Source organism: Streptomyces sp. SID486 (assembly GCF_009865385.1).
GTDB lineage: Bacteria > Actinomycetota > Actinomycetes > Streptomycetales > Streptomycetaceae > Streptomyces.
The window spans coordinates 1-56,955 of record NZ_WWJT01000788.1 but is presented as its reverse complement, the minus strand read 5'-3'; the positions used below and the strand labels follow the sequence as shown (position 1 = coordinate 56,955).

Below are 56,955 nucleotides of genomic sequence, written 5' to 3'. Positions count from 1 at the left end.
CAGACACCTCGCATGGACCTCCACCCGGGACGGCGCCCCCGAGGTGCACGTCGCCCCGCTCGACGGCGGTCCCGCCCGGCGCCTGACGTACTGGGGCAACCGCCGCACCGAGGTGTGCGGTTGGACCGCCGACGGGCGCGTGCTCGCGCTCGGCGCGCACGGCCGGCCCAGTCTCCGGCACACCTGGGCCCACGCCGTCCCGCTGGACGGCGGACCGGCCGAGACCCTGCCGTACGGCCCGGTCGGCGCGGTGGCCCTCGGACCGGCCACCGTGCTGCTGTCCGTGTCGATGGGCCGCGAGGCCGCCTACTGGAAGCGCTACCGGGGCGGCACGGCCGGCAAGCTGTGGATCGACCGGGCCGCCGACGGTGAGGAGGGCGCGGGGGAGTTCGTGCGGCTGCACGAGGAGATCGACGGCAACATCGAGTGCCCGGTGTGGGCGGGGACGGCAGGCGCCCCCGTCCCCGCGGAGCCGGCGACGTGGGGGAGGATCGCCTTCCTCTCCGACCACGAGGGCGCCGGCGCGCTCTACTCCTCCCTCGCCGACGGCTCCGACCTGCGCCGGCACACCCCGCACGACGGCTTCTACGCCCGGCACGCGGCCGGTGACGGCACCCGCGTCGTCTACAGCCAGGCCGGTGAACTCTGGCTGCTGGACGACCTGGAGGGCGCAGCGCCGCGCCGGCTGGACATCCGCCTGGGCGGACCCCGCGTCGACCTGCGGCCCCAACCGGTCGACGCGGCCCGCTGGTTCGGCGAGGCGTCCCCCGACCACACCGCGCGCGGCAGCGCCGTCTGCGTGCGCGGCGGGATCCACTGGGTCACCCACCGCTCCGGCCCCGCCCGCGCCCTGGCCGCCACCCCCGGTGTCCGCGCCCGGCTGCCGCGCGCCTTCCGCGCCGAGGGCGAGGAGTGGGCGGTGTGGGTGACGGACGCCGAGGGCGACGACTCCCTGGAGTTCGCCCCCGCGACCGGCACCGTGCCCGGGGCGCCGCCGCGCCGCCTGGCCGCCGGGCAGCTCGGCCGCGTGCTGGAGCTGGCCATGGCCCCCGACGGCAGCCGGGCCGCCGTGGCCGCGCACGACGGCAGACTGCTCATGGTCGAGCGGGAGACCGGTGAGGTCCGCGAGGTCGACCGCAGCGACGACGGCGAGGTCTTCGGCCTCACGTTCTCCCCCGACTCCGCCTGGCTCGCCTGGGCCCACCCCGGCCCCCGCCCGCTCTCCCAGCTGCGCATCGCCCACACCACCGACCTCTCGGTCATCGAGGCCACCCCGCTCCGCTTCCAGGACTACGCGCCCGCCTTCACCCTCGACGGCAGACACCTCGCGTTCCTCTCCCACCGCGCCTTCGACCCGGTCTACGACGAACACGTCTTCGACCTCGCCTTCGTGGCCGGCGCCCGCCCGCACCTGATCACCCTGGCCGCCACCACACCCTCGCCGTTCGGCCCGCAACGCCATGGCCGCCCCTTCGAGACGCCCGACAAGGACGAGACCCCCGACAACGAGGGCACACCCGCCACCCGCATCGACCCCGAGGGGCTCGCCGACCGGATCGTGCCGTTCCCGGTGGAGGCCGGCCGCTACTCCACCCTGCGCGCCGCCAAGGACGGTGTCCTGTGGCTGCGCCATCCCGTGCACGGCATCCTCGGCACCTCCCGTGCCCGCCCCGGGGACCCCGGCCCGCACACCGAGCTGGAGCGGTACGACCTCGACCGGCGCCGTCTGGAGCACCTCGCCTCCGACGTCGGCCACTTCGAGGTCAGCGGCGACGGCCGGCGCGTCCTGCTGTGGACCGAGGGCCGGCTCCGGGTCGTGCCCGCCGACCACCGGGCCGGCACCGACGACGACGGCGACACCGGCGTCACCGTCGACCTCGCCCGCGTCCGCCAGACCCTCGACCCGGCCGCCGAGTGGCGGCAGATGTACGACGAGACCGGCCGGCTCATGCGCGACCACTTCTGGCGCCCCGACCTCGGCGGTGTCGACTGGGCCGGCGTCCTCGACCGCTACCGCCCCCTCCTGGGCCGCCTGGCCACCCACAGCGACCTGGTCGACCTGCTCTGGGAGGTGCACGGCGAACTCGGCACCTCGCACGCCTACGTCACCCCGGCCGGCGGCGCCGGCGGCACCGGACACGGCCTGCTCGGCGCCGACATCTCCCGGCATCCGGACGGCAGTTGGCGCATCGACCGGATCCTCCCGGCGGAGACCTCCGACCCGGACGCCCGCTCCCCCCTGGCCGCGCCCGGGGTGGCGGTACGCCCGGGCGACGCGATCGTCGCCGTGGCCGGCCATCCCGTCGACCCGGTGACGGGCCCCGGCCCCCTCCTCGTGGGCACGGCCGGGCACCCCGTCGAGCTGACCGTCTCCCCGGCAGCCGGCGGCGAACCCCGGCACACCGTCGTCGTCCCCGTCGCGGACGAGGAACCCCTGCGCTACCACGCCTGGGTCGCCGGCCGCCGGGCCCACGTCCACGCGGCCTCCGGCGGCCGGCTCGGCTATCTCCACGTCCCCGACATGCACGCCCCCGGCTGGGCCCAGATCCACCGCGACCTGCGGGTGGAGGTGGCCCGGGAGGGTCTCGTGGTCGACGTCCGGGACAACCGCGGCGGGCACACCTCCCAGCTCGTGGTCGAGAAGCTGGCCCGCCGGATCATCGGCTGGGACCTCGCCCGCGGCATGCGCCCCACCAGCTATCCCCTCGACGCGCCCCGCGGTCCGGTCGTAGCCGTGGCCGACGAGTTCTCCGGCTCCGACGGCGACATCGTCAACGCGGCGATCCGGGCCCTCGGCATCGGCCCGGTCGTCGGCACCCGCACCTGGGGCGGTGTCATCGGCATCGACAGCCGCTACCACCTGGTCGACGGCACCCTGGTCACCCAGCCGAAGTACGCGATCTGGCTGGAGGGCCAGGGCTGGGACGTGGAGAACCACGGGGTGGACCCGGACGTGGAGGTCGTCCAGCGGCCACAGGACTGGGCCCGGGACCGGGACGCCCAGCTCGACGCGGCGATCGCGCTCGCGCTGGAGGCGCTGGAGACCAGTCCCGCGAAGACACCGCCGGACATGCCCGCCTGAGGGCGGCGGGACCCTGCCGGTGTGCGGCTTTGCCGCCCGCGGGCCACGGGCCGGCGACCACCCGCACCCGAACGACCCGCACCCGAAGGGCCCGCACCCGAACGACTACCATGCCCCGTAACGATCACTGGCGAAAGCGAGCGCAGCGTATGGCCGGCGAACCGCAGGACGACTGCCTGTTCTGCAAGATCGTCGCGGGTGAGATCCCGGCGACGATCGTCCGCGAGACCGAGACGACCGTGGCCTTCCGGGACATAAACCCGCAGGCACCCACCCACGTTCTGGTGATCCCCAAGGCGCACTACGAGAACGCCGCCGCCCTGGCCGCCGGCGCCCCGGAGCTCGCCGCGGACGTCCTGCGGGAGACCCGGGCCGTGGCCGACGCGGAGAACCTGGACAGCTACCGCCTCGTCTTCAACACCGGCAGCGGCGCCGGCCAGACCGTCTGGCACGCCCACGCGCACGTCCTGGGCGGCCGCGGCCTCCAGTGGCCGCCCGGGTGACTCGGCGTGTCCGTGCGTGAGCTGGTGGTCCTCGGCACCGCCAGCCAGGTCCCGACCCGGCACCGCAACCACAACGGCTACCTGCTGAGGTGGGACGGCGAGGGCATCCTGTTCGACCCCGGCGAGGGCACACAGCGGCAGATGCTGCGCGCCGGGGTCGCCGCCCACGACCTGAACCGGATCTGCGTCACGCACTTCCACGGCGACCACTGCCTCGGCCTCGCGGGCGTCATCCAGCGGATCAACCTGGACCAGGTGCCGCACGAGGTCACCGCGCACTACCCGCGTTCCGGCCGGCGTTTCTTCGAGCGCCTGCGGTACGCGACCGCCTACCGGGAGACGGTCGGTCTCACCGAGGCACCGGTCGCCGCCGACGGGCCCCTCGCGGTGACCCCGTCGTACACCCTGGAGGCCCGCAGGCTCTCCCATCCGGTCGAGTCCTACGGCTACCGCCTGACCGAACCCGACGGCCGCCGCATGCTGCCCGGGCGGCTCGCCGCGCACGGCATCGCGGGTCCGGACGTGGGCCGCCTGAGGCGCGAGGGCCGGCTCGGGGACGTGACGCTGGAGGACGTCAGCGAGGTGCGGCGCGGGCAGCGGTTCGCGTTCGTCATGGACACCCGGCTGTGCGAGGGCGTGCACGCCCTCGCGGAGGGCTGCGACCTGCTCGTCATCGAGTCCACGTTCCTCGACGAGGACATCGGACTCGCCACCGACCACGGGCATCTGACGGCCGGCCAGGCCGCCGCCGTGGCCCGGGACGCGGGCGTGCGGCACCTCGTCCTCACCCACTTCAGCCAGCGCTACTCCGAGCCGGAGGAGTTCGAGCGGCAGGCGCGGGCGGCCGGGTACGAGGGGGAGCTGACGGTGGCGTACGACCTGCTGCGGGTGCCGGTTCCGAAACGGCGGTAAAGCACCCGTACGATGCTTCGATGCCCCTCCCGAAAGCAGAACTGCACCTCCACATCGAAGGCACCCTGGAGCCGGAGCTGGCGTTCGAGCTGGCCGCCCGCAACGGCGTGGCCCTCCCGTACGCGGACACCGGGGAACTCCGCACGGCCTACCGGTTCGAGGACCTGCAGTCGTTCCTGAACCTGTACTACCAGCTGATGGCCGTCCTGCGCACCGAGCAGGACTTCGCCGACCTCGCCGACGCCTACCTCGCACGGGCCGCCGCCCAGGGCGTGCGGCACGCGGAGATCTTCTTCGACCCGCAGGCCCACATCGCGCGGGGCCTGAGCCTGGGCACGGTCGTGGAGGGGCTGTGGCAGGCGCTCGGGAACAGCGAGCGGAACCACGGCGTCTCCACCAGGCTCATCATGTGCTTCCTGCGCGACGAGTCCGCCGACTCGGCGCTGGAGACGCTCCAGGCCGCGACGCCGTACCTGGACCGGATCACCGGCATCGGCCTGGACTCCGCCGAGGTCGGGCATCCGCCGGCGAAGTTCCGGGAGGTGTACCAGGCCGCCGCCGCGCTCGGGCTGCGCCGGGTCGCGCACGCGGGTGAGGAGGGGCCGCCGCAGTACATCACCGAGGCGCTGGACGTGCTCGGCGTGGAGCGCGTCGACCACGGTCTGCGCTGCCTGGAGGATCCCGCGCTGGTGGAGCGGCTGGTCCGGGACCGGGTCCCGCTCACCCTGTGCCCGCTGTCCAACGTCCGGCTGCGGGCCGTGGACACGCTGGCCGACCACCCGCTGCCGGCCATGCTCGACGCCGGGCTGCTCTGCACGGTCAACTCCGACGATCCGGCGTACTTCGGCGGATACGTGGGGGACAACTTCCGCGCCGTGCGGGACACGCTGGGCCTGGGCGAGGACCGGCTGCGCGAGCTGGCCCGCAACTCCTTCCTCGCCTCCTTCCTGGAGGACGACGAGGAGCGCCGGGCCCGCTGCCTGGCCGAGGTCGACGCCTACACGTTCGGCGACGCGGTGTCGTAGGCACGCCGGGCGGGCACGGCGGGCGTCTCCCACGCGACCTCCACGACGGGGATGTCCACCACGCGCGAGGGGCGCCTGCCGGCCCGCAGTGCCACCGCCGTCATCGGTACGGAGATCAGCAGCAGCCCGGCGCCGAGCAGCCGTCCCATCCCGGCGAAGCCCGCGCCCGCGGCCAGCACACTCCCCGTCAGCGGGCCCGCCGCCGTGCCCAGCGCGGACGCCGAGCCGACCAGGACCGCCCACCGGCCGCGCGGGTCGAGGGAGGCGGCCAGGCCGATGACGTAGGACAGGACGACCGGGTACAGCAGGTTCCAGGAGATCTCGCCCGCCGCGAAGGCCGGGAGGTCCCGCGCCGAGGCGCTCAGCGCGATGCAGCCCGCGATCAGTGCCGTACCGGCGCCGATGGGCACGGCCTGGCCCAGCCGCTGCCCGAGCGCGCCGGCGCCGACGACCCCGACGAGTCCGGCGCCGAGCGCGGCCGCGAACACCGCGCCGACGGTGATCTCGGAGAGGCGGGCCTGGTCGAGTCCGATCCGGCCGCTCACCCCCCACAGGGAGTTCTGGGCCAGGGACCAGAACGGCACCGCGGCGGCCAGCAGCAGTCCGGCCCGCGGGCGCGGGAGCCGGCCGTGGCCGACGGCCGCCCGGGCCGGTGCCGTACGAGCGGGCAGCCGGCCGGTGAGCGGCCAGACGGCGAGCGCCGTCAGCGCGACGGCGGCCAGGGGCAGGCCGTGGCCGGGGCCGAGGCGGGGGATCGTCAGGTACAGGGCGCCCGCGAGGGCCGAGACGCCGAGCAGCCCCAGCGTGGTGACCCGGTGCGGGTCCCAGGCCCGTGGCTCCGTCCGGGCGGCGGGTGTCCCGAGGGCGGCGATGCCGCTCGCGGCGACCGCCGTGACCGTACCTGACCCGAACCCGCCGACGACCGCGCCCGCGACGACGGCGGGTACGGCGCCGGTGAGGGCGGCGCCGCCGTAGCCGGCGACGGCGAGGGCGAGGCCGGTGCGGGCCAGGACGCGGGGGCCGAACCGGTCGACGCGGGAGGCCAGCAGGAAGCCGGCGGCCGCCGAACTCAGCAGCAGGGCACTGCCGATGGCGCCGGCCTCGGTGGCGGTGAGCGGAAGCCCGCTGTCGAGTCTGCCGACGGTGGTCGGCAGCAGGTACGGGGCGAGGTACCCGGCCGTGAACAGGGCGACGAGGGGCCAGGGCAGGGTGCGGGGGGCGGACACGGGCGTTCCCAGGGCAGGCGAGAAGAGCGGTGCGGAAAAGGGGGGTTGGGGGCGACGACCGTCGACGGACAGGAACGCGCGAGCAAGTTGTATCAAGCACGCGGATCACCGAAGAAGGCGGAGGGGTGTGATCCCCGACACGGTCGCGTTTGGGAATGGTGGTGACGGGTAGAAGCGCCTAACCTTCGTTCGTTCTCATATGTAGACGCTATTCACAAGAGGAGATGGTCTGGTGGGCGGCGACCCGGCTCCGCAGGACGTGGCGCGGCGACTGCGGGAGGGGATGGCGCGCGGTGTGCTGTCCTTCCCGCTCACCGCCTTCCACGACGACGGCACCCTCGATCCCGACGGCTTCCGCGCCCATGCCGCCGACCGGCTCGCGGCCGGCCCCGGCGCCCTCTTCCCGGCCTGCGGCACCGGCGAGTTCTTCTCCCTGGACGAGGAGGAGTACCGCACCGTCGTCACCGTCGCCGCCGAGGAGGCCGCCGGCCGGCTGCCCGTGGTGGCCGGCACCGGATACGGCTGGGCGCAGGCCGTCCGGTTCGCGCGCATCGCCGAGGAAGCGGGCGCCGACGCCCTCCTCGTACTGCCGCACTACCTGACCGACGCCCCGCAGGACGGCCTCGCCGCCCAGCTGGAACAGCTCGCGGCCCGCACTCGGCTGCCGCTGATCGCCTACCAGCGGGGCCAGGTCGCCTACGGCACCGACGCGCTGCGGCGCATCGCCCGCATCCCGAACGTCATCGGCCTCAAGGACGGCCACAGCGACCTCGACCGGCTCCAGCGGCTCACCCTCGCCGCCCCGGACGGCTTCCTCTTCTTCAACGGCGCCGCCACCGCCGAGATCCAGGCGCGCGCCTACGCCGCCGTGGGCGTCCCCGCCTACTCCTCGGCCGTGCACGCCTTCGCACCCGAGATCGCCGACGCCTTCTTCGCCGCGCTGCGGGACGACGACCACGGCACCGTCGACAAGCTGCTGCGCGCCTTCTACGTCCCGTTCGTCGAACTCCGCGACCGCGCGCCGGGATACGCCGTGTCCCTGGTGAAGGCGGCGGCCCGGCTGCGCGGGCAGCGCGTGGGGCCGGTGCGCGCCCCGCTCACCGACCCCTCGCCCGAAGACCTCGCCGACCTCACGGCCCTGCTCACCGCCGGGCTCGACCTCGTGGGAGCCTCCCTGTGACCCGTGACCTGACCATCGCCGAGGTGCGGCTCACCCCGATCCTGGTCGCCGACGCACCCCTGCTCAACACCCAGGGCGTGCACCAGCCGTACACCCCCCGGCTGATCGTGGAGGTCGTCACCGCCGACGGGATCACCGGCCTCGGCGAGACCTACGGCGACACCAAGTACCTCGAACTTGCCCGCCCGCTGGCCGAACGGCTCACCGGCCGGTCGGTCATGGATGTGAACGGCCTCTTCGAGATCGACCTCGCCGTGGACTCCTCCCGGACCGAGGGCCGGCCGGACGCCGGCGGCCTGCGCGGAGTCCAGAGCGCCGACAAACTGCGGCTGTCGGTGCTGTCGGCCTTCGAGGTCGCCTGCCTCGACGCCCAGGGCAAGGCCCTCGGGCTGCCCGTGCACGCGCTGCTCGGCGGCAAGGTGCGGGACACGGTCGAGTACAGCGCCTACCTGTTCTACAAGTGGGCCGGACACCCGGCCGGCGTCCCCGCCGAGCCCGACGAGTGGGGCGCCGCCCTCGACCCGGCCGGAGTGGTGGAACAGGCCCGCGCACTCCAGCGGCGGCACGGCTTCGGCTCGTTCAAGCTCAAGGGCGGCGTCTTCCCGCCCGACGAGGAGACCGCCGCCGTCCGCGCCCTCGCCGACGCCTTCCCCGGACACCCGCTGCGCCTCGACCCCAACGGCGCCTGGTCGGTCGCGACCTCGCTGAAGGTGGCCCGGGAACTCGGGGACGTCCTTGAGTACCTGGAGGACCCGACGCTGGGCACACCGGCGATGGCCGAGGTGGCCGCCGGGACCGGGGTCCCGCTCGCCACCAACATGTGCGTGACCACCTTCGGCGAGATCAGGGACGCCTTCACCGCGGACGCCGTCCAGGTCGTCCTCTCCGACCACCACTACTGGGGCGGACTGCGCAACACCCAGCGGCTCGCCGCGATCTGCGCCGCCTTCGGGGTCGGGGTGTCCATGCACTCCAACACGCACCTGGGCATCAGCCTCGCCGCGATGACCCAGGTCGCCGCCACCGTGCCCGGTCTCCACCACGCCTGCGACTCGCACTACCCCTGGCAGTCCGAGGACGTGCTCACCGAGCGGACCGTCTTCACGGACGGCCGGGTCGCGGTGTCCGACGCGCCGGGCCTCGGCGTCGAACTGGACCGGGACGAACTCGCCCGGCTGCACCGGCGCTGGGCCGCGGACGACGGCGCGCTGCGGGACCGCGACGACGCGGCGGCGATGCGGACCGCCGAACCGGACTGGCGCACACCGGTGATGCCGCGCTGGTGACCCGCACGCACCGGATCCCGGTGCCCGACTGGTGCACACTGGCCAGAACCGCACCACGCCAGGGAGCGCACCGTGACGCCGTCGCAGACCTTCACCGGGGAGGAACCGGAACACCTCACACAGGCCGGGCGCCGCAGGGCCCAGGTCGACCCGCTCGCCGCGCTGCGCGCCCCCGGTGACCCGCCCTGGGACGTCTACCTCACCGGCACGGTCTTCCTCGACATCATCTTCACCGGCCTGGACTCGGCTCCGGTGCGCGGCACCGAGTCCTGGGCCCGGGGCATGGGCTCCAGCCCCGGCGGGGTCGCCAACATGGCCGCCGCCCTGGCCCGCCTCGGCCTGCGCACCGCCCTCGCCGCGGCCTTCGGCGACGACCACTACGGCGAGTACTGCTGGGACGCGCTGGAGCAGGGCGAGGGCATCGACCTGTCGGCCTCGCGGACCGTGCCCGGCTGGCACTCCCCGGTGACCGTCTCCATGGCCTACGAGGGCGAGCGGACCATGGTCTCCCACGGGCACGAGCCGCCGCCCCAGAGCGTGTTCGTCCAGGACCACGTCCCGGCCCGCCCGCCCCGCGCGCGTGCCGCCGTCGCCTCCCTCACACCGGGCCGCAGCGCGCCGTGGATCGCCGCGGCCGCCCGGGCGGGCACCCGCATCTTCGCCGACGTCGGCTGGGACGAGACGGGCACGTGGGACCTGTCCGGCCTCGCCGACCTGGAGCACTGCGAGGCGTTCCTGCCCAACGCGGAGGAGGCCAAGCGGTACACCGGCGCCGACTGTCCGCGGATCGCCGCCCACGCCCTGACCGAGTACGTGCCGGTGGCCGTGGTGACCCTCGGGGAGGAGGGCGCCTACGCCGTCGACCGGCGGACCGGGGAGGCGGCCGAGGTGCCCGCCATCGCCGTGGAGGCCCTGGACCCGACGGGGGCGGGTGACGTGTTCGTCGCCGGGTTCGTGACGGGCTCCCTGGCGGGGTGGCCGCTGGCGGACCGGCTGGCCTTCGCCGGGCTGACGGCCGCCCTGTCGGTGCAGGAGTTCGGCGGGTCGCTGTCGGCACCGGGGTGGTCGGAGATCGGTGCGTGGTGGCGGCGGGTGCAGTCCCTTCCCGGGCAGGACCCCAAGGCGCTGCGGCGGTACGCGTTCCTCGACGGGCTGGTGCCGGAGCGGCTGGACCGGCCCTGGCCGCTGCGCCGTGCGGTGCCGACCATCGGCTTCGGCCGCTCGGGCTGAGAGCACCGGCGGGCGCGGGCGGACGTACCGGTGGGCGCGGGCGGGCGCACCGCCGGGCGGCGGTCCCGATAAAAGCCCTACGGGGTTGTCAGCCCCCCGTCGTACTCTGGACAGTGCGAGGCCGCCCTCAGCTACGCGGCCGTGACGAGGAGGAAGCGCAGGCCTTCAGAGCCGGCCCATGACACAGACACCCACAGCTCACACACCCGCGCAGGAGCAGGCGAGAGCACAGCTCACCGTCCCCGCCCAGCACCCCATGGTGACCGTGCTGGGTTCCGGCGACTCCCTCCTGCGCGTGATCGAGAGGGCCTTCCCGGCGGCCGACATCCATGTCCGGGGCAACGAGATCAGCGCGGTCGGCGACCCGGCCGACGTCGCCCTGATCTCACGCGTGTTCGACGAGATGATGCTGGTGCTCCGCACCGGGCAACCGATGACGGAGGACGCAGTGGAACGCTCGATCGCCATGCTCAAGGCGAGCGAGAACGGGACGAGCGACGGGCCCGAGACCCCGGCGCAGGTACTGACGCAGAACATCCTGTCCTCGCGTGGCCGTACGATCCGCCCCAAGACCCTCAACCAGAAGCGCTACGTCGACGCGATCGACAAGCACACGATCGTCTTCGGCATCGGCCCCGCCGGCACCGGCAAGACCTACCTGGCCATGGCCAAGGCCGTGCAGGCCCTGCAGTCCAAGCAGGTCAACCGGATCATCCTGACCCGTCCGGCGGTCGAGGCCGGCGAGCGGCTCGGCTTCCTGCCCGGCACGCTGTACGAGAAGATCGACCCCTACCTGCGCCCGCTGTACGACGCGCTGCACGACATGCTCGACCCCGACTCGATCCCGAGGCTGATGGCCGCGGGCACGATCGAGGTCGCGCCGCTGGCCTACATGCGGGGTCGTACGCTCAACGACGCCTTCATCATCCTGGACGAGGCCCAGAACACGAGCCCCGAGCAGATGAAGATGTTCCTCACCCGGCTCGGCTTCGACTCGAAGATCGTCATCACGGGTGACGTGACCCAGGTCGACCTGCCGAACGGCACCAAGAGCGGCCTGCGGCAGGTGCAGGAAATCCTGGAAGGCGTCGAGGACGTCCACTTCTCCCGGCTGTCGTCCCAGGATGTCGTACGGCACAGGCTGGTGGGCCGTATCGTCGACGCGTACGAGAAGTACGACAGCGACCACGGCACCGAGAACGGCGCCCCCAAGGGCGGGCGTGGCAGGACGGGCGCCAAGGGCACCAAGGGGAAGTAGACCAGCACGACCATGTCGATCGACGTCAACAACGAGTCCGGCACCGAGGTAGACGAGCAGGCGGTCCTCGACATCGCCCGCTACGCGCTCGCACGGATGCGCATCCACCCGCTCTCCGAGCTCTCGGTGATCGTCGTGGACGCCGAGGCCATGGAACAGCTGCACATCCAGTGGATGGACCTGCCGGGCCCGACCGATGTCATGTCGTTCCCGATGGACGAGCTGCGCCCGCCGTCCAAGGACGACGACGAGCCGCCGCAGGGGCTGCTCGGCGACATCGTGCTGTGCCCGGAGGTCGCCGCCAAGCAGGGGGCCGAGGCGCCCACGCAGCACTCCATGGACGAGGAGCTCCAGCTGCTCACCGTCCACGGTGTGCTGCACCTGCTCGGGTACGACCACGAGGAGCCCGACGAGAAGGCCGAGATGTTCGGCCTCCAGGCCGCCATCGTGGACGGCTGGCGGGCCGAACGCGGCCTGACCGGGCCGTCCCCGGCGCCGACCGTCTCGTAACCGCGCCCATGTCCCCGCAGATCGTCTTCGGCGCGGTCGCGCTGGTCGTCGTCGCCTGGCTCGCCGCCTGCGCGGAGGCGGGCCTCGCGCGCGTCTCCAGCTTCCGCGCCGAGGAGGCCGTGAAGTCCGGGCGGCGGGGCGGCGCCAGGCTCGCCCAGCTCGCCGCCGACCCCACCCGCTACCTCAACCTGGCCCTGCTGGTCCGTGTCGCCTGCGAGATGGCCGCGGCGGCGCTGGTGACGTACGCCTGCCTCCAGGAGTTCTCCGCCACCTGGCAGGCCCTGCTGGTCGCCATCGGCGTCATGGTGCTCGTGTCGTACGTCGCCGTCGGCGTCTCCCCGCGCACCATCGGCCGCCAGCACCCCCTCAACACCGCGACCGCGGCGGCGTACGTGCTGCTGCCGCTGGCCCGCGTCATGGGACCCATCCCGTCCCTGCTGATCCTCATCGGCAACGCGCTCACTCCCGGCAAGGGCTTCCGGCGCGGCCCCTTCGCCTCCGAGGCGGAGCTGCGCGCCCTGGTCGACCTCGCCGAGAAGGAGTCGCTGATCGAGGACGAGGAGCGCCGCATGGTGCACTCGGTCTTCGAACTCGGCGACACCCTGGTGCGCGAGGTCATGGTGCCGCGCACCGACCTGGTCGTCATCGAGCGCTACAAGACCATCCGCCAGGCCCTCACCCTCGCCCTGCGCTCCGGGTTCTCCCGGATCCCGGTCACCGGCGAGAGCGAGGACGACATCGTCGGGATCGTGTATCTGAAGGACCTGGTCCGCAAGACGCACATCAGCCGGGAGACCGAGGGCGACCTGGTCTCCACGGCCATGCGCCCGGCCGTGTTCGTCCCCGACACCAAGAACGCCGGCGACCTGCTGCGCGAGATGCAGAAGGAACGCAACCACGTCGCCGTGGTCATCGACGAGTACGGCGGCACCGCCGGGATCGTCACCATCGAGGACATCCTGGAGGAGATCGTCGGTGAGATCACCGACGAGTACGACCGGGAACTGCCGCCCGTGGAGGACCTCGGCGACGACCGCTTCCGGGTCACCGCCCGCCTGGACATCACCGACCTCGGCGAGCTGTACGGCCTGGAGGAGTACGACGACGAGGACGTGGAGACCGTCGGCGGGCTGCTCGCCAAGGCCCTCGGCCGGGTGCCCATCGCCGGTGCCTCGGCCGAGGTCGAGCTGCCCGACGAGCGCCGGCTGCGGCTGACCGCGGAGGCGGCGGCCGGGCGCCGGAACAAGATCGTCACAGTGCTGGTGGAGCCGCTGCCCGCACCCGTCGCCGAGGAGGCCGGACCACAGTGACGCCGAAGGAGCTGCGTGCCTTCTGCCTGTCCTTCAACGCCGTCGAGGAGGACTTCCCGTTCAACCCGGAGACCTCGGTCTTCAAGGTGCTGGGCAAGATGTTCGCCCTGACGGCCCTGGGCGCGCGGCCCCTGACGATCAACCTCAAGTGCGACCCGGAGGACGCGATCCGGCTGCGCGGCGAGCACGAGGGACTGGTCGTTGCCGGCTGGCACATGAACAAGCGCCACTGGAACACGGTGACGGTGGACGACCGGCTCCCGGACCGGCTGGTCCGGGAGCTGATCGAGGACTCGTACGACCTGGTCGTCGCCGGCCTACCGCGCGCGGAGCGGCTGCGCCTGGACCGTCCGTGACCTCAGGCCCAGGCCGGTCAGGGCGGCCGCCACGAGCACCACGGCCGCGTCCAGGGCGAGGACCGTGTGCGCCCCGGTCAGCAGGTCGTCCGAGGTGGTGGCCAGCACGCCCAGCAGCGGGATGCCGACCGTGATACCGACCTGCTGGGTGGAGGTCACCAGGCCGGTGGCCAGGCCCTGCTCCTCGTCGGGGACCCCGGAGGTCACGGTGAGCCCGTACGAGATGATCGCGCCCAGGTGGCACATGCTCGCCAGGGACACCGCGGCGGTGGCGAGCCACACCGACCAGACGTGGGCGTTCAGCAGGACCAGGGTCGCCACCAGCGTGCCCTGGCCGGCCAGCGAGCCCACCAGGGTGCGACGGGCGCCGAAACGGCCGATGACCTTGGCCGCGAGGGTGCCGGCGACGGCCGACAGGACGCCCTGGACGCCGAAGACCAGACCGGTCTCGAAGGCCGACAGCCGCAGGACCTCCTGGAGGTACAGGGTCAGCACGAAGACCACCGTCGACATCATCGAGAAGGTGACCAGGCCGCCCAGATTGCCCCAGGCCACCGTGCGGCGGCGCAGCATCGGGAGCGAGACGAGGGGGGCCGCCGAGCGGGACTCGATCACCCCGAACGCGGTGAGCAGCAGCAGGCCGGCGACCAGCGTGGTGATGACGTCCGCGCGGCCGAAGCCGTGGTCGGCGGCCGTGGACAGGGCGTAGATCAGCGACAGCAGCCCGGTGGTGACGGTGACCGCTCCGGGGATGTCCAGCCGCGGCCGCCGGGGGGTGCGGGACTCCGGCAGCAGGCCGGGCGCCAGCGGCAGGACGATCAGCGCGAACACCGTGAGCAGGGCCATCGTGGAGCGCCAGCCGAGCGTGTCCGTCAGCACCCCGCCCGCGACCATGCCGACGGTGAAGCCCAGCGACAGCAGCGTGCCGGAGATGCCGAGGGCGCGGTCCCGGGCCGGGCCCTCGGGGAAGGTGGTGGTCAGCAGGGACATGCCGGTCGGCACGATCGCCGCCGCGCCGAGGCCCTGCAGCGCGCGCCCGGCCAGGAAGGACGCCGGGTCCCAGGCCAGTGTCGCCAGCAGCGAGGCCGAGCCGAACAGGGCCAGGCCGATCAGGAACAGCCTGCGCCGCCCGTACAGGTCGCCCATGCGGCCGAACAGGAGCAGGAATCCGCCGGAGGGCAGCGCGAACGCGGTGACGGCCCACTGCAGGGCGGACCGGCTCATGCCGAGGTCGCCGCCGAGGTCGGGCAGGGCCACGTTGAGGACGGAGAAGTCCAGCGCGACCATGAACTGGGCCGCGCACAGGACGAACAGGACGAGCTTGTCGCGCGTCGACAGCCGGGGGGTGCCGAGCGATTCGCCCGCGGGGGCGGTGGATTGGGTGGTGGTGTCGATCGCCATGGCACGAGCTTGCGGCGGCCGGAACAATCCTGGGGAGTCGGAACTTATGGTGGTGGTGGTACCACCAGTGACGACGGGGGAGGAGCGGTACGTGCCTGCTGTGGGGGCGCCGAGGAGCCGACGGCACGACGAGCTGCGCGAGTTCCTGATGAGCCGGCGGGCCCGGGTCAGTCCGCAGGACGCCGGACTGCCGGGCGGCGGCGGCCGGCGACGTACGCCCGGACTGCGCCGGGAGGAGGTCGCCGTGCTCGCCGGGGTGGGTGCCTCCTGGTACCAGTGGCTGGAGCAGGGGCGGGACATCTCCGTCTCCCCGCAGGTCCTCGACGCCGTCGCCCGCGTGCTCCGGCTCAGCGACGCCGAACGCCGGCACCTGTACCTGCTGGCCGGGCTGAACCCGCCCACGCCCGAAGTCGTGGACGGCCGGCGGGACATGTGCGACGGGCTGCGCCGCCTGATCGACACCTGGATGCCGTACCCGGCGCACATCATGGACCTGTACTACAACTGCGTGATGTACAACGACGCGGCGGCGGTCGTGCTCGGGATGCGGCAGGACCGCACCCAGAACTGCCTGGTCGACTTCTTCGTCGACCCGCTGTACCGGTCGCGCAGCAACAGCTGGGAGCGGAACGCGCGCACCGTCGTGGCGCAGTTCCGGGCCGCGTGCGCGGCCCGGCCGGACGACGAGGGGTTCCAGTCGGTGCTCGCCGAGGTCAGCGCGGCCAGCGCGGAGTTCCGTCAGATGTGGGCGCAGCGGGACATCGAGGACCAGGGGCAGATCCGCAAGGAGCTGAACCATCCGGCGGCCGGGCTGCTGGTCGTGGAGTCGACCGCGATGAAGGTGCCGGCCCGGCCCGATCTGCTGATCGTGCTGCACACCCCGCTGGACGAGGCGAACACCGCGGCGAAGCTGGAGTGGCTCGCCTCCCCCGAGGGACGGCGGGGCGCGATGTACCCCGTGGCGGGGTGAACCCGCGGCGGCTTCGTATGCTCTGGGCATGACCGAGAGCAACGCGCTTGACCCCGAGGACCGCAAGATCGTGACCCTGGCCCGTTCCGCGCGGGCCCGCAACGGTGTGCCCGAGGGGGCGGCCGTACGCGACGACACCGGGCGTACGTATGTCGCCGGGTCGGTGGAGCTGGCCTCGCTGAAGCTCAGCGCGTTGCGTACGGCCGTCGCCATGGCCGTGGCCTCCGGTGCCACCTCCCTGGAGGCGGCGGCGGTGGTGAGCGAGGCGGAGTCGGTGCCGGACGAGGACCGGGCCGCCGTCGCCGACCTGGGGGGTGCCCGTACGCCGGTGCTGCTGGCCGGGCCCGACGGGACGGTGCGGGTGACGGTCTCCGCCGGCTGAGCGGACGCCGACCGAACAGAAGGTCGGCTGGAATTCAACCTTGTTGGGTCCTCCGTGCGGCGCGTCAATGGGCCATAGGTTCCGACGGGCCGTCAGATCCGCACCGCCGCGCAGTGTGCCCGCACCCGCCTGCTCCGGCATCCCCGTCCGTCGGCGTCCCCACACGGCACCTCCCAACGGAAAGGGAAGCGGATCCCCATGAGAGGCAAGCGCACGGCAACAGGTGCGGCACTGGCCGCCGGGGCCCTCGCGGTCACCGGACTCGCCTTCGCGCCCACCGCGGCCGCCGTCACTCCCCAGACGGCGACCATCAACGCGAGCTGCGGCATCTTCGGCGGTGGCGCGGCCACGCTCACCGCCACCCAGAGCGGCACCTCGGCCACCCTCACCCTGACCTCCTCCGCGATCACCGCGCCGGTCGCGGTGGCCCAGGACACGATCACCTCCACGCTCACCATGGCCAAGGCCGGCGGCGGCACCGTCGTGTTCAGCGGTACGAAGAACCCGGCCATGAGCGCGGGCTCCTCCGTCAGCGTCGGCCCGCTCCCCGGCACCGTCACCTCCGGCGCTAGCCTGGACGCCTACGGCGGCTCGCTGAAAATGGTGATCTTCGGGGTCACGGTGACCTGTACGGCGACGGCCAGGCAGGCGCCCGGCCCGTTCGTCTTCAGCTGACCGCCCCGGGTCATCTGTTCCGGATGCCGCAGAAACTGATGATCCGTCAGATTTCTGCGGCATCTCCATTGACTTCTCACCCCCGCTCCACATCAATGCCCCCTGTCGGCGCAGACGAGCCGCTGCGCCAGCGACCCTCAGGAGGGGGCCCATGGGTTCGACACCCCGAAGAGCCCGACGGTGGCGCTGGGCGTCACTGCTCGGGGCGACCGCCCTCGCGGTCACCGCGGGCGGCGCGCTGGCCTGCCCGGCCGGCGCCGCCGGCACGAACGTGGACTTCGCCACGCACTGCATCCCGCCCGCCGTCGCCGGCATCCCGCCGATCGACGGCACCACCACCGCGAGCGTGTCGGTGGACAACACCACCCCGAAGGTCGGCGACACGGTCACCGTGACCTACACGGTGGTCACCGCCGCCGCCAGCAACCCCACCGACCTGGCCCTGCCGGCCGACATCATGACGCCGACCGGCAAGGTCACCCTCGGCGGCGCCCAGACCGGCGGCGTGACCGTCGCCGGACCGAAGAAGAACCCGCCGGTGCCGGGGCGGGCCGCCTTCCCGTCCTTCTCCATGACCGGCACGTTCACCGTCACCGCGCCCGGCCGGATCACCCTCTCGCCCGGCGACTACAACATCCACACCAGCTACATCCTGGAGCTGGACACCCCCTGTACCGTCATCACGCCGCCCGCCCCGGTCTCGCAGACCGTGACCGCGACCGACGGCACCCCGGCCAACACCCGGTCCATCTCGCTCGGCTCCGCCTCCGGTGACCCCGGCGCCGCGGTCACCGTCAGCGGGACGCACTTCACCCCGGGCGCGGCCGTCACCCTGGCCGGCCGGGCCGGTGACACCCAGACCGCGGACACCGCGACCGTGACCGCGAACGCCCAGGGCTCCTTCAGCGGCTCCCTCGTCGTCAACGACACGGCGACGACCGGGATCGTGGCCTACGAGGGCGGCTCCTGGAACGCGGACAAGGGTGCCGGTCCCGCGGCCTACGCCGTCAACGACACCACACCCGTCCCGGACGGCAGCCAGAAGCTGACCACCACCGTCAAGGCGGGCACCCTGTCCATGTCCCAGGCCGGGGACTCCGTCGCCCTGTCGGCGGTCGACTTCGGCCAGGGCGGAGCCTCCACCGGCGCCCTGAACACGGTGACCGTCAAGGACTTCCGCGGCGGCCCCGCCGGCTGGTCCCTGACCGGCAAGGTCACCGACTTCAGCGGCCCCGGCGCCAAGGTCGACGCGGGCAGGCTCAGCTGGACCCCGGCCTGCGCGACCAAGGCGGGCAGCCCCAGCACCTGCAAGGCAGGCACCGCGGGCACCGTCGGCACCTCGGGAGCGACCCTCGCCTCCACCCCGAACGGCACCCTCACCGGCGGCGAGTTCACCGTCGACGCCGGCCTCTCCCTGGACGTACCGGCGTTCACACCCCCCGGCTCGTACTCCGGAGTCCTGACCCTCACCCTCACCTGACCGAGCGCAACCGACACCGGTGGCCGGGCGCCCCGCCGTACGACCGGGGCCGCACCCGTCCGACCGCCACCGCCCGCCCGAGCCCACGCGGGGGTCCGCACCCATGCGCACGCCGTACGCCCTCCTCCTGAGCCTGCTCCTCCTCCTCGGCCTGCCGTCCGGCACCGCCCACGGCGCCGACAACGGCAGCTGGTCCGTCTACCCGGTCGCCTCAGAGGTCGCCGCGCGGCCCTACTTCACCCTCACCGCCGAACCCGGCCAGACCCTCACCGACCGGGTCGCCGTCCAGAACAAGACCGGCCGGCCGCTCACCTTCCGGCTCTACGCGGCCGACGCCTACAACACCACCCGGGACGGCGGTTTCGCCGTGCGCACCCTGAGGGAACACATGCGCGGGGTGGGCGCCTGGGCCAGACCCGCGAAGACCCGCGTCACCGTGCCGGCCCACCGCACCGTCACCGTGCCCTTCACCCTGCGCGTCCCCGACGACGCCGTGCCGGGCGACCACCCCGGCGCCGTCGTGGCCCTGGACGAGCGGATCGCCCCCGGCAGCGGAAAGCTCGCCCTCGGGGTGCAGCGGGCCGTCGGCGCCCGTGTCTACCTCCGCGTCGGCGGGCCCACGCTGCCCGCCCTCTCCGTCGAACACGTGCGTGTCAGCCACCATCAGCCGCTCGTCCCCGGCCTCGGCGACAGCACGGCGACCATCTCCTACACCCTGCGCAACACCGGCAACGTCACCCTCGCCCCCAGGGTGGAGCTGACGGCGCGCGGGCTGTTCGGCCGTACGCTGCTCGACCGGGACCTCGCCCGGGTGCCCGCCGAACTGCTGCCGGGCCAGCGGGTACGGCTCACCGAGACCTGGCGCGGGGCGCCGCAGTTCGACCGGGGCGACGTGACCCTGACCGCGAGCGCGCCCGGCACCCGCCAGTCGGCCGGGGCCGGCTTCCTCGCGCTGCCCTGGCTGATGGTGGCGCTGGTCCTCGCCGCCGGTGCGCTGACCGGGGCGCTGCTGGTCAGAGCGCGTCGGGCCCGCGCTCGCCGGTGCGCACCCGCACGACCGTCTCCACCGGAACGGACCACACCTTCCCGTCCCCGATCTTCCCCGTCTGCGCGGCCCTGACGACCGCGTCGATGACGTCCTCGGCGACGGCGTCCTCCACCACGACCTCGATACGCACCTTCGGCACCAGATCCACCCGGTACTCGGCCCCCCGGTACACCTCGGTGTGACCGCGCTGGCGGCCGTAGCCGCTCGCCTCGGTCACGGTCAGCCCGTGCACCCCCAGCTCCTGCAGAGCGGTCTTGACCTCGTCCAGACGGTAGGGCTTGACGATCGCGGTGATGAGCTTCATGCCTGGCTCTTGACCTTCTGGGCGGGGGAGAGGACGGAGGAGCTGACCGGGGCGCCGTGGCCCAGGACGCCGTGATCGTATGCCGTCTCGGCATGCACCGTAAGGTCCAGGCCGGTGTGCTCCTGCTCCTCGCTCGCCCGGAAGCCCAGCAGCCTGTCGATCAGCCTGCCGAGGCCGTACGTCACCGAGAAGGCGTACCCGCCCACGGCCACCACGGCGAGCAGCTGCCTGCCGAGCGGGGCGAGCCCGCCGCCGTAGAACAGTCCCTCCGCGCCACCGGTCATCGCCTTCTCGGCGAACAGGCCGATCAGCACGGTGCCGATGATCCCGCCGACCAGGTGGACACCGACGACGTCCAGGGAGTCGTCGTAGTTCAGCCGGAACTTCCAGCTCACGGCGTACGAGCAGACGACACCGGCGGCGAGGCCCACGACGAGCGCGCCGAGCAGGGAGACCGCGCCGCACGACGGGGTGACCGCGACCAGGCCGGCCACCGCGCCCGAGGCGGCGCCCAGGGTGGTCGGATGACCGTCGCGCCGCTGCTCGACGAAGAGCCAGCCGAGCAGCCCGGTGCAGCCGGCGGCGAGGGTGTTGAGGAACGCGGCGGCGGCGAGACCGTTCGCACCGAGCGCGGAACCCGCGTTGAAACCGAACCAGCCGAACCAGAGCAGGCCCGCGCCGAGGATCACCATCGGCAGGTTGTGCGGGCGCATGGCGTCCTTCTTGAAGCCGAGGCGGGGGCCGAGGACCAGACACAGGGCGAGACCCGAGGCACCGGAGGTGATCTCGACCGGAAGGCCGCCCGCGAAGTCCAGCGCGCCGAGGTCGTCGAGAATCCAGCCACCCGGCCCCCACACCCAGTGCGTCACCGGAACGTATACGAGGAGGGCCCAGACGGGGACGAAGACCAGCCACGCCGAGAACTTCGCCCGGTCGGCCACCGCGCCGCTGATCAGCGCGGCCGTGATGACCGCGAAGGTCAGCTGGAAGGTGGCGAAGAGAAGGGTGGGGACCGTGCCGTGGACGCCCGTCGGACCGATCCCGCGCATACCGGCGTGTTCCAGGCCGCCGATCAGACCGCCGCCGACGTCCTCCCCGAAGGCGAGGGAGTATCCGGCCGCCAGCCACACCACCGTGACCAGGGCGATCGACACGAAACTCATCATCAGCATGTTCAGGACGCTCTTCGTACGGACCATGCCGCCGTAGAACAGGGCCAGGCCCGGCGTCATCAGCAGGACGAGTGCGGTCGCGGCGAGCAGCCAGGCGGTGTCGCCGGTGTCTGCGTGGGCTGCGGCGAGGGTCACGGGCGTCTCCAACGGTGTGGGGGCTGCGTCAGAGGGTCACGGGTGCGCGTTTCCGGCCGCGTACAGGTGTGTTTCCGTGACGTTTCATCGCCCGAGGGTCACCGGGACCGCGCGGTACGGCGGAGCCTCGTGGACCACCGGGACCGCGCGGTACGGCGGAGCCTCGTGGATCAGGGACAATGAACGCCATGAGCGTTCGCACCCCGTCATCCGAGCAGCCGGCCGAGACCGCCCACCGTGCCGGCTTCGCCTGCTTCGTGGGCCGTCCCAACGCGGGCAAGTCCACCCTCACGAACGCTCTGGTCGGGCAGAAGGTGGCGATCACCGCGAACCAGCCGCAGACCACGCGGCACACGGTACGCGGCATCGTGCACCGGCCCGACGCCCAGCTGATCCTGGTCGACACCCCGGGGCTGCACAAGCCGCGCACGCTGCTCGGCGAGCGGCTCAACGACGTCGTACGGACCACGTGGGCCGAGGTCGACGTGATCGGTTTCTGCCTGCCGGCGAACGAGAAGATCGGTCCCGGTGACCGCTTCATCGCCAAGGAGCTGGCGGGGATCAAGAAGTCCCCGAAGGTCGCCATCGTGACGAAGACCGACCTGGTCGACTCCAAGACCCTCGCCGAGCAGCTGATCGCCATCGACCAGCTGGGCAAGGAACTGGGCATCGAGTGGGCGGAGATCGTGCCGGTGTCGGCCGTGGGGTCCAAGCAGGTCGATCTGCTGGCCGACCTGCTGATCCCGATGCTGCCCGAGGGCCCGGCGCTCTACCCGGAGGGCGACCTCACGGACGAGCCCGAGCAGGTGATGATCGCCGAGCTGATCCGCGAGGCCGCGCTGGAAGGCGTCCGGGACGAGCTGCCGCACTCCATCGCGGTGGTCGTGGAGGAGATGCTCCCGCGTGAGGACCGTCCGGCGGACAAGCCGCTGCTGGACATCCACGCCAACGTCTACATCGAGCGCCCCAGCCAGAAGGGCATCATCATCGGCCCCAAGGGCAAGCGGCTCAAGGACGTCGGCATCAAGTCCCGCAAGCAGATCGAGGCGCTGCTGGGGACGCCGGTCTTCCTGGACCTGCACGTGAAGGTGGCGAAGGACTGGCAGCGCGACCCGAAGCAGCTGCGGCGACTGGGCTTCTAGCCACCCGGCCCGGCCCCGCGGTCACTCGAGGGACGACGCGCGCCGCGGGGGGAGCGGCTCCCCGGCAGGTTCGTCCGGTGCGCGGTCGTCCTCGTCCGGCGGGTCACCTCTGCGCCCGCAGCACCTCCCGGAACCAGTGGTAGGAGGACTTCGGGGTGCGGGTGAGGGTCTCGAAGTCCACGTGCACCAGGCCGAAGCGGCGGGCGTAGCCCTCCGCCCACTCGAAGTTGTCCAGCAGGGACCACACGAAGTAGCCGCGCACGTCGACCCCGGCCGCCAGTGCCGTGTGCAGGGCCCGGATGTGGGCGTCCAGGTAGGTGATGCGGTCCTGGTCGTCGAGGCCCTCGTAGGAGCAGCCGTTCTCGGTGATGATCACGGGCGGGAGCCGGTCGCCGTAGCGGTCGCGGAAGCCGGTGAGCAGTTCGGTGAGGCCCTCCGGGACCACCGGCCAGCCGAAGTCCGTGACCGGGCGGCCCTCGATCTCCCGCAGGGAGAAGGGGAGCCCGTCCGGGAGCGTGAGGCCGCCGTACTCGGTGTCGCCGTCTCCCGGCGCGCCGACCCGCGAGGGCGCGTAGTAGTTGACGCCGTACCAGTCGACCGGTTCGGCGATCACCTTCAGGTCCGCCTCCACGTCGCCCGGCATCAGCTCGCCGATGCCGTCCGGGTAGGCGCCCAGGAGGACCGGCTCGGCGAAGAGCCGGTTGAGCAGGAGGTCGTAGAGGTCCGCGGCCTCCACGTCGGCCTGTTCCGCCGAGGCGGCCCGGACCGGGCCGTGGGAGTTGGCGATGCCGATGTCCGTGGCGCCGGCCGCGCGCAGCGCCCGTACCGCGAGGCCGTGGGCGAGGAGCTGGTGGTGGGCGGCCGGGAGGGCGTCGAAGAGCAGCCGCCTGCCGGGGGCGTGCGCGCCGAGCGCGTGCCCGAGCAGGGTGTGCTCCGCGGGCTCGTTGAGGGTGATCCACTTCGTGACCCGGTCGCCGAGGCGGTCCGCCACCACGCTCACGTGGTCGGCGAACCGGGCCGCGGTGTCCCGCCGGAGCCAGTCCAGGGAAGCGGGCAGGTCCCAGTGGAAGAGGGTCGGGACCGGGCGCACGCCCGCCGCGCACAGCTCGTCCACGAGGCGGTCGTAGAAGTCCAGGCCGCCCGGGGAGCCGACGCGGGGCCAGGAGACCGAGAAGCGGTAGGCGTCGATCCCGAGATCCGCCAGCAGGGCCACGTCCTCGCGGTAGCGGTGGTAGTGGTCGCACGCCACCGCCGCCGTCGAACCGTCCTTCACCCGGCCGGGCTCGGCCGTGAACACGTCCCAGACGGACGGCTCCCGCTCGTCGGCCGCTCCCTCGATCTGGTGGGCGGAGGTCGACACGCCCCACAGGAAGCCGGCCGGGAACCGGGGGATCTCGGTGCCGGTGTCAGTCGCCATGGGCGGATCATCCGTACCCCCGCCGGCCGAAGTCAACGGGCGGGAGCGGGACGGGCCGCTACGCGCCTTCCTTCAGGACTCTCGACACCAACTCCCTTTCGTCGTCCGACAGTCGGGGGTCGGCCGCGTACACCGTGCGGCCGTCCACGGTGATCTCGTAGCCGAAGCCGTCCGGGACCCCCGCCGGCGGGGTGCCCCGGCCCGTGGCGAGGACCCGTCCGGCCAGGGTCTGCCACTCGTCGGCGTCGGGCCGGGCCGAGGTGTCCACCTCGGCCCGGCGCTCGATGCCCGCGAAACCGCCCGTGCGTCGTACTCGAATGCGCATGGGTGGATGTCTAGTACGGATCTACAGACTCCGCACCCCCACCTGGTCCCACGCCTTCTGCACGGCCTGGGCCTCGTCCCCGGCGCCGTACCGCTCCCGGGTCGCCTTCACCGTCAGCTTGGCGAAGTCGGCGAAGAGGGCGTCCTCCGCCAGTTCGCCGCCGGTGAGGACGTCGTACCAGATCTGGCCGGCCTTCTCCCAGGCGTGGCCGCCGAGGGCGGTGGCGGCCAGGTAGAAGGCGTGGTTGGGGATGCCCGAGTTGATGTGCACGCCACCGTTGTCGCGGCCGGTGTGGACGTAGTCGTCCATCGTCGCCGGCTGCGGGTCCTTGCCGAGGACGTCGTCGTCGTACGCCGTGCCCGGGGCCTTCATCGAGCGCAGCGCGGTGCCGGTGACGCGGGGGGCGAGGAGGCCGGCGCCGATCAGCCAGTCGGCCTCGGCGGCGGTCTGGCCCAGCGTGTACTGCTTGATCAGCGAGCCGAAGACGTCGGAGACCGACTCGTTGAGCGCGCCGGACTGACCGAAGTAGGTCAGGTTGGCGGTGTGCTGGGTGACGCCGTGGGTCAGCTCGTGGCCGATGACGTCCACCGGGATGGTGAAGTCGAGGAAGATCTCGTTGTCGCCGTCGCCGAACACCATCTGTTCGCCGTTCCAGAAGGCGTTGTCGTAGCCCTCGCCGAAGTGCACCGTGGCGTCGAGCGGCAGCCCGTGGTCGTCGATGGAGTGCCGGCCGTACGCCTTCAGGTACAGCTCGAAGGTGGCGCCGAGGCCCGCGTAGGCGCGGTTGACGGTGGCGTCGGAGCCGGGCTCGGAGCCCTCCTCGCGGACCTTGGTGCCGGGCAGGTCCTGGGTGTGCCCGGCGTCGTAGACCGTGCGGTGCGGACGGTCGGCGGCGGCGCCCGCGGGCGCGGCGGCGGAGGGGGCGCCGATCACCGTGGTCAGCCGGCGCTTGGTGCGCTGGTAGGCGTCGTGCTCCAGGGACCGGCGGGCGGGGCCGGACAGGGCGGGGTCCTCGTGGCGGGCGAGCCGGTCCAGGACGTGGGGCGGGACGATCGTGCAGAAGACGGGCTGGAAGCCCCCGTTGGTCGTCATGTCCGGCACCATTGCACTGTGTGATGTCGGTGTCACTACCTGCCACCATGATTGGTGAAATACCAGGACAGGGAGCGCGACGCTCCGTGACGGTGTGGTAGGGCGATGTGGTGCTGCGCACTTTTTGTCCTGATTTGCCGTGGGGTCCCGCATACTGGGACAGGCCCGCGCGCCCCGGAGCGGCTCGGCTAGGCTGCGGAGCATCATGCGTTCCTGGCTGCTTCTTCTTAGCTGCCGCGGCGAGGGCCTGTAGTCGAGGCCGACTCCCTCCCCGCGGAGCTTGGCGTTGCGTCGTCGGCCGTCCTTCCGGACACCCTGAGGAGCCTTACGCATCATGGCGAACCGCCAGCAGCCCAGCCCCATGCCGATCCACAAGTACGGCCGCTACGAGCAGGTCGACATCCCGGACCGCACCTGGCCCGGCAAGCGGATCACCGCCGCTCCCCGCTGGCTCTCCACCGACCTGCGCGACGGCAACCAGTCCCTGATCGACCCGATGTCGCCCGAGCGCAAGCGCCGGATGTTCGACCAGCTGGTCAAGCTGGGCTACAAGGAGATCGAGGTCGGCTTCCCCGCCTCCGGCCAGACCGACTTCGACTTCGTGCGCTCGATCATCGAGGAAGAGGGCGCGATCCCGGACGACGTCACCATCTCCGTGCTGACCCAGGCCCGCGAGGACCTGATCGAGCGGACGGTGGAGTCCCTGAAGGGCGCCAGGCGGGCCACCGTCCACCTGTACAACGCCACGGCCCCCGTGTTCCGCCGGGTGGTGTTCCGCGGCTCCAAGGACGACATCAAGCAGATCGCCGTCGACGGCACCCGCCTGGTGATGGAGTACGCCGAGAAACTGCTGGGCCCGGAGACCGAGTTCGGCTACCAGTACTCGCCGGAGATCTTCACCGACACCGAGCTGGACTTCGCACTGGAGGTCTGCGAGGCGGTCATGGACGTCTACCAGCCCGGTCCGGGCCGCGAGATCATCCTCAACCTGCCCGCCACCGTGGAGCGTTCGACCCCGTCCACGCACGCGGACCGCTTCGAGTGGATGCACCGCAACCTCTCCCGCCGCGAGTACGTGTGCCTGTCCGTCCACCCGCACAACGACCGCGGCACGGCGGTCGCCGCCGCCGAACTGGCCCTGATGGCGGGCGCCGACCGCATCGAGGGCTGCCTGTTCGGGCAGGGCGAGCGCACCGGCAACGTCGACCTGGTCACCCTGGGCATGAACCTGTTCTCCCAGGGCGTCGACCCGCAGATCGACTTCTCCGACATCGACGAGATCCGTCGTACGTGGGAGTACTGCAACCAGATGGAGGTCCACCCGCGCCACCCGTACGTGGGCGACCTGGTCTACACGTCCTTCTCCGGCTCCCACCAGGACGCCATCAAGAAGGGCTTCGACGCCATGGAGGCCGACGCGAAGGCCAGGGGCGTCACGGTGGACGACATCGAGTGGGCGGTGCCCTACCTGCCGATCGACCCGAAGGACGTCGGCCGCTCGTACGAGGCCGTCATCCGCGTCAACTCGCAGTCCGGCAAGGGCGGCATCTCCTACGTCCTGAAGAACGACCACAAGCTGGACCTGCCCCGCCGCATGCAGATCGAGTTCTCCAAGCTCATCCAGGTGAAGACCGACGCCGAGGGCGGCGAGATCACGCCGAAGGACATCTGGGCGGTGTTCCAGGACGAGTACCTGCCGAACCCCGAGAACCCGTGGGGCCGCATCCAGGTCAAGACCGGCCAGTCCACGACGGACACCGACGGCGTGGACACCCTGACCGTCGAGGCCACCGTCGACGGCGAGGACACCGTCCTGACCGGCTCCGGCAACGGTCCGATCTCGGCCTTCTTCGACGCCCTGCAGACCGTCGGCATCGACGTACGCCTGCTGGACTACCAGGAGCACACGATGAGCGAGGGCGCCTCCGCGCAGGCCGCCTCCTACATCGAATGCGCGATCGGCGACAAGGTCCTGTGGGGTATCGGCATCGACGCGAACACGACGCGTGCCTCGCTGAAGGCGGTCGTCTCCGCGGTGAACCGCGCGGCCCGCTGACCCCGTCCCACCGGGCCTTTCGACGCCCCGGCCGCCACTCACGGCGGCCGGGGCGCCGTCGATTGTCAGCCATCACGCCCCTCCGGTCACGGAAAGGTCTCCGACGGGGTACTGACTCCGCCGAGGTGATGTGGCTAACATCACGCCAGCACGGCGATGTTGCCGCGCGGTTACGGAGGTGCGACGTGCTGCCAGTACGGGGACGAGACGGCCGTGCCGCCAGGGCTGCGCGCATCCTGGGCACCCGCACCGCGTGGACACCCGTCGGGGACGGCGAGTTCTTCTGCCCCGGCTGCGGCGGCGACCGCAACTACCAGCGGCTCACCGGCCGCCGCAGGCTCACCCTGCTCGGCGTGCCCGTCCTGCCGCGCGGCGCCACCGGGCCGGTCGTCGAGTGCGCGGCCTGCCAGGACCACTTCGGCACCGAGGTCCTGGACCACCCCACCACCCGGCGGTTCTCCGCGATGCTCCGCGACGCCGTGCACACCGTCGCCCTCGCCGTGCTCGCCGCGAGCGGCACCTGTGCCCGCCCGGCCCTGGAGACGGCCGCCGCCGCGGTCCGCGCGGCCGGCTTCGCCGACTGCACCGAGGACCAGCTGGCCGCCCTGGTCGAGGCCCTCGCCGCCGACACCGGCCGGTTCTTCGAGCAGCCCTGCGGGGCCGGGCTGACCATAGAGCTGCACGAGGCCCTGGACCCGCTCGCCCCGCACCTGGCCCCGGCCGGCCGCGAGTCCCTGCTCCTCCAGGCCGCCCGCATCGCCCTCGCCGACGGCCCCTACACCCCCGCCGAACGCGACGCCCTCGTCACCGTCGGCGCGGCTCTCACGATCTGCGCCGACGACGTCACCCGCCTGCTGGCCGCGGCCCGTACCCCGTCCTGACCACCCGAACGGAGTAAGAGCGGCGCCCTCCCCGCGGGCAGCATCAGGGCGTGACCCCGCGCAGCCGTTCCCTCCTCGCCGGCCTGGTGCTCCTCACCTCGTTCACCGTCCGGATCCCCGCGCACGCCGCGCCCGGCGGCTGCGGGTCCTCCACGCCGTACGTCTCCGGGCAGGGCGGCTACGCCGTCTACCGCATCCCGGCCGTGGTGAAGACCCGGCACGGCACCGTCCTGGCCTTCGCCGAAGGGCGGCGCGGCGGCGCCGCGGACACCGGTGACATCGACGTCGTCCTGCGCCGCTCCACCGACGACGGCTGCACCTGGGGCCCGCTGAGCGTGGTGGCCGCCGGGCGGGGCCACACCCGGGGCAACCCGGCCCCCGTCGTCGACCCGCGCACCGGCGCCGTCGTCCTGGTGACCTGCGCCAACGCCGGGACCGTGACAGAGGCGCAGATCATGCGCGGCCAGGTCACACCGGCCCAGGGCCGCCGGGTCTTCGTACAGCGCAGCTGGGACGACGGCCGGCGCTTCACCGCCCCCCGGGACATCACGGCCGAGGTGACCCGGCCGGGCTGGCGCTGGTACGCCACCGGCCCCGGCCACGCGGTCGCGCTCACCCGGGGCCCGCACCCCGGCCGGCTGCTGGTCCCCGCCAACCACTCCGCGGCCCCGCCCGCCGGCTCCCGCGACACCGGACAGGAGGCCAGGTACTACGGCGGGCACGCCCTCTACAGCGACGACGGCGGCGGCCACTGGCACCTCGGCTTCGTGGACGACGGGTACGACGGCGTGACCAACGCCAACGAGACCAGCGCCGCCCAGCTCCCGGACGGCCGCGTCTACTTCAGCTCCCGCGACCAGAATGGCACCGCCCCCGGCAACCGGCTCGACACCTACTCCGGCGACGGCGGCCGGACCCTGGACCGCCCCTACGCCCCCCAGCCGGCCCTGGACGCCGTCCCCGTGGTCCAGGGCAGCGTCCTGCAGGCGCGCGGCCCCGGGGCGCCCCTGCTGTTCTCCGCGCCGTCCGTACCGTACGCCCGCCGCGCCCTGGCCCTGTGGGGCAGCGCGGACGCCGGACGCACCTTCACCGCGCTCGGCACCCTCACGTCCCGCCCGGCCGCCTACTCCGACCTCGTCCAGCTCGCCCCGGGCACGATCGGGGTCCTCTACGAGACCGGTGTCCGGGGCCCGTACGAGTCGATGGAGTTCCGCCGGATCCGGCTGCACCGGACGCCGGGGCGTGTCACGGGCGGGACGGCTGTCTCGTCGTAGGGGGGTACGACCTTCCCCGATCGAGGAGCGGATGATGAACCTCGTCCTGTGGCTCGCCGCCGGACTGCTGGCGGCGGTGGCTCTGCTCGGCGGCGTCACCAAGACGTTCGTGCCGAAGGAGAAGCTGGCCGCCGCGCACGGCGGGGGCTGGACCGGCGACGCCGGCACGGGATTCGTGAAGACCCTCGGCGTGCTGGAACTCCTGGCCGCGGCCGGCCTGGTCCTGCCCGCCGCGCTGGGCGTCGTCCCGGTGCTGGTGCCGGTGACCGCCCTGTGCTGGATCGCGCTGATGATCGGTGCGATGATCACCCACGGCCGTCGCGGCGAGTCCGCGTTCGTGTTGCTGAACCTGGCCTACCTGACACTTGCCGCGTTCGTCGCCGGGGGGCGATTCCTGTGAGCGGGACCGAGGAGTTCGAGGAGCTGCGGCCCCTGCTGTTCTCGATCGCCTACCGGATCCTCGGCAGCGTGAGCGAGGCCGAGGACGCCGTCCAGGAGACCTGGCTGCGCTACTCCGCGTCCCCGACCCGGCCCAGGTCCGTCAAGGCGTTCCTGTCCGCCACGGTGACCCGGCTCTCCATCGACGTCCTGCGCTCGGCCCGCGTCCGGCGGGAGACCTACGCCGGGCCGTGGTTCCCCGAGCCGCTGCTCGCCGACCCCTACGAGGACCCCGCGCGGTCGGCGGAGCTGGCCGACTCGGTGTCCATGGCGGCCCTGCTGCTGCTCGAACGCCTCAGCCCGCTGGAGCGGGCGGCCTTCGTGCTGCGGGAGGTGTTCGACTTCGGCTACCCCGAGATCGCCTCCGCGGTGGGCCGCTCGGAGGCGGCCTGCCGCCAGCTGGTGGTACGGGCCCGGCGCCACATGACCGAGGGCCGGCCCCGCTTCGAGGCGGACCGCACCGAGCGGGAGGAACTGGCTTCCCGGTTCTTCGGCGCCCTCCGCGAGGGCGACGTCACCGGGCTGCGGGAACTGCTCTCCGCCGACGTCTCGATGGCCGGCGACGGCGGCGGCAAGGCGCCGCAGCTGGCCCAGGCCGTCACGGGCGCCGAGCGCGTGTCCCGGCTGCTGGGCTCCGTCTTCCCCAGCATGGCCCGGCTCGGTGTGACGTTCGAACCGCACGAGGTCAACAGCCGGCCGGGCGCGGTCTTCCGCGACCGCGACGGCAGGGTGCTGCACACCATGACACTCGACGTCATCGACGGCCGGATCCGGACGATCCACCTGGTGGCCAACCCCGACAAGCTCGGACACGTGGGCCCGGTCGGGGACGCCTGGGCGGTCCACCGGGAGCTGGGGCGGTCCCGCCGGGCCGCCCGCTGACGTCGGCCCGGCAAAAACGGCGGTGCGCCTGGAGACCTGTACGTCACCGTGCACGTCGTCGACCGGTCAGCCGTCGGACTCCGGCGTGCGAAGCTCCGGCGCTTCAGCACCGGCCGCTGCCTTGCTGGACGGCGGCCTGATCGTCGTCGACATCACGCCGTCAGCGGACCGCGACGAAGCCGAGGCAGGCCATGGCCGCCCCGTGGAGCGAGCGGCTGCCGGGGCTCGATCGCACGCGGAACGGGATTCCGTCGATCATCATGCGGTGGTCGCACCGCCGGCCTCCCCGACCGTCCGACGGCGGTAGACGCGGTTTCCGGAGCGACCACTCGCGGTTCGTGCCCCATGCCTCAGCCGACGAACCTCGGCCACCAAGCCGCATGGTCCGCCGGACAGGGCCTGGTCGGCTCGGGTGTGCGCTGACGTCGGCCCGCAGGCGTGACCTTCGATGCCGTCTTGCTGATCGTTTCAGATTGAGGTTGTCCTTCGGCGCGCCGATGTCGTCGTGGTGCGGTCCGACGCCATCAGCTCTCTGCGGTACATCTCTTTGCTGTCAGCGGTCGGCTACCCGCGCACTCGCCTTGGCGCCGGACCTCAGCGCAATACGCTCGGGTGGTTTACCCGGCGCACCCGTCCGGCGGTCACCCGCCCTCAACTAGCTTCATGCCGTAGTCGCATGACTACGTTGAGTGAATGGAGACCGTGGATGCGTTCGACGTTCATGGGCAGGCTGGCAGCCCTCGCCCCGACGGCCCTGCCGGCCCGTCCCGGGGGAGCTATGCGGCACCCTGTCTCCCGCCTGCGAGCAGGAGCACTGGCCGTGGGGCTCACGCTGGCGGTATCCGTGCTTGCGCCTTCGGGCTCCGCCGGTGCGGCTGATCAGTATCAGTGGGCCGCGCTGGGTGACTCGTACACCGCCGGCGGGTTCGTCGGGGACCCGCAGCCTCCGCTCGGCGATGCGGCGCGGGACGGATGTGACCGCACCAGCGACGCCTACCCCGGCGTGGTCGACCGGGAGTTCGACGAGTTCCCGCCGGGCAAGCCCGTCCACCTGACCAACGTCAGCTGCGGCAACGCCACCATCGCCGACATCGCCACGTCCAGGCAGACGCCGATCAGCCCGGTCCAGCCCCCCGCCGGAGGCTGGCCCGCGGTGGACACGCAGATCCAGCGAGCGAAGCTCAACGACAACACCGACGTCGTGACCATCGGCGTCGGCGGCAACAGCCTGCCCTTCGGAGGCATGCTCCTCAAGTGCCTCGAACTGGGCGCCACACCTGGCAAGACCTGCCGCGAGTACTACACCAGCCCTCCCGACGGAGAGGAGGGCATCCAGGACAAGCTCGCCCGGGTCCAGAACGAGTACATCGAAATGCTGGCCAGGGTGCACGAGGCCGCACCCGACGCCAAGGTGATCACCGTCGGCTATCCGGCCGTCCTGCCGGAGGAGGGCAGTGCCTGCAACCGCCTCTCCCTCACCGAGCTGGGCCTGATCAAGCACGCCGACGTCGACTGGCTCCGGGAAAACGTCCTCAAGCCGCTGAACAGCACGATCCAGCGTGTCACGTCGTTCTTCGGCGACCGCTACGTCGACGTCTACTCCTCCAGCGTGGGCCACGACGCCTGTCAGCCCGCGGGCACCAAGTGGGTTGAGGGGATCTGCGGCGATGCCGCGGACTACTGGCCCGCCAAGCTCCCCGGCACCCTGCTGAACTGCGCTCCCATCAACAAGCGTGTCACCCTGGTCCACCCCAACGCCCACGGCTACGCCAACACCGCCGCGCACGTCGAACGAGCCATCCGTATCGCCCTCCTCGACCGCTGACCAGCAGACCAGACCCGACGCCGGAGCCACGGCATCTGTTGCAAGGAGACGCGGCCGAACACCTGGCCGACCAGCACAGGCGCCTGGCAACTACGACAGGCCCGGGACCGGGCCTGTCGTGGCAGACGTCGTCAGCAACTGGGTGACATCGTGCCGGTTGCCGCCGGTTGCCGCCGGTTGCCGCCGGTGAGCATGACGGCGAGCGGTGTCCCGTGACGGTCGACGATCACATGGCGCTTGGAGCGGGGACAGGACCGGTCGACGGGCGAAGGTCCAACCCGATCCCCCCTCTGAGAGCACGGACGTGCGAGCCGTCTAAGACGCTGTCATCCAGATCCGACAGGTCGGCGCGAACGCGATCAGTCAGGTGCCGGTTGCTCGGGCGGACCGGGGTTGGGCGCGCAGAGCGGGCAGCCGGGCGCGGTCGTCCGCTGTGGCCAGGCTCTCGCCCAGGGTCAGGAGGGAGAGGAGCCGCACCGGCCGGCCGGTCGTGGCGGCCGCCTCGAGTTTGTGGTGGCCGTCGAGAAGGAAGTGGGTCAGGCCCCAATGCGCGCAGGGATCATCTCCCAGGCCGAGAGCCGACTGGCACACGTCCAGCGTGGAGACAGCCACCGCCGTAGGAACCGTTCCCCGCTCCATCAGCGCGATGTACTCCTCGACGCGCTGTCTTTCGTTCCAGTTCGGGGGGACCATGGGCACGACGAACTCGTAGAGGTGGGCGCCGGCGTCGACCGAGGTCTCGAAGGTCCGGTAGTACGGGGTGTGCGGGTACGCCGGGAGGCCCCAGAACTGGTCGATCCCCCACGCTGTGACCTGCTCGCCGCTGAAGTAGTCACCTTCCTGGCCGGGGGTGATCAGGCGGGGTTCCACGCTCAGGAGCAGCGGAAGGTACTCGTCCGCATGCTCCTGGGGCTGTGCCCGGTGCGGGTCTTGGAGGCGTCCTCGCGGAAGGCGGTGTCCCGGACGAAGTGGAGCCTCATTCGGCGTCCGTGGTGTCCGAGGGACAGCGGCGACGACGCATGACGAGGGGTCTGCGAACGCGGCGGGACCACCCACAACGCGGCCTCGTCGCCGGTCAGGAGCCGGCGACGAGGCCGAGGGTGGACTCAACGGAGTTGAGCTGGGCGACGATGGGGCTTCACCCACTTGTCGCCCGGGTGGGCGGCGGTATGCGGGCCGCCGGTGCCGGTGATGAACCGGCGGAACTCGGTCAGCTTCTCCCTGCCCACCGCCCGTTCGGGTCTACCGCCGGTCCGTCCCCACGCCGAGCAGCCCGGCCGCGGCCAGGAACTTGCCGACCTGCTCGACCTCCTCACCGGACAGCGGCACCTGCGGCTCCGCGGTCACCGGGCAGTCGATGACCCCGCGCAGATGCAGCGCCGCCTTGAACGCGCCCAGCGCCGCCGAACCGCCGCCCATCCGCGCCGGGGCACCGGCGCCGACCATCCCGAACAGCGCGCACAGCCGCTCCTGTTCGGCCCGCGCACCCTCCCAGTCACCCGCCCGGCACTGCCGGTACAGGCGCACGTAGCCGTGCGGGTCGACGTTGGCCAGACCCGGCACCGCCCCGTCGGCGCCCAGCGCCAGCGCGGAGTCGGCCACCAGCTCGGAACCGGTCAGCACGCTGAACCCGGGGTGGGCACGGGCCCCCGTGACGATCTCCCGGAAAGCCGCCAGGTCCCCGCTGGAGTCCTTGATCCCGGCCAGCACCCCGTCCCCGGCGAGCCCCAGCACCAGGTCGGCGGGGAGCTTGGTGTGCACGGCGACCGGAATGTCGTAGGCGATCACCGGGACCGGGCTGGCGGCGGCGATCCGGCGGTAGTGGTGGACGATCTCCGAAGGATGGGTGCGGGTGTAGAACGGGGCGGTGACGACGACGGCCTGCGCGCCGGCCGCGGCGACCGCCGAGACGTGCTCCAGGACGCGCGGGGTGGTCATGTCGATCGCGCCCGCCAGGACCGGCAGCTGACCGCCCACGTGCGCGGTGACCGCCTGGACCACCTGCCGGCGCTGCCCGTCCGTCAGGAAGGCCGCCTCCGACGTCGAGCCGAGCAGGAACAACCCGTGCACCCCGGCCTCCACCAGGAAGTCCACCAGGCGCAGCAGCGACGGCACGTCGACCTCCCGCCCCGGCGTGAGCGGGGTGCAGACGGGCGGGACGACACCGGTGAGGGGCGCGGGGAAGGTCATTCAGGGCTCCTGGCGAGCTAGGTCTCGGGTCGACGTGTCCTCCTCCACAGGATGGTGACAACGGTAGCGGTGTCCGGGCTGCGACGCGGCCGAGAAGTCCGGCATCACCCGCGCGCACACCTCGTCGGCCTTCCAGCAGCGGGTGCGGAACGGGCAGCCGCTCGGCGGCCGGGTCGCCGACGGCACCGGCCCGCTCAGCGGGATCGGCTCGATCGGGTCCAGCAGGCCGGGCGTGGCCGAGAACAGGGCCCGGGTGTACGGGTGCCGGGCGGCGTCGGTGACCCGGCCGGCCGGGGTCTCCTCCACGATCCGGCCGAGATACATGGTGATCACCCGGTCGCTCATCCGCCGCACCGTCTGGATGTCGTGCGACACGAACACCAGGGCGAGACCCAGGCGTTCCTTGAGGTCGAGCAGCAGATTGAGGATCTGCGCCCGGACCGACACGTCCAGGGCGCTGGTCGGCTCGTCGGCGACGACCAGGGCCGGTTCCAGGGCGAGCGCGCGGGCGATCGCGACGCGCTGCCGCTGCCCGCCGGACAGCTGCCCGGGCAGCGCGTCGGCCAGCGCCCGGGGCAGGCCCACCAGGGCCATCAGCTCCCGTACCCGGTCCTCCCGTTCGGCCCGGGTGCCGCGCTGGTGGACGTCCAGCGGGTCACGCAGCACCCGGCGGACCGTCAGCCGGCGGTTCAGGGCGGTCGACGGATCCTGGAAGATCAGGCCGGTGCCCGCCCCGACCGTGGCCCGGCGTTCCGCGGACGGCATCGCCCACAGGTCCCGGCCGCCGAACGACACCGTCCCGGACACCGGGCGCTGGACACCGACCAGCACCTTCGCCAGCGTCGACTTCCCGCACCCCGACTCGCCGACCACACCGACCGTCTCACCGGCCGCGACGCGGAGATCGGCGCCGGTCAGGGCGTACACCCGGTCCCGCCGGAACAGGCCGCCGCTGCGCGCCCTGTGCACGACGTGCGCGTCCCGCACCTCCACGACAGCGGTCACTGCAGGGCCTCCTCGCTCTCGGCGGACGTCAGCTCCACCGCCGGACGGTGGCAGGCGGCCGTGTGCACCGGGGTGCCCGCGAGGACCGGGGCGGTGCGGTGGCACACCTCGGTGGCGAGCGGGCAGCGGTCGGCGAACCGGCAGCCCGCCGGGAAGTCGGCGGGCGACGGCACGACCCCCTTGATCTGGGTCATCCGCTCCGCGGCCGACTCCAGCGAGAGCACACTGCCGAGCAGCCCGCGCGTGTAGTGGTGGGCCGGGGCCGCCACCAGGTCCGCGGTCACCCCGGTCTCCACGATCTGCCCGCCGTACATCACCACCACCCGGTCGGTGACGTCGGCGACCAGCGCCAGGTCGTGCGAGACCAGGATCAGTGCGAAGCCCAGCTCCGCCCGCAGCCTGAGCAGCAGCTCCATGACCTGCGCCTGCACGGTGACGTCCAGGGCGGTGGTCGGTTCGTCGGCGACGATCAGCCTCGGCTCCCGGGAGAGGGCCATGGCGATCAGCACCCGCTGGCGCTGCCCGCCGGACAGCTCGTGCGGATAGCTGCGCAGGGTGCGCTCGGGGTCGAGACCGACCAGCGCCAGCAGCTCCCGCGGCCCGCGGCGGCCACCGCGCCGGACGAGCTGCTTCAACTGGGCACGGATGGTCATGGCCGGGTTCAGCGAGGACAGCGCGTCCTGGTAGACCATGGCCATCTCGTGGCCGAGCAGCCGCCGCCGCGCCCGCGCCGGCTCGGTGAGCAGGTTCCGCTGCCGGAACCGCACCTGGCCGCTCACCCGCGCTCCCTTCGGCTGGAGCCCCATGACCGTGAGCGCGGTCAGCGACTTCCCGCACCCCGACTCGCCCACCAGGCCGAGCACCTCCCCGGGGTGCACCTCGAAGCTGACCCCGGCCACGATGTCCACGCCCCGGTGCCGGTCCGGGAAGCCGATGGCGAGGTTCTCCACGGCGAGCACCGGCTGCCCGCCGCGGTCGGGCAGCGGCCGCGCCCGGGACCGCAGCCGCCGGGCGGCCTCGGTGAGGCCGGGCAGCGGCAGCACCTCACCGGTGCCCGGCTCGGGTGTCTCCAGCCGGTCCTCGGGCGCCCTCACCTCCCGCGGGGCGGGCGCCGCCCACGCGTCCGACACGCCCTCGGACAGCACGTTCAGCGACAGCACGGTGAGCAGGATCAGCAGACCGGGGAAGACGGTCGCCCACCAGCCACCGGTCAGCACCATGTTCTTGCCGTCGGCGATGACACTGCCCCAGGACGGGTCCGGGGGCCGCACACCCGCGCCGATGAAGGACAGCGACGCCTCGAAGACGATCGCCTCGGCGACCTGGACGGTGCAGAACACCAGGACCGGGGCAGCGCAGTTGACGGCCACGTGCCGCAGCACGATGTGCGGGGTGCGGGCCCCGATCACCCGTTCCGCCGTCACGTAGTCCTCGCCGTACTGGTCCAGCACGTTGGCCCGCACCACCCGCGCCACCGGCGGCGTGAACAGGAAGGCGATCGCGCAGATCAGCACGCTGATCCCGCCGCCGAACACGGCGACCAGCACGGCCGCGAGCGCGATCCCCGGGAACGCCATCACGACGTCCAGACAGCGCATCAGCGTCTCGTCGAGCGCCTTGCGGGAGGTCGCGGCGAGCGCCCCGAGCAGCGCGCCCACCACGAGCGCGAGCGCGGTCGCCCCCAGCCCGATCGCCAGCGACCACCGGGCGCCGTACATCAGCCGGCTCAGGATGTCCCGGCCCAGGCTGTCCTGCCCCATCCAGTGCCCGGCGGACGGCGCCCCGGTCCCGCCGGCCGGGTCCTGCTGGTCGAGCGGGTCGTGCGGCGCCAGCACCGGCGCGAGGACGGCGACCAGGACGACCAGGGCCAGGAAGCAGACGGCGGCCTTGGACGGCAGCGGCAGCCTGCGTGGGCCGCGCAGCCGGACGCCGGGCCGCGACAGCCGCTGGGCGAGACTCGCGCGCGTGACCATCAGCCCGCCCTCAGTCGTGGGTTGACCAGCAGATACAGGATGTCGATGACGAGGTTGACGACGACGAACCCGGTGGCCGTGGTCAGCACGACGCCCTGGACGACGGCCGGATCGCCGTTCTGCACGGCGTCGATCATCAGCTTCCCCATGCCGGGCAGCGAGAAGATCGTCTCGATCACGACGGCGCCGCCCAGCAGGTAGCCGACCCGCAGACCGAGCACGGTCAGCGGATTGACCAGGGCGTTGCGCAGCACGTTCCGGCCGACGACCACCCGGGGCGGCAGCCCGCTCCCGACGGCCGTGCGCACGTAGTCCTTGTCCAGCTCCTCCACCACCGAGGTCCGGACGATCCGGGTCAGCTGGGCGGCGACCGGCAGGGACAGGGCGAAGGCGGGCAGCGCCATCGTCCGCAGCCATCCGGTGACGGAGTCGGCGGGGTTGATGTAGCCGCCGGTCGGGAACCAGCCCCGGTCCACGGCCAGGTACTGGATCATCAGCAGCGCCAGCCAGAACCCCGGCGCGGCCACCCCGACCAGCGAGACGACCCGGATGACCTGGTCCGGCAGCCGGTCCCGGTACACCGCCGCCGTCACCCCGCCGGTCAGCGCCAGCACGACCGCGACGGCGAGGCCCAGGAAGGTCAGCTGGAGGGTGAGCGGCAGGGCGGTGGTGACCTGGTCGACCACCGGGGCACGGGTGAGCGCGCTGGTGCCCAGGTCGCCGTGGACCAGGTCACCGACGAAGTGGACGTAGCGCACGGGCAGCGGGTCCAGCAGCCCGTTGCGCTCCCGGAAGTCGTGCAGCTGCCGCGGAGTCGGATTGGCGCCCTGGAAGAACGCGGACGCCGGGTCGACGTCCGAGAACCGCATGACCAGGAACACGAACAGCACGATGCCGAGGAGCAGCGGCACCAGCAGGGCGACCCGGCGGAGCAGGATCCGTACGACCGTCGTCATGCCGTCAGATCCAGCGGGCTTGCAGGAGGTTGACGCCCGGGTAGGGCTGCGCCCTTATCCCGCTGAGCTTGCGCGCGTCCCAGGCGGTCATCAGCTCGTTGTGGACGACCGGGTAGAGCACGGCCTGCTCGGCGACGACGTCGACGTAGTCCTGGACCATCGTCCTCTTCTTCGCGGGATCCGGTTCCCGGGTCGCCCGGTCCATGTCCTTGAAGAGCTGCCTGGCGACCGGGTCGCCGGCCCACCGCGTGTACTGCATCCACAGGTTCTCGGGGCCGTAGTTGTAGTGCATGATCAGGTCGGCGTCGAGTCCGAACTGGTTCGGGTTGGAGGCCGCCGCCACCACCTGGTAGTCCTGCTTCTGGTCCATCTTGGTGAACACGGCCGTGGTCTCCTGCGGTGCCAGCGTGGTCTCCACGCCGATCGCGTCCCAGGAGGACTTGACGGTCGGCAGACAGTCCACGATCCAGCTGACGTTGACCGCCAGGATCTCGATCTTCAGATCCTTCACCCCGGCGGCCCTGAGCAGCGCCCTGGCCCTGTCGGGGTCGTGGTCGTAGACGGTCGCGGCCCGCCGGTAGCCGGGGTTGCCCTCGTCGAGGAACGAGGACGCGGGCTTGCCGTGCCCCTTCAGCGCGACCTGCACCATCTTCTCCGTGTCGATGGCGTAGTGCAGGGCCTGCCGCACCCGGACGTCGTCGAAGGGCTTGTGCCGGGTGTTGAACATCAGGAAGAGGTTGTTCATCCCGGCGCCGCCGGCCACCTTCAGGCCGCCCTGCTCCAGCCGCGCGATGTTGGCGTAGGGGATGTTGTCGGCGATCTGCGCGCCCGCGCCGGTCCCGGAGATCTTGGCGACGCGCGGGGCGGCGTCCACTATCGTCAGCCAGTTCATCCGGCGGAAGGCGGGCCTGCGGGGGCCGTTGTAGCCGGCGAACGCCTCGAAGGTGGTGTTCGACTTGGGGTGGTGCGCGGTCTGCCGGTACGGCCCCGAGCCCACGGCCAGCCCCTTGATCGCGTCGTCCCAGGCGCCGGGCCGCGAATAGACGTGCTTCGGCATGACCTTGGCCAGCGTGAGCCGCGAGAGCCCGTCCGGGAAGGGGAACTTCAGCACCAGTTCCACGGTGCGCGCGTCGGCCTTGCGCACCGAGTCCAGCCAGGGGGCGAAGAAGCCCTTGGCGAGGGTCTGGGTCTTCGGGTCCAGGATCCGGTCGAAGACGAACACGACGTCGTCGGCGGTCACCGGCTCGCCGTCGTGGAAGGTCGCGCCGGGGCGCAGGGTGAACCGCCAGCGGGTGGCGCCCGGGTCCTTCGGCACCTCGGTGGCCAGCGCGGGGTACGGCGCCCGGGTGATCGGGTCGGTGTCCAGCAGCCCCTCGTAGATGTGGTTGTTCGCGGCCATCGCGAACGCCGACGCCGTCTGGGTCGGGTCCCAGCTGCCGTCGTTGCCGTAGCCGATGACGGCGGTCAGCGTGCGGTCCTTGCCGCTGCCCCCGCCGCCGGTCTCGTTGGTCGACTCCGGCCCGGTCGAACAGCCCGCCAGCAGCGCGCCGGCCCCCAGCGCTCCCGCGCCCTTCAGCAACGACCGGCGGCGCGGTGCCGGTACGTCGGGGTTCACGTCGTCGCGCACGGATCCTCCAGCAGGTGGGTGGGGGAGGGGTGGGAGGTGAGGTACGACGTCCTACGTCCTACGTCCGGTCGGTAGCGCGACCATAGGAGGGGCCGTGGGGGCGGTCAAGACAGCGCACACGAATGGCGTAGGGGAGCGGGACGCCGTCGGTGCCGGGAGCCCGCAGCGCCCGCAGCCCGGGGCGGGGTGCCCCGGCGGCGGCAGGTGAGCCCGGCCACTCGGCGCCATGGGCGAGAATGGTGGGCATGAGTCTGTTCCGCGACGACGGCATCGTGCTGCGCACCCAGAAGCTGGGCGAGGCGGACCGGATCATCACGCTGCTCACGCGCGGTCACGGGCGGGTGCGGGCCGTGGCGCGCGGCGTGCGGCGCACCAAGTCGAAGTTCGGAGCCCGGCTGGAGCCGTTCTCCCACGTCGACGTGCAGTTCTTCGCGCGCGGGAGCGAGCTGGTCGGGCGCGGGCTGCCGCTGTGCACGCAGAGCGAGACGATCGCTCCGTACGGCGGCGGGATCGTCACCGACTACGCCCGGTACACCGCCGGGACGGCCATGCTGGAGACGGCCGAGCGGTTCACGGACCACGAGGGCGAGCCGGCCGTCCAGCAGTACCTGCTGCTGGTCGGCGGGCTGCGGACGCTCGCCCGGGGGGAGCACGCCCCCCATCTCGTCCTCGACGCGTTCCTGCTGCGCTCCCTGGCCGTCAACGGCTACGCGCCCAGCTTCACCGACTGCGCGAAGTGCGGGATGCCCGGCCCGAACCGCTTCTTCTCGGTCGCCTCCGGCGGCTCCGTCTGCACCGACTGCCGGGTGGCGGGCAGCGTCGTACCGTCCCCGCAGACTCTGGTACTGCTGGGTGCGCTGCTTACGGGAGACTGGGAGACGGCGGACGCCTGCGAGGCACGGTACGTCCGCGAGGGCAGCGGGCTGGTGTCCGCCTACCTGCACTGGCACCTGGAGCGCGGGCTGCGCTCCCTCAGGTACGTAGAGAAGTAGTTCACGGTCGAGGAGACGAGAAGGACATGGTCGTACGCGGGATCCTGGGGCGCCAGCGGCGCGAGTACAGGGCGCCGGAGCCGCATCCGTCCGGTGCCCGCGCACCCAAGCTCCCGGGCGAGCTGGTGCCGAACCACGTCGCGATCGTCATGGACGGCAACGGCCGGTGGGCCAAGGAGCGCGGTCTGCCGCGCACGGAGGGCCACAAGGTCGGCGCCGAGCGGGTGCTGGACGTGCTCCAGGGCTCGATCGAGGTCGGCGTGCGCAACATCTCGCTGTACGCCTTCTCCACCGAGAACTGGAAGCGGTCGCCCGACGAGGTCCGCTTCCTGATGAACTTCAACCGTGACTTCATCCGCAGGACCCGCGACCAGCTCGACGCGCTCGGCATCCGGGTGCGCTGGGTGGGGCGCATGCCCAAGCTGTGGAAGTCGGTCGCCAAGGAACTCCAGGTCGCCCAGGAACAGACCAAGGACAACGACCTGCTCACCCTGTACTTCTGCATGAACTACGGCGGGCGCGCCGAGATCGCCGACGCGGCGCAGGCCATCGCGGAGGACGTGAAGGCGGGCCGGCTCGACCCGTCGAAGGTCAGCGAGAAGACGGTCCAGAAGTACCTGTACTACCCGGACATGCCGGACGTGGACCTGTTCCTGCGCCCGAGCGGCGAGCAGCGCACCTCCAACTACCTGCTCTGGCAGAGCGCTTACGCCGAGATGGTCTTCCAGGACGTGCTGTGGCCCGACTTCGACCGCCGTGACCTGTGGCGGGCCTGCATGGAGTTCGCCTCCCGGGACCGGCGCTTCGGCGGAGCCGTGCCGAACGAGGAACTGATCGCCATGGAAGCCGCCATGAAGGGTGACGCCACCTCGTAGCCGTCCTCCGTTCACGCGGGCCGCCGAGGATGCGGGACTCATGAGACGTCTCTTCCCCGTCATCGCCCTCGGCGCCCTGCTGCTCACCGCGCTGCCCGCGCACGCCGCCGACGGGCCCGCGCACCGCGAGAGCTACGGCACGAAGGCGCCGTACGAGCCCGGGCGGAATCCGCACGGCTACCAGCAGGCCCCGGCCGGTTTCGTCCCGGTCTTCACCGAGAACGTCTCCCGGCACGGGTCCCGGGCGGCCACCGACAGCGAGGACGCGGACCTGATCCTCGCCCTGTGGGACAAGGCCGAGGCCGAGGGCCTGCTGACCCGCCGGGGCCGCGCGTTCGGGCCGAAGGTGCGCGCCCTGCGGGCCGCCATGGCGAAGACCGGCTACGGCAACCTCAGCGGGCGGGGCCGGCGGGAGCTGGCGGACGCGGCCGTGCGCATGGAGCGGCGGCTGCCGTCGCTGTTCGCCCGGATCGCCGACCGCGGGGAGAGGGTCGACGTCGTCAGCTCCGGGCAGGGGCGCGCCGTGGACAGCGGCACCGTCTTCGCGGACGCCCTCGCCGCCGCCGAGCCCGGGCTCCAGCCGCTGATCGGCCCGGCCCGCACCGACAAGGACCTGCTGTACTTCCACAAGGCCGCGGGCGGCGCCGCCTACCGGGACTACATAGCGAACGACCAGCGCCTGAAGGACACCCTGAGCGGCATCACCGGTCAGCCGAGGACCCGCAAGGCCGCCCGCAGCGTGCTGCGCAAGATCTTCGAGGACTCCTTCGTCGCGCAGATCACCGACCAGGTCGGCGCCGCACGGGCCGTCTACGACCTGTACGCCATCGCCCCGGCGATGAGCGAGGAGAGCCCGGACGGCAGGGGCTGGGGCATGGAGCGCTACGTCTCCCGCGCGGACGCGGCCTGGTTCGGCTACCTCTCCGACGCCGAGGACTTCTACGAGAAGGGCCCCGGGTTCGCCGGCAGCGACATCACCTACAAGATGGCCGGTGTCCTCCTCGACGACTTCTTCCGCAAGGCCGAGGACGCGCACGCCGGTACCGGTGACCTCGGTGCCGAGCTGCGGTTCACCCACGCCGAGGAGATCATCCCGCTGGCCGCGCTGATGGGGCTGCCGGGCAGCACGGAACCGGCGACGCCGGGTGAGCCGTACACGTACGCCGGCAATCCCTGGCGCGGCGCCTCCGTGGCCCCGCTGGGCGCGAACATCCAGTGGGACGTGTTCGGCAAGGGCGACCGCCGCCTGGTCCGCATGCTCTACGACGAGAAGGAGACGGCGTTCAAGGCGGACTGCCACCCGGTCACGAAGGGCAGCGCGTTCTACGACCTGGACGAGCTGGAGCGCTGCTTCGGCCGCGGCTGATCCGCGGCCGGGGACGGCTGTACGATCCCGCCTCACGGCCACGGCCACGAAGCGGTACGCCGCGGAGCGACGCGGCGGACGCCGGCCGGCTGCGGTCGATCCTGGACCGCAGCCTCACCCGCGTCCGAGCCTCAGCCCACGGCGGAGGCGCACTCGGCGCACGTGCCGAAGATCTCCACCGTGTGGGCCACGTTGACGTAACCGTGCTCGGCGGCGATCGCCTCCGCCCACTTCTCCACCGCGGGGCCCTCCACCTCGACCGCCCTGCCGCAGGTGCGGCAGACCAGGTGGTGGTGGTGTTCACCGGTGGAGCAGCGGCGGTAGACCGACTCGCCGTCGGAGGTGCGCAGGACGTCGACCTCGCCGGCCTCGGCGAGGGACTGGAGGGTGCGGTAGACCGTGGTCAGACCGACGGAGTCGCCCTTGTGCTTGAGCATGTCGTGCAGGTCCTGGGCGCTGCGGAACTCGTCGACCTCGTCCAGGGCCGCCGCCACGGCTGCACGCTGGCGGGTCGCGCGGCCCTTCACGGGCGGTCCAGCGGTCGTCACCGTTCCTCCTCACGTCTGGCGTCTGCCGGGCCATTGTGCCAGCCCGGCTCGTCCGCGGTCAGACGCCGATCTCCTCGCCGGCCTCCCGGGCGGCCGGGATCGAGCACTCCGCCGGGTCTCCGGCGACCGGTTCCGCTGCCGCCGCACGGGCGCGCCGCCGGGCCAGCGGGGTGGCCAGCGCGGTCAGCGCGATGAACCCGGCGATGGTGAACAGGACGATCGTGGCGCCCGGCGGGACGTCCTGGTAGTAGGAGGTGATCGTGCCGCTGACGGTCACGGCCACACCGATCGCCACGGCGATCACGAAGGTGACGGTGAAACTCCGGGTGAGCTGCTGAGCCGCCGCCACCGGCACGACCATCAGCGCGGACACCAGCAGCAGGCCGACGACCCGCATGGCGACCGTCACGGTCACGGCCGCGGTGACCGCCGTCAGCAGGTTCAGGGCGCGTACCGGCAGCCCGGTGACCCGCGCGAACTCCTCGTCCTGGCTGACCGCGAACAACTGGCGGCGCAGGCCCAGCGTGACCAGCAGGACGAAGGCGGCCAGGACGCAGATGGCCGTCACGTCGGACGGGGACACCGTCGACAGCGAGCCGAACAGGTACGAGGTCAGGTTGGCGTTGGAGCCGCCCGGCGCGAGGTTGATCAGCATCACACCGCCGGCCATGCCGCCGTAGAACAGCATGGCGAGGGCGATGTCGCCGCGCGTCCTGCCGTACCAGCGGATCAGCTCCATCAGGACCGCGCCGAGGACGGAGACGGCCGTCGCCATCCACACGGGGGAGGTGGAGAGCAGGAAGCCGAGGCCGACGCCGGTCATGGCCACGTGTCCGATGCCGTCGCCCATCAGGGCCTGGCGGCGCTGGACCAGGTAGATGCCGACCGCGGGCGCGGTGATGCCGACCAGGACGGCCGCCAGGAGCGCCCGCTGCATGAATTCGTAGTTCAGGAAGTCCATCAGCTCAGCAGTCCCGTGCGGATCGGTTCGGCGCCCGCGGGTGCGTGCGGGTGTACGTGGTCGTGGCCGGGCAGGGCGTGCTGGCCGACGGCCCGCGGGGGCGGCCCGTCGTGCAGGACGCAGCCGTCGCGCAGGACGACCGCCCGGTCGATCAGCGGCTCCAGCGGGCCGAGTTCGTGCAGCACCAGCAGGACCGTCGTACCGGCCTCGACCTGCTGCCGCAGCGTCCGGGCCAGCACCTCCTGGCTGGCCAGGTCGACGCCCGCCATCGGCTCGTCCATGATCAGCAGTTCGGGCTCGGCGACCAGCGCGCGGGCGATCAGCACGCGCTGGTGCTGGCCGCCGGACAGGGCGGTCACGGAGTCCTTGGCGCGGTCGGCCATGCCGACCAGTTCCAGGGCCCGGCGGACGGCTTCCCGGTCGGCCTTGCGGAAGAGCCCGAAGCGGGTGCGGGAGAGGCGGCCGGAGGAGACGATCTCGGTGACCGTCGCCGGGACGCCGCCCGCGGCGCTCGTGCGCTGCGGCACGTAGCCCACGCGCGCCCAGTCCCGGAAGGACCGGCGCGGGGTGCCGAACAGCTCGACCGTGCCGCTGCCGGCGGGCACCTGGCCGATGATCGTGCGGATCGCCGTGGACTTGCCGGACCCGTTCGCGCCCAGCAGCGCGACGACCTCGCCGCGGCCGACGGTCAGGTCGATGCCGCGCAGGACGGGGCGCGCGCCGAGTTCGGCGGTCACCTTGCGCAGGGTTATGACGGGTTCGCCGGTCATCTTGCCTCCCGTGCCGCTCACTTGGCGCCCAGGGCTGCGCGGAGGGCCTTGAGGTTGGCCTCCTGGACCGCGATGTAGTCCTTGCCCCGGGACTTGTCGGTGATGCCCTCGATCGGGTCGAGGACGTCGGTCTTCAGGCCCGCGTCGTCCGCGACGGTCCGGGCGGTCTTGTCGCTGACCAGGGTCTCGTAGAAGACGGTGGTGGCCCCGTCCGCCTCGGCCATCCCCTCCAGGTCCCTGATCCGGGCGGCGCTCGGCTCCGACTCGGGGTCGAGACCGTTGATCGCCTCCTCGGTGAGGCCGTAGCGCTCGGCGAGGTAGCCGAACGCGGCGTGCGTGGTGATGAAGACCCGGCTGCCGGTGTGCGCGAGCCCCCGCTCGAACCGCGCGTTCAGGGCGTCCAGTTCCCCGACCAGCTTCGCGGTGTTCTTCCTGTAGTCGGCCGCGTGCTTCGGGTCGGCCTTCTCGAAGGCCCCGGCCACACCCCGGGCGACCTGGGCGTACCGCACGGGGTCGAGCCAGATGTGCGGGTCCTTGCCCGCGTCCTCGTCGCCCTCGTGGGTGTCGTGTCCGGCCGCGTGGCCGCCGACCTCGTTGCCGTGGTGCTCCAGGGTGGTCAGGGAGGCCGCGTCGATCTTCGTGCCGACCGGGGACTGGGCCACCGCGTCGTCGACGGAGGGCTGGAGGCCCTTCAGGTACAGGACCGCGTCGGACTCCTCCAGCGACGCGATCTGCTTGGGGCTGATCTCCAGGTCGTGCGGTTCCTGGCCGGGGGAGGTGAGCGTGGTGACGTGGACGTGGTCCCCGCCGATCCGCTCGGCGAGGAAGGCCATGGGGTAGAACGACGCGACGACGTCGAACTTGCCGGTGTTGGCCGCCACCGCGGTGTCGCCGGAGCAGGCCGAGAGCGTGCCGATCCCGAGTGCGGTGACCGCGGTGACCGCGGCGGCGGGTATGAGGCGTCGTCGTACGTTCATGACAGTCATTTTCAACTAACATGGAAACCGTTGTCAACAATGCTCATCAGGTGGTCTTGGCAGGGGCCGATTTGGTCGTGGGGGAGCCTGCGCCGGTAACCTGAATCATTCGCTGGAAGCATCTCGCTTCACACGCCCGTCGTCGTTATGAAGAGAGCACCGTGGCCGCCGACAAGATCGACACCATCGTCAGCCTGAGCAAGCGCCGTGGCTTCGTTTTCCCGTGCAGTGAGATCTACGGCGGACAGCGTGCCGCCTGGGACTACGGACCCCTGGGTGTCGAGCTCAAGGAGAACATCAAGCGCCAGTGGTGGCGCTACATGGTGACGTCGCGCGAGGACGTCGTCGGCATCGACTCGTCCGTGATCCTCGCCTCCGAGGTCTGGGTCGCCTCCGGCCACGTCGCCACCTTCACGGACCCGCTGACCGAGTGCACCTCGTGCCACAAGCGGTTCCGCGCCGACCACCTGGAGGAGGCGTACGAGGAGAAGAAGGGCCACGCCCCGGCGAACGGCCTGGCGGACGTCAACTGCCCCAACTGCGGCAACAAGGGCCAGTTCACCGAGCCCAAGCAGTTCTCCGGTCTGCTCTCCACCCACCTCGGCCCGACCCAGGACTCCGGCTCCGTCGCCTACCTGCGGCCCGAGACCGCCCAGGGCATCTTCACGAACTTCGCCCAGGTGCAGACCACCTCGCGCCGCAAGCCGCCGTTCGGCATCGCCCAGATGGGCAAGTCGTTCCGCAACGAGATCACGCCGGGCAACTTCATCTTCCGCACCCGCGAGTTCGAGCAGATGGAGATGGAGTTCTTCGTCAAGCCCGGCGAGGACGAGCAGTGGCAGGAATACTGGATGGAGCAGCGCTGGAACTGGTACCGGGGCCTGGGCCTGCGTGAGGAGAACATGCGCTGGTACGAGCACCCGAAGGAGAAGCTCTCCCACTACTCCAAGCGCACCGCCGACATCGAGTACCGCTTCCAGTTCGGCGGCAGCGAGTGGGGCGAGCTGGAGGGTGTCGCCAACCGCACCGACTACGACCTGGGTGCCCACGCCAAGGCTTCCGGCCAGGACCTCTCCTACTTCGACCAGGAGGCCGGCGAGCGCTGGACGCCGTACGTCATCGAGCCGGCGGCCGGTGTCGGCCGCGCGATGCTGGCGTTCCTGCTGGACGCCTACGTCGAGGACGAGGCGCCCAACGCCAAGGGCAAGATGGAGAAGCGGACCGTCCTGCGGCTCGACCACCGCCTCGCCCCGGTGAAGGTCGCGGTGCTCCCGCTGTCCCGCAACCCGGAGCTGTCCCCCAAGGCCAAGGGGCTGGCGCAGGCGCTGCGGCAGAACTGGAACATCGAGTTCGACGACGCCGGTGCCATCGGCCGCCGCTACCGCCGCCAGGACGAGATCGGTACGCCGTTCTGTGTGACCGTCGACTTCGACACGCTCGAGGACAACGCGGTCACCGTGCGCGAGCGTGACTCGATGAAGCAGGAGCGCGTGTCGCTCGACCAGATCGAGGGCTACCTGGCCCAGCGCCTCGTCGGCGCCTAGTCACCACGCCGGATGCCGGACGGGCCGATGCTCAGCCCGTCCGGCATCCGTGTGTCCGGGCCCGGTCAGCGGCCCTGCAGTGCCTTCACGTTGTCGCCGAAGGTCCAGTTCTTCGCGCCGTCCCAGTTGACCGACCACGTCATCAGGCCCTTGAGCGAGGTGCCGTAGTGCTTCCACGCCTGGGAGACGAGGGACGGTGACATGTAGCCGCCGCCCGCGCCGGACTGGGCGGGCAGTCCCGGCACCTGCTTGTCGTACGGCACCCTGACCGTCGTGCCCTGGACCACGAGCCCCTTGTTCAGGCAGTCGGTCTGCGCGGTGAAGCCCTGCACCGTGCCGGCCGAGTAGGAGTCTCCGGAGCAGCCGTACATGCTGCCGTTGTAGTACTGCATGTTCAGCCACCACAGGCGGCCGTTGTCGGCGTACTTCTTGACGACCGGCAGGTACGCGCCCCAGATCGAGCCGTAGGTGATGCTGCCGCCGGTCACGTAGGCCGTCTCGGGCGCCATCGTCAGGCCGAAGTTCGACGGCATCTGCGCGAGGATCCCGTCGATGATGCGGATCAGGTTGCTCTGCGACGCGGAGGGCCGGCTGATGTCCCCGCTGCCCGTCAGGCCCGTCTCGATGTCGATGTCGATACCGTCGAAGTTGTACTTCTTCAGGATCGGGACGATCGTCGCCACGAAGCGGTCGGCGACGGCGGACGAGTTCAGGTCGATACCGGCCGCCGCGCCCCCGATGGAGAGCAGGATCGTCTGGCCGGACGCCTTGGCCGCGCACATCTCGGCGGGCGTGGCCACCTTCACGCCGGTGTCCATGCCGTCCTCCCACAGTGCCGTGCCGTCGGAACGGATCACGGGGAAGGCCGCGTTGATCACGTTGTAGCCGTGGGCGGGGATGCGCGAGTCGGTGATCGGGGTCCAGCCGAAGGGCGGGTGGACGCCGTTGGCGGAGCCGTCCCAGTTCTCCCAGTAGCCCTGGAGCACCTTGCCGGCCGGGCGTGACTTGACCGCGCAGGTGTCGGCGGCGGAGGCGGCGGGCGCGGCGGCGATCGCGAGCGGGGCGAGGACGGCCGTGGTGAGGGCGGCGGTGAGCAGGCGCAGGGTGCGGCGGAGCATGGGGCCTCCCGGTGGGGATCGGTGAGGGCGGGGATCGGAGAGGTGTCGTAGGCATGACAGTGCGCTGGTCCAGACCTCTCGTCAATAGGTCTGGACCATTTCCCCGGGAGGGCTGACGAAGTTGGACTGACAGATATTGAAATCTGTCATCTGTTATGTCACGCTGGTGGCATGACGATGCGAACCCGAACCCTCGGAACCACCGGCCCCCAGGTCTCCGCCCTCGGCCTCGGCTGCATGGGCATGTCCGCGCTGTACGGCGACGCCGACCGCGCGGAGTCCGTCGCGACGATCCACGCCGCCCTCGAAGCGGGCGTGACCCTGCTGGACACCGGCGACTTCTACGCCATGGGCCACAACGAGATGCTCATCGGCGAGGCCCTGCGCACGGCACCCCCGGCCCTGCGGGAAAAGGCTCTGACCAGCGTCAAGTTCGGCGCCCTGCGCGACCCGGAAGGCAACTGGAGCGGATACGACGGCCGGCCCGCCGCCGTGCGGAACTTCGCCGCCTACTCCCTGCAGCGCCTCGGCGTCGACCACATCGACGTCTACCGGATCGCACGCCTCGACCCGGACGTGCCGATCGAGGAGACCGTCGGCGCGATCGCCGAACTGATCGAGAAGGGGTACGTCCGGCACGTCGGCCTGAGCGAGGTCGGCGCCGAGACCATCCGGCGGGCCGCCGCCACCGCACCGGTCGCCGACCTCCAGATCGAGTACTCGCTGATCTCCCGGGGCATCGAACGGGAGATCCTGCCGGTCACCCGTGAACTGGGCATCGGCGTCACCGCGTACGGCGTGCTCTCCCGCGGCCTGATCTCCGGCCACTTCTCCCGCGACCGGCAGCTGGCCGCGACCGACTTCCGCGCCCACTCGCCCCGCTTCCAGGGCGACAACCTCCGGCACAACCTCGACCTCGTCGAGGCGCTGCGCGAGATCGCCGAGCGGAAGGGCGTCACGGTCGCCCAGACCGCCATCGCCTGGGTGCTCTCCCGCGGCGAGCACATCGTGCCGCTGGTCGGCGCCCGCACCCGCGACCGGCTGGCCGAGTCGCTGGGCGCGCTGGACGTCACGCTGGACGAGGCCGACCTCGCGGCGATCGAGGAGGCGGTGCCCGCGGACGCCGCGGCCGGCGACCGCTACCCGAGCGCGCAGATGACGCACCTCGACAGCGAGCGCTGATCCCGGTGCCGGGTACGGTCTAGTCATGCCACCGACCAGCGAGACCCTGACCGCCGAGCGCATCCTCGAAGCCACCGAGGAGGTGCTGCGCCGGCACGGCCCGGCCAAGGCCACCGTGGTCGACGTGGCCCGCGCGCTGGGCGTCAGCCACGGCAGTGTCTACCGGCACTTCCGTACCAAGGCGGCGCTGCGCGAGGCGGTCACCAAGCGCTGGCTGGACCGGACCTCGCAGCGGCTCGCCCTGATCGTCGCCGCCGAGGGCAGCCCCGAGGAGCGGCTGCGGGCGTGGCTCACCGCCCTGTTCGACGCCAAGCGGCACAAGGCGGGCGACGATCCCGAGCTGTTCGCGACCTACACGGTGCTGACCGACGAGAACGGCGCGGTGGTCGGCGAGCACATCGCCGACCTGACCGGACAGCTGACCCGGATCATCGAGGCGGGGACCGGGCCGGGCGTCTTCACGGCACCCGACCCGGCCGCCGCCGCCCGCGCCGTCTTCCACGCCACGGGCCGCTTCCACGACCCCGGCTACGCCAGGGAGTGGCAGCGGCCCGGCGTCCAGGAGGAGTTCGAGGCGGTCGTGGACCTGCTGGTGCGCGGACTCAGTTCACCTTGACCGTCACCGTGGGCGAGTAGACCTTCCCGGAGGAGTTCACGCCCGCGATGCGCAGGTGCTCGGTGCCCTTGGTGTTGAGCTTGGCGAGCAGGGCGTACGAGCTCCCCTTCTTGATCTTGGAAGTCGCCCGCAGCGAGGTCCACTTGCCGGACTTCTCGTGCTGGAGCACCAGCGGGCTGCCGATCTTCAGGCCCTTGGTGCGCCCGCTGAACACCACCTGCTCACCGGCCTTGACCGAGGACTTGCCGGCCTTGACGCTGATCGAGGCCGAGCCGTCGCCGGAGCCGGGGCTCGAACCGGAGCTGCCCGGGGTGGTGACGGCCAGGGCGCCGGCCGTCCCGCCGGAGAGCAGCGCCACGGACAGGGCACCGGCGCCGAGCGCGCGGAGGCAGTGGTGACGGAGTACGGAGGTCATGTGTGTCTCCCGTCCTGTCGCTCGATGGACCTTCCCAGGCTGGCGCCCGACCGCCGTCCCGGCCACTCGGGGCCGCCGGCGAACCCTCTCGTCTCCGGCGGGAACACCAGGTCAGGGCCAGGATCGGCGCGGGCGGGAGTCGTCCGCGCCCGCGCTGCCGGTGCCCGGGATCCCGCCCCGCTCCCCGGACCGGACCGCCCGGCCGCGAGGAGGCGGTGGGACCGGCGGTCACCCGGCCCGGCGGCGAGGGGAGCGGCGGGACCGGCGGTCACCCGGTCCGGCCGCGAGGGGACCGGAGGGACCGGCGGTCACCCGGTCCGGCCGCCGCACGCCGGGCCGGCCGGGCCCCCGGTTCAGCCGACCGTCCGGGGCAGCCGCAGGCTCAGCAGGCCCGTCAGCGCGATCCCGGCCAGCTGCACCAGCAGCGTGCCGACGAGCGCGTCCCGCATGCCCAGGTGCGGCACGAGGGTCAGGAACAGGGTGCCCAGCGTCGCCACGCCCAGGGCCAGTGCCGACTGCTGGGTGGTGACCATCACGCCACTGCCGACGCCGGCCCGGGCGGGCGGCACCTCGGACATCACGATCCGCATGACGTTGGGCAGTTGGAGCGCCTGACCGGCACCGGCCACGGCCGTGCCCGGCAGCAGCACCCCGAAGCCCAGGTGCGGCCAGTCCCGCCAGGCGGCCAGCACGATCAGCAGCACGCCGGCTCCCTGGAGCACCGCTCCGGCGGTGACCACCCGGGTGCCGAAGCGGGCGATCAGCCGGGGCCCCGCGAGCGAGACGAACAGGAACGTCACGGCCATCGGCGCGAGCGTGAGACCGGCCGCCACCGGACCGAGCCGGGCGCCCTGCTGGAGCGCCAGCGCGATCACGAACATGAAGCCGCTGAAGCCGACGGAGAACGGCACGATCAGCTCCAGACCGCGCCGCATGGACGGCACCCGGAACAGGCTCGGCGGCACCAGCGGGGTCCGCCCGGCCCGGTCGGCCCGCCGCTCCACCACCCAGAACGCGGCCACGGCGAACGGGAACGCGGCCAGCGACAGCCAGGTCCACAGCGGCCAGCCGGCGGCCCGGCCCTCGGTGAGCGGCGCGAGCAGCGTCAGCAGGGACACCGCGAGCAGCACCGTGCCCGGCCCGTCGACGGGCTCGGGGTGCTGCGACCGCGTCTCCGGGACGAACCGCGCGGCCAGCACGAGCCCCAGCACGACCACCGGCACGTTGACCAGGAAGATCGCCCGCCATCCGGTCCCGGCGAGATCGGCGGCGACCAGCACGCCGCCGAGTATCTGCCCGGCGACCATGGCCAGTCCGGCCGTGGCACCGTACAGGCTCATGGCCTTCGCCCGGCGCGCGCCGCTCGTGGCGGACTGGATGGTGGCGAGCACCTGCGGCAGCATCGCGGCGGCCGAGGCACCCTGCGCCACCCGGGCCGCGACCAGGCTCCAGGCGCCGGGCGCGAGCCCGCAGGCCAGCGAGGTGAGCCCGAACGCGGCCATACCGCCGAGGAACAGCCGGCGCCGGCCGAACAGGTCCCCGAGCCGCCCGCCGAGCACGAGCAGCACGGCGTACGCGAGCCCGTACCCGGCGACGACCAGCTCCAGCACGGCCTCGCCCGCGGCGAGATCGGCCCCGATGGTCGGCAGGGCCACATTGACGATGAAGAAGTCGACCAGCGGCAGCGCCGCGGCGAGCAGGACGGTGAACAGCCCGGGTCCGCCGAGCGCGGGCGGTGCGGCCGTCGTCCGGACGGCGGGGACGGTGACGGTTTCACTCATGCCCCCGAGGCTGCGCCTCCGCTCAGCCTGGTACCAGAGTCTTCTCATCCTGGTACCGCGAGCACCTGGAAACCGGCTCCCCGGCACGGCACCCTTGAGGGTATGACGACCATGGCCCGGGAGGCCCCGGCGCAGCAAGCCGGGGGCGCGGAGATCCGCCGCAACGAGCTGGCCGTGTTCCTGCGCAGCCGGCGTGAGCGCCTCGCGCCGGAGGAGGTGGGCCTGCCGCGCGGAGCGCGCCGGCGCACCCCCGGACTGCGCCGGGAGGAGGTCGCCCAGCTCTCGGCGGTCGGCGTCACCTGGTACACCTGGCTCGAACAGGCCCGGGACATCCAGGTCTCCGTCCAGGTGCTGGACGCACTGGCACGCGCCCTGCGGCTGGACGCCAGCGAGCGGGTCCATCTCTTCCAACTGGCCGGCGCGACCGATCCGACCCCGGCCGCGAGCTGCCCGAGCGTCACGCCCGCCCTGCGCGAGATGCTGGCCCGGCTGGAGCCGATCCCGGCCTGCATCCAGAACAGCCGGTACGACATCCTCGCCTACAACCGCACCTACGGCCGCCTCCTGGGCGACCTGGACGCGGTCCCGCCCGAGGACCGCAACTGCATGCTGCTCGTCCACACCAACGCGGACTGGCAGGCGGCCGTCGTGCACCTGGAGGAGTCCCGGCGCCTGATGGTCGCCCGGCTGCGCGCCTCCCTGGCCGGCCACCTCGGTGAGCCGGCCTGGCGGATGCTCCTCGCACGGCTGGAGCAGATCCCGGAGTTCCGCGAGAACTGGGAGCGGTACGAGGTGGTCGGCAACCGCTCCCGGACCAAGGAGTTCCTCAACCCGTACGTCGGCCACCTCACGCTGGAACACACCGACCTGTGGCTGGGGCCCCAGCTGGGCGCCCGCATGGTGACGTACACCCCGGCGGACGACGAGACCCGGCGGCGGCTGGAGCGGCTGCACGCGATCGCGTCGGCGGTGCCGGAGCGCTGAGCCGGGGCCGGCCGCCCCGGCCGGGACTCAGGCCCGCCCGGAGGCCCCGACGACCTCCGGTGTCTGGGGCGACGCCAGCCTGCGGGACGTCTCCTCGGCGGTGCGGCGGGCCCAGGTGCCGCTGGTGAGCAGCCCCAGTACCAGGACCGCCAGGCCGCAGCCGGCCAGGATCCACCAGCCGGGGCGGGCCGCCTGCACGAACGCCTGCCGGTACGGGGACGAGCCGATGCCGGAGGCCAGGACGGCGCCGACCACCGCGACGCCGAGTGTCTGGCCCAGCTGGCGGCTGGTGGAGGCGACGGCGGCGGCGACGCCCGCCTGGGTGCGGGGCATGCCGGACACCGCCGTGTTGGTGATCGGCGCGTTCACGAAGCCGAAGCCGATGCCGAACAGGACGTAGCCGAGCACGAGGGTGGCGTTCGTCGTCTCCGCCTCGAAGGCCGCGAACAGCACGCCGCTCGCGGTCATCGCCGTACCGGCGATCAGCAGGGGCAGGCGGGGGCCCCGGGTGCCGACCAGGCGGCCGGACAGCGGGGCGCACAGGAACGTCGGCGCGGCCATCGGCAGCATCCACAGGCCGGCGTGCAGGGCGTCGAGGCCGCGTACGTTCTGCAGGTACAGGGTGGACAGGAACAGGAAGCCGCCGAGCGCCGCGAACGCGCTGACCGCTATCACCGTGGCGCCGCTGAACGGAGCCGAACGGAAGAAGCGCAGGTCGACGAGGGGTTCCACGCGCCGCCGCTCGTACCACAGCAGGGCCGGCAGGGCGGCCCCGGCGACCGCGGCGAACGGCGCCACCGGGCCGGCGCCCGACTCCGGTGCCTGGATGATCGCGTACGTCAGCGAGCCGAACAGGGCGATCACCAGCAGCTGGCCGACCGGGTCGGGACGGCGGGCCCTGGGCGCGCGGGACTCGGGGACGAAGCGGAGGGTGAGCAGGAGGGCGGCGAGCCCGACGGGAAGGTTGATCCAGAAGATCGAGCGCCAGCTCACCGACTGCACCAGCAGCCCGCCGACCAACGGGCCGGCCGCCATGGAGATGCCGACCACGGCACCCCACACGCCGATCGCGCGGGCGCGCTCGCGGGCGTCGGTGAAGGTGTTGGTGATGATCGACATGGCGACCGGGTTGAGCATCGAGCCGCCCACCGCCTGGACCATGCGGAACACGATCAGCAGTTCCAGGCTGGGGGCGAGGGAGCAGAGCAGCGAGCCGACGGTGAACACCACCAGGCCCGCCATGAAGACCCGTCTGCGCCCGATGCGGTCGGCCGTGGAGCCCGCCAGCATCAGCAGCGAGGCCAGGACGAGGGTGTAGGCGTCGATCGTCCACTGCAGGCCGGAGGTGGTGGCGTGCAGGTCGCGCTGCATCGACGGCAGCGCCACGTTCAGCACGGTGTTGTCGAGGCTCACGATCAGCAGGCTCATGCAGCAGATCCCGAGCACGAGCATGCGTCGGCGATGGCTCAACTCTGGCATGCGCTCCATCGTACGCCGATTTCAATAGTGCGGTTAACTAATGAGTGGTACATGATGTTCGGGGCGGCGGCTCCGAGCGGGCCGTTCAGTCCCGTACCCGGGGCAGCCGCAGCCCGAGCAGCCCCAGGCCCACCAGCCCCGCCGCCTGCACCGCCAGGACCACCACCAGCGCCTTGCGTATCCCGGCGCCGGGCGCCAGCGACAGGAACAGCGAGCCGAGCGTCGCCACCCCGACCGCGAGACACGCCTGCTGGAGCGTTGCCGCCAGCCCGCTGCCCGCGCCCGCCAGCCGGTCCGGGACCGCGGCCAGCAGGATCCGGTAGTACAGCGGCAGCTGCAGACCCTGTGCTGCCCCGCACAGCACCAGGCCCGGGGCCAGGGCGAGCGGGCTCAGCCGCGGCCAGGGCCCCAGCAGCGCGGTCCCCGCCAGCACCGCCAGACCCGCGATGTGCACCGCCGCCGCCCAGGACACCGCCCGCCCCCCGAGACGCCGCACGGCACGGGGAGCCAGCAGCGACGCGGCGAACTGCGCCACCCCCATCGGCACCAGCGTCAGCCCGGCCCGCAGCACCCCGTACCCGAGCCCCTCCTGCAGCGTGACCGCCATCACGAACATCCAGCCCGCGAAACCGACGAACACCGGCAGCCCCAGCAGCAGACCCCGGCGCACCCCGGCCGCGGCCAGCAGCGACGGCGGCAGCAGCGCACCGCCGGCACCGCGCTCCGCCCGCCGCTCCACCGCGAGGAAGGCCAGGGCCAGCGGCGCAGCCGCGCACAGCAGCAGCACCGACCACAGCGGCCAGCCCGCCGCCCGGCCCT

At 72.4% G+C, this 56,955-nt stretch carries 51 protein-coding genes and 3 pseudogenes (1 of these 54 only partly in view); 30 read left to right on the top strand and 24 right to left on the bottom strand.

Annotated elements, in window-relative coordinates:
- The 4 genes from GT045_RS37290 to GT045_RS37275 form a co-directional block, all read left to right on the top strand.
- Window positions 1-3,082, top strand: the 3' portion of a protein-coding gene (locus GT045_RS37290) for a PDZ domain-containing protein (protein WP_345942875.1). Its footprint begins 188 nt before the window's first position; 3,082 of the gene's 3,270 nt are visible here — the last part of the coding sequence; its start codon lies beyond the left edge, outside the window; it ends in the stop codon at window positions 3,080-3,082.
- A 149-nt stretch (window positions 3,083-3,231) separates the two neighbouring features.
- Window positions 3,232-3,585 (top strand): histidine triad nucleotide-binding protein, encoded by a 354-nt coding sequence (locus GT045_RS37285; protein WP_161336925.1) that lies wholly within the window; start codon window positions 3,232-3,234, stop codon window positions 3,583-3,585.
- Window positions 3,586-3,591: 6 nt separating this feature from the next.
- A complete protein-coding gene (locus tag GT045_RS37280) occupies window positions 3,592-4,497 on the top strand; it encodes a ribonuclease Z (protein ID WP_161298783.1) in 906 nt (301 codons plus the stop codon).
- 20 nt (window positions 4,498-4,517) lie between these two features.
- Window positions 4,518-5,522 (top strand): adenosine deaminase, encoded by a 1,005-nt coding sequence (locus GT045_RS37275; protein ID WP_161336924.1) that lies wholly within the window; start codon window positions 4,518-4,520, stop codon window positions 5,520-5,522.
- On the opposite strand, the gene GT045_RS37270 is transcribed toward GT045_RS37275, so the two are convergent.
- A complete protein-coding gene (locus GT045_RS37270; protein WP_161336923.1) occupies window positions 5,495-6,748 on the bottom strand; it encodes an MFS transporter in 1,254 nt (417 codons plus the stop codon). The two genes, GT045_RS37275 and GT045_RS37270, sit on opposite strands and share 28 nt — an antisense overlap.
- 283 nt (window positions 6,749-7,031) lie before the next feature.
- Between GT045_RS37270 and GT045_RS37265 the strand changes: the two genes are divergently transcribed.
- From GT045_RS37265 to GT045_RS37235, 7 genes are all read left to right on the top strand, one after another.
- On the top strand, window positions 7,032-7,928 hold the full coding sequence (locus GT045_RS37265; protein WP_202529386.1) for a 5-dehydro-4-deoxyglucarate dehydratase: 897 nt from the start codon (window positions 7,032-7,034) through the stop codon (window positions 7,926-7,928).
- A complete protein-coding gene (locus GT045_RS37260) occupies window positions 7,925-9,214 on the top strand; it encodes a glucarate dehydratase family protein (protein WP_161298037.1) in 1,290 nt (429 codons plus the stop codon). The genes GT045_RS37265 and GT045_RS37260 overlap by 4 nt, the downstream gene beginning before the upstream one ends.
- Before the next feature lie 72 nt (window positions 9,215-9,286).
- Window positions 9,287-10,444: a PfkB family carbohydrate kinase gene (locus GT045_RS37255; RefSeq protein ID WP_161298038.1), complete on the top strand. Its 1,158-nt coding sequence runs from the start codon at window positions 9,287-9,289 to the stop codon at window positions 10,442-10,444.
- A gap of 178 nt (window positions 10,445-10,622) precedes the next feature.
- Complete coding sequence (locus GT045_RS37250; RefSeq protein ID WP_161298039.1) at window positions 10,623-11,702, top strand: PhoH family protein; 1,080 nt, start codon at window positions 10,623-10,625, stop codon at window positions 11,700-11,702.
- Between the two features lie 12 nt (window positions 11,703-11,714).
- Entirely contained in the window at window positions 11,715-12,212 is a 498-nt protein-coding gene (gene ybeY / locus GT045_RS37245) for an rRNA maturation RNase YbeY (protein ID WP_161298040.1), read from the top strand.
- 8 nt (window positions 12,213-12,220) lie between these two features.
- Window positions 12,221-13,522: a hemolysin family protein gene (locus GT045_RS37240; RefSeq protein ID WP_161298041.1), complete on the top strand. Its 1,302-nt coding sequence runs from the start codon at window positions 12,221-12,223 to the stop codon at window positions 13,520-13,522.
- A complete protein-coding gene (locus GT045_RS37235) occupies window positions 13,519-13,878 on the top strand; it encodes an MmcQ/YjbR family DNA-binding protein (RefSeq protein ID WP_161336921.1) in 360 nt (119 codons plus the stop codon). The genes GT045_RS37240 and GT045_RS37235 overlap by 4 nt, the downstream gene beginning before the upstream one ends.
- Here GT045_RS37235 and GT045_RS37230 read toward each other — a convergent pair.
- On the bottom strand, window positions 13,840-15,279 hold the full coding sequence (locus GT045_RS37230) for an MFS transporter (RefSeq protein ID WP_161336920.1): 1,440 nt from the start codon (window positions 15,277-15,279) through the stop codon (window positions 13,840-13,842). The two genes, GT045_RS37235 and GT045_RS37230, sit on opposite strands and share 39 nt — an antisense overlap.
- Window positions 15,280-15,427: 148 nt before the next feature.
- On the opposite strand from GT045_RS37230, the gene GT045_RS37225 reads away from it, so the two are divergent.
- The 5 genes from GT045_RS37225 to GT045_RS37205 all read left to right on the top strand — a co-directional run bounded on the left by GT045_RS37225 (window position 15,428) and on the right by GT045_RS37205 (window position 19,906).
- Window positions 15,428-16,249 carry a helix-turn-helix transcriptional regulator gene (locus GT045_RS37225; RefSeq protein ID WP_237539178.1) on the top strand — a complete coding sequence of 274 codons (822 nt, stop codon included), beginning with the start codon at window positions 15,428-15,430 and terminating at the stop codon, window positions 16,247-16,249.
- A gap of 28 nt (window positions 16,250-16,277) precedes the next feature.
- On the top strand, window positions 16,278-16,631 hold the full coding sequence (locus tag GT045_RS37220) for a cytidine deaminase (RefSeq protein ID WP_161336919.1): 354 nt from the start codon (window positions 16,278-16,280) through the stop codon (window positions 16,629-16,631).
- 198 nt (window positions 16,632-16,829) lie between these two features.
- The gene (locus GT045_RS37215; protein ID WP_161336918.1) at window positions 16,830-17,306 is read left to right on the top strand and encodes a hypothetical protein; all 477 of its coding nucleotides are present in this window, start codon (window positions 16,830-16,832) and stop codon (window positions 17,304-17,306) included.
- Window positions 17,307-17,457: 151 nt separating this feature from the next.
- Entirely contained in the window at window positions 17,458-18,786 is a 1,329-nt protein-coding gene (locus GT045_RS37210) for a beta-xylosidase (RefSeq protein ID WP_161336917.1), read from the top strand.
- Between the two features lie 103 nt (window positions 18,787-18,889).
- A complete protein-coding gene (locus GT045_RS37205; RefSeq protein ID WP_161336916.1) occupies window positions 18,890-19,906 on the top strand; it encodes a DUF916 domain-containing protein in 1,017 nt (338 codons plus the stop codon).
- Here the strand turns inward: GT045_RS37205 and GT045_RS37200 are convergent.
- Entirely contained in the window at window positions 19,800-20,138 is a 339-nt protein-coding gene (locus GT045_RS37200; RefSeq protein ID WP_161297437.1) for a P-II family nitrogen regulator, read from the bottom strand. The two genes, GT045_RS37205 and GT045_RS37200, sit on opposite strands and share 107 nt — an antisense overlap.
- The gene (locus GT045_RS37195) at window positions 20,135-21,445 is read right to left on the bottom strand and encodes an ammonium transporter (RefSeq protein WP_161297439.1); all 1,311 of its coding nucleotides are present in this window, start codon (window positions 21,443-21,445) and stop codon (window positions 20,135-20,137) included. The genes GT045_RS37200 and GT045_RS37195 overlap by 4 nt, the downstream gene beginning before the upstream one ends.
- 188 nt (window positions 21,446-21,633) lie before the next feature.
- On the opposite strand from GT045_RS37195, the gene era reads away from it, so the two are divergent.
- The gene (gene era / locus GT045_RS37190) at window positions 21,634-22,587 is read left to right on the top strand and encodes a GTPase Era (RefSeq protein WP_161297441.1); all 954 of its coding nucleotides are present in this window, start codon (window positions 21,634-21,636) and stop codon (window positions 22,585-22,587) included.
- Between the two features lie 103 nt (window positions 22,588-22,690).
- Here era and GT045_RS37185 read toward each other — a convergent pair whose 3' ends face one another.
- Genes GT045_RS37185 through GT045_RS37175 form a run of 3 tightly spaced genes read right to left on the bottom strand, consistent with a single transcriptional unit; the run spans window position 22,691 to window position 25,421 of the window.
- Window positions 22,691-24,004, bottom strand: coding sequence for a GH1 family beta-glucosidase (locus GT045_RS37185; protein WP_161297443.1), 1,314 nt, complete (start codon window positions 24,002-24,004; stop codon window positions 22,691-22,693).
- A 58-nt stretch (window positions 24,005-24,062) separates the two neighbouring features.
- The gene (locus GT045_RS37180) at window positions 24,063-24,329 is read right to left on the bottom strand and encodes a protealysin inhibitor emfourin (RefSeq protein WP_161336915.1); all 267 of its coding nucleotides are present in this window, start codon (window positions 24,327-24,329) and stop codon (window positions 24,063-24,065) included.
- 21 nt (window positions 24,330-24,350) lie between these two features.
- Window positions 24,351-25,421 (bottom strand): M4 family metallopeptidase, encoded by a 1,071-nt coding sequence (locus GT045_RS37175; protein ID WP_161336914.1) that lies wholly within the window; start codon window positions 25,419-25,421, stop codon window positions 24,351-24,353.
- A gap of 334 nt (window positions 25,422-25,755) precedes the next feature.
- Here GT045_RS37175 and leuA point away from each other — a divergent pair, with 334 nt between their 5' ends.
- The 6 genes from leuA to GT045_RS37140 all read left to right on the top strand — a co-directional run bounded on the left by leuA (window position 25,756) and on the right by GT045_RS37140 (window position 32,777).
- Window positions 25,756-27,477 carry a 2-isopropylmalate synthase gene (gene leuA, locus GT045_RS37165; protein ID WP_161297449.1) on the top strand — a complete coding sequence of 574 codons (1,722 nt, stop codon included), beginning with the start codon at window positions 25,756-25,758 and terminating at the stop codon, window positions 27,475-27,477.
- Window positions 27,478-27,662: 185 nt separating this feature from the next.
- Window positions 27,663-28,358 carry a TerB family tellurite resistance protein gene (locus GT045_RS37160; RefSeq protein ID WP_161297451.1) on the top strand — a complete coding sequence of 232 codons (696 nt, stop codon included), beginning with the start codon at window positions 27,663-27,665 and terminating at the stop codon, window positions 28,356-28,358.
- Between the two features lie 50 nt (window positions 28,359-28,408).
- Complete coding sequence (locus GT045_RS37155; protein ID WP_161336913.1) at window positions 28,409-29,632, top strand: sialidase family protein; 1,224 nt, start codon at window positions 28,409-28,411, stop codon at window positions 29,630-29,632.
- Between the two features lie 34 nt (window positions 29,633-29,666).
- Window positions 29,667-30,032, top strand: coding sequence for a DoxX family protein (locus tag GT045_RS37150; RefSeq protein WP_161336912.1), 366 nt, complete (start codon window positions 29,667-29,669; stop codon window positions 30,030-30,032).
- A complete protein-coding gene (locus GT045_RS37145; protein WP_161336911.1) occupies window positions 30,029-30,952 on the top strand; it encodes an RNA polymerase sigma-70 factor in 924 nt (307 codons plus the stop codon). The genes GT045_RS37150 and GT045_RS37145 overlap by 4 nt, the downstream gene beginning before the upstream one ends.
- Window positions 30,953-31,796: 844 nt before the next feature.
- Entirely contained in the window at window positions 31,797-32,777 is a 981-nt protein-coding gene (locus GT045_RS37140; RefSeq protein WP_345942874.1) for an SGNH/GDSL hydrolase family protein, read from the top strand.
- A 132-nt stretch (window positions 32,778-32,909) separates the two neighbouring features.
- On the opposite strand, the pseudogene GT045_RS39290 reads toward GT045_RS37140, so the two are convergent.
- The 8 genes and pseudogenes from GT045_RS39290 to GT045_RS37105 all read right to left on the bottom strand — a co-directional run.
- A pseudogene (locus GT045_RS39290) lies at window positions 32,910-33,114 on the bottom strand (IS5/IS1182 family transposase); the annotation flags it as partial.
- 26 nt (window positions 33,115-33,140) lie between these two features.
- A pseudogene (locus GT045_RS37135) lies at window positions 33,141-33,671 on the bottom strand (hypothetical protein); the annotation flags it as partial.
- Between the two features lie 181 nt (window positions 33,672-33,852).
- Window positions 33,853-34,015, bottom strand: a pseudogene (locus GT045_RS40335) (RacP protein); the annotation flags it as partial.
- Window positions 34,016-34,019: 4 nt separating this feature from the next.
- Window positions 34,020-34,967 (bottom strand): dihydrodipicolinate synthase family protein, encoded by a 948-nt coding sequence (locus tag GT045_RS37125; RefSeq protein WP_161336909.1) that lies wholly within the window; start codon window positions 34,965-34,967, stop codon window positions 34,020-34,022.
- Window positions 34,968-35,972 (bottom strand): ABC transporter ATP-binding protein, encoded by a 1,005-nt coding sequence (locus GT045_RS37120; RefSeq protein ID WP_161290171.1) that lies wholly within the window; start codon window positions 35,970-35,972, stop codon window positions 34,968-34,970.
- Window positions 35,969-37,945: a dipeptide/oligopeptide/nickel ABC transporter permease/ATP-binding protein gene (locus GT045_RS37115; RefSeq protein WP_161290174.1), complete on the bottom strand. Its 1,977-nt coding sequence runs from the start codon at window positions 37,943-37,945 to the stop codon at window positions 35,969-35,971. Before GT045_RS37115 ends, GT045_RS37120 begins: the two co-directional genes overlap by 4 nt.
- Complete coding sequence (locus GT045_RS37110) at window positions 37,945-38,901, bottom strand: ABC transporter permease (protein WP_161336908.1); 957 nt, start codon at window positions 38,899-38,901, stop codon at window positions 37,945-37,947. Before GT045_RS37110 ends, GT045_RS37115 begins: the two co-directional genes overlap by 1 nt.
- A gap of 4 nt (window positions 38,902-38,905) precedes the next feature.
- On the bottom strand, window positions 38,906-40,528 hold the full coding sequence (locus GT045_RS37105; RefSeq protein ID WP_161336907.1) for an ABC transporter substrate-binding protein: 1,623 nt from the start codon (window positions 40,526-40,528) through the stop codon (window positions 38,906-38,908).
- A 245-nt stretch (window positions 40,529-40,773) separates the two neighbouring features.
- Between GT045_RS37105 and recO the strand changes: the two genes are divergently transcribed.
- From recO to GT045_RS37090, 3 genes are read left to right on the top strand one after another with little or no spacing between them, the layout of a single operon-like run.
- On the top strand, window positions 40,774-41,520 hold the full coding sequence (recO, locus tag GT045_RS37100) for a DNA repair protein RecO (RefSeq protein ID WP_161336906.1): 747 nt from the start codon (window positions 40,774-40,776) through the stop codon (window positions 41,518-41,520).
- A 26-nt stretch (window positions 41,521-41,546) separates the two neighbouring features.
- Window positions 41,547-42,395, top strand: coding sequence for an isoprenyl transferase (locus GT045_RS37095; protein ID WP_161336905.1), 849 nt, complete (start codon window positions 41,547-41,549; stop codon window positions 42,393-42,395).
- 40 nt (window positions 42,396-42,435) lie between these two features.
- Complete coding sequence (locus tag GT045_RS37090; RefSeq protein WP_161336904.1) at window positions 42,436-43,761, top strand: histidine-type phosphatase; 1,326 nt, start codon at window positions 42,436-42,438, stop codon at window positions 43,759-43,761.
- 131 nt (window positions 43,762-43,892) lie between these two features.
- On the opposite strand, the gene GT045_RS37085 is transcribed toward GT045_RS37090, so the two are convergent.
- From GT045_RS37085 to GT045_RS37070, 4 genes are read right to left on the bottom strand one after another with little or no spacing between them, the layout of a single operon-like run.
- Window positions 43,893-44,309, bottom strand: coding sequence for a transcriptional repressor (locus tag GT045_RS37085; RefSeq protein ID WP_161336903.1), 417 nt, complete (start codon window positions 44,307-44,309; stop codon window positions 43,893-43,895).
- Window positions 44,310-44,367: 58 nt separating this feature from the next.
- Window positions 44,368-45,270, bottom strand: coding sequence for a metal ABC transporter permease (locus GT045_RS37080; RefSeq protein ID WP_161336902.1), 903 nt, complete (start codon window positions 45,268-45,270; stop codon window positions 44,368-44,370).
- A complete protein-coding gene (locus GT045_RS37075) occupies window positions 45,270-46,040 on the bottom strand; it encodes a metal ABC transporter ATP-binding protein (RefSeq protein WP_161336901.1) in 771 nt (256 codons plus the stop codon). The genes GT045_RS37080 and GT045_RS37075 overlap by 1 nt, the downstream gene beginning before the upstream one ends.
- A 17-nt stretch (window positions 46,041-46,057) precedes the next feature.
- The gene (locus tag GT045_RS37070) at window positions 46,058-47,017 is read right to left on the bottom strand and encodes a metal ABC transporter substrate-binding protein (protein ID WP_161336900.1); all 960 of its coding nucleotides are present in this window, start codon (window positions 47,015-47,017) and stop codon (window positions 46,058-46,060) included.
- A 161-nt stretch (window positions 47,018-47,178) separates the two neighbouring features.
- Here GT045_RS37070 and GT045_RS37065 point away from each other — a divergent pair, with 161 nt between their 5' ends.
- Window positions 47,179-48,561: a glycine--tRNA ligase gene (locus GT045_RS37065; RefSeq protein ID WP_161298401.1), complete on the top strand. Its 1,383-nt coding sequence runs from the start codon at window positions 47,179-47,181 to the stop codon at window positions 48,559-48,561.
- Window positions 48,562-48,626: 65 nt separating this feature from the next.
- Here the strand turns inward: GT045_RS37065 and GT045_RS37060 are convergent, their stop codons facing one another.
- Window positions 48,627-49,679 carry a chitinase gene (locus GT045_RS37060; RefSeq protein WP_161298400.1) on the bottom strand — a complete coding sequence of 351 codons (1,053 nt, stop codon included), beginning with the start codon at window positions 49,677-49,679 and terminating at the stop codon, window positions 48,627-48,629.
- A gap of 171 nt (window positions 49,680-49,850) precedes the next feature.
- Here GT045_RS37060 and GT045_RS37055 point away from each other — a divergent pair, with 171 nt between their 5' ends.
- Both GT045_RS37055 and GT045_RS37050 read left to right on the top strand, forming a co-directional pair.
- Complete coding sequence (locus GT045_RS37055) at window positions 49,851-50,861, top strand: aldo/keto reductase (protein ID WP_161336899.1); 1,011 nt, start codon at window positions 49,851-49,853, stop codon at window positions 50,859-50,861.
- Window positions 50,862-50,886: 25 nt separating this feature from the next.
- Window positions 50,887-51,477 carry a TetR family transcriptional regulator gene (locus tag GT045_RS37050; RefSeq protein ID WP_161298398.1) on the top strand — a complete coding sequence of 197 codons (591 nt, stop codon included), beginning with the start codon at window positions 50,887-50,889 and terminating at the stop codon, window positions 51,475-51,477.
- Here GT045_RS37050 and GT045_RS37045 read toward each other — a convergent pair.
- Window positions 51,464-51,892: a hypothetical protein gene (locus GT045_RS37045; protein ID WP_161298397.1), complete on the bottom strand. Its 429-nt coding sequence runs from the start codon at window positions 51,890-51,892 to the stop codon at window positions 51,464-51,466. The two genes, GT045_RS37050 and GT045_RS37045, sit on opposite strands and share 14 nt — an antisense overlap.
- Before the next feature lie 353 nt (window positions 51,893-52,245).
- Window positions 52,246-53,673: an MFS transporter gene (locus tag GT045_RS37040; protein ID WP_161298417.1), complete on the bottom strand. Its 1,428-nt coding sequence runs from the start codon at window positions 53,671-53,673 to the stop codon at window positions 52,246-52,248.
- A 102-nt stretch (window positions 53,674-53,775) separates the two neighbouring features.
- Between GT045_RS37040 and GT045_RS37035 the strand changes: the two genes are divergently transcribed.
- The gene (locus tag GT045_RS37035; RefSeq protein WP_161298418.1) at window positions 53,776-54,657 is read left to right on the top strand and encodes a helix-turn-helix transcriptional regulator; all 882 of its coding nucleotides are present in this window, start codon (window positions 53,776-53,778) and stop codon (window positions 54,655-54,657) included.
- A gap of 27 nt (window positions 54,658-54,684) precedes the next feature.
- Here the strand turns inward: GT045_RS37035 and GT045_RS37030 are convergent, their stop codons facing one another.
- Window positions 54,685-56,136 carry an MFS transporter gene (locus tag GT045_RS37030; protein ID WP_161336898.1) on the bottom strand — a complete coding sequence of 484 codons (1,452 nt, stop codon included), beginning with the start codon at window positions 56,134-56,136 and terminating at the stop codon, window positions 54,685-54,687.
- 85 nt (window positions 56,137-56,221) lie between these two features.
- A partial coding sequence (locus GT045_RS37025; RefSeq protein ID WP_161336897.1) for an MFS transporter occupies window positions 56,222-56,955 on the bottom strand: 734 nt, incomplete at its 5' end.

Excerpts from the sequence above, each read along its gene's own strand:
- GT045_RS37210 (WP_161336917.1), top strand. The coding sequence starts at position 17,458 with ATGGGTTCGACACCCCGAAGAGCCCGACGGTGGCGCTGGGCGTCACTG.
- GT045_RS37035 (WP_161298418.1), top strand. The coding sequence starts at position 53,776 with ATGACGACCATGGCCCGGGAGGCCCCGGCGCAGCAAGCCGGGGGCGCG.
- GT045_RS37050 (WP_161298398.1), top strand. The coding sequence starts at position 50,887 with ATGCCACCGACCAGCGAGACCCTGACCGCCGAGCGCATCCTCGAAGCC.
- leuA (WP_161297449.1), top strand. The coding sequence starts at position 25,756 with ATGGCGAACCGCCAGCAGCCCAGCCCCATGCCGATCCACAAGTACGGC.
- GT045_RS37040 (WP_161298417.1), bottom strand. The coding sequence starts at position 53,673 with ATGAGTGAAACCGTCACCGTCCCCGCCGTCCGGACGACGGCCGCACCG.
- GT045_RS37230 (WP_161336920.1), bottom strand. The coding sequence starts at position 15,279 with ATGGCGATCGACACCACCACCCAATCCACCGCCCCCGCGGGCGAATCG.
- GT045_RS37055 (WP_161336899.1), top strand. The coding sequence starts at position 49,851 with ATGACGATGCGAACCCGAACCCTCGGAACCACCGGCCCCCAGGTCTCC.
- GT045_RS37225 (WP_237539178.1), top strand. The coding sequence starts at position 15,428 with ATGAGCCGGCGGGCCCGGGTCAGTCCGCAGGACGCCGGACTGCCGGGC.
- GT045_RS37285 (WP_161336925.1), top strand. The coding sequence starts at position 3,232 with ATGGCCGGCGAACCGCAGGACGACTGCCTGTTCTGCAAGATCGTCGCG.
- GT045_RS37080 (WP_161336902.1), bottom strand. The coding sequence starts at position 45,270 with ATGGACTTCCTGAACTACGAATTCATGCAGCGGGCGCTCCTGGCGGCC.
- GT045_RS37180 (WP_161336915.1), bottom strand. The coding sequence starts at position 24,329 with ATGCGCATTCGAGTACGACGCACGGGCGGTTTCGCGGGCATCGAGCGC.
- GT045_RS37075 (WP_161336901.1), bottom strand. The coding sequence starts at position 46,040 with ATGACCGGCGAACCCGTCATAACCCTGCGCAAGGTGACCGCCGAACTC.
- GT045_RS37275 (WP_161336924.1), top strand. The coding sequence starts at position 4,518 with ATGCCCCTCCCGAAAGCAGAACTGCACCTCCACATCGAAGGCACCCTG.
- GT045_RS37215 (WP_161336918.1), top strand. The coding sequence starts at position 16,830 with ATGAGAGGCAAGCGCACGGCAACAGGTGCGGCACTGGCCGCCGGGGCC.
- GT045_RS37265 (WP_202529386.1), top strand. The coding sequence starts at position 7,032 with ATGGCGCGCGGTGTGCTGTCCTTCCCGCTCACCGCCTTCCACGACGAC.
- GT045_RS37175 (WP_161336914.1), bottom strand. The coding sequence starts at position 25,421 with ATGACGACCAACGGGGGCTTCCAGCCCGTCTTCTGCACGATCGTCCCG.
- GT045_RS37185 (WP_161297443.1), bottom strand. The coding sequence starts at position 24,004 with ATGGCGACTGACACCGGCACCGAGATCCCCCGGTTCCCGGCCGGCTTC.
- ybeY (WP_161298040.1), top strand. The coding sequence starts at position 11,715 with ATGTCGATCGACGTCAACAACGAGTCCGGCACCGAGGTAGACGAGCAG.
- GT045_RS37200 (WP_161297437.1), bottom strand. The coding sequence starts at position 20,138 with ATGAAGCTCATCACCGCGATCGTCAAGCCCTACCGTCTGGACGAGGTC.
- GT045_RS37060 (WP_161298400.1), bottom strand. The coding sequence starts at position 49,679 with ATGCTCCGCCGCACCCTGCGCCTGCTCACCGCCGCCCTCACCACGGCC.
- recO (WP_161336906.1), top strand. The coding sequence starts at position 40,774 with ATGAGTCTGTTCCGCGACGACGGCATCGTGCTGCGCACCCAGAAGCTG.
- GT045_RS37240 (WP_161298041.1), top strand. The coding sequence starts at position 12,221 with ATGTCCCCGCAGATCGTCTTCGGCGCGGTCGCGCTGGTCGTCGTCGCC.
- GT045_RS37070 (WP_161336900.1), bottom strand. The coding sequence starts at position 47,017 with ATGAACGTACGACGACGCCTCATACCCGCCGCCGCGGTCACCGCGGTC.
- GT045_RS37205 (WP_161336916.1), top strand. The coding sequence starts at position 18,890 with ATGCGCACGCCGTACGCCCTCCTCCTGAGCCTGCTCCTCCTCCTCGGC.
- GT045_RS37125 (WP_161336909.1), bottom strand. The coding sequence starts at position 34,967 with ATGACCTTCCCCGCGCCCCTCACCGGTGTCGTCCCGCCCGTCTGCACC.
- GT045_RS37030 (WP_161336898.1), bottom strand. The coding sequence starts at position 56,136 with ATGCCAGAGTTGAGCCATCGCCGACGCATGCTCGTGCTCGGGATCTGC.
- GT045_RS37095 (WP_161336905.1), top strand. The coding sequence starts at position 41,547 with ATGGTCGTACGCGGGATCCTGGGGCGCCAGCGGCGCGAGTACAGGGCG.
- GT045_RS37115 (WP_161290174.1), bottom strand. The coding sequence starts at position 37,945 with ATGGTCACGCGCGCGAGTCTCGCCCAGCGGCTGTCGCGGCCCGGCGTC.
- GT045_RS37150 (WP_161336912.1), top strand. The coding sequence starts at position 29,667 with ATGAACCTCGTCCTGTGGCTCGCCGCCGGACTGCTGGCGGCGGTGGCT.
- GT045_RS37110 (WP_161336908.1), bottom strand. The coding sequence starts at position 38,901 with ATGACGACGGTCGTACGGATCCTGCTCCGCCGGGTCGCCCTGCTGGTG.
- GT045_RS37045 (WP_161298397.1), bottom strand. The coding sequence starts at position 51,892 with ATGACCTCCGTACTCCGTCACCACTGCCTCCGCGCGCTCGGCGCCGGT.
- GT045_RS37250 (WP_161298039.1), top strand. The coding sequence starts at position 10,623 with ATGACACAGACACCCACAGCTCACACACCCGCGCAGGAGCAGGCGAGA.
- era (WP_161297441.1), top strand. The coding sequence starts at position 21,634 with ATGAGCGTTCGCACCCCGTCATCCGAGCAGCCGGCCGAGACCGCCCAC.
- GT045_RS37220 (WP_161336919.1), top strand. The coding sequence starts at position 16,278 with ATGACCGAGAGCAACGCGCTTGACCCCGAGGACCGCAAGATCGTGACC.
- GT045_RS37090 (WP_161336904.1), top strand. The coding sequence starts at position 42,436 with ATGAGACGTCTCTTCCCCGTCATCGCCCTCGGCGCCCTGCTGCTCACC.